This is a genomic window from Pseudomonas monteilii NBRC 103158 = DSM 14164, from assembly GCF_000730605.1.
GTDB classification, from domain to species: Bacteria; Pseudomonadota; Gammaproteobacteria; order Pseudomonadales; family Pseudomonadaceae; genus Aquipseudomonas; species Aquipseudomonas monteilii.
Window position 1 is genome coordinate 1 of sequence record NZ_BBIS01000027.1, and the last position, 57671, is coordinate 57671.

The following is a 57671-nucleotide window of genomic DNA, read 5'->3' on the forward strand; positions in this document are numbered from 1 at the left end:
AAGGGCGCTGCATCTCTACAGTCATGCGCTCGCAACCCTCAATCCGCATCCGAATCAAACAACCGCTCCAACTCCACCCGCGCCTCCTTGGCCGTCTGCATCACCTTGGCCCGGTCATCACGCACCTGCCCCTGGGCCACCAGCACCTCTTCGTCATGCTGGGTAAACCGCGCAATCCGGTCCGCCGCCTGTTCATCACTCAAGCCCAACCCCACCAATGCCCGGCGGGTCATCTCCAGGCTGGAGTAGAACGTCTCGCGAATCGGCTCGGCGCCCACATCCACCAACTTGTGTACATGCTGGCGGTTACGTGCGCGGGCCAGCACCTTCAAGTGCGGGTACAGGCGTTTCACCCGTTCAGCGGTATGAATGGCGGCTTCCGGGTCATCGATGGTGATGATGAAGTACTCCGCCTCACCCACCTTGGCCGCATGCAGCACCTCGGGGCGCAGCGGGTCGCCGTAGAACACCGGCACCTGTTCGAACATGCGGGTCATCTCGATGGTGTCCACCGAGGTTTCCAGGGCGATGAACGGGATTTTCTGTGCCCGCAGGATACGCGCGACGATCTGGCCCATGCGGCCCATGCCGACGATCACCACCCGCGGCGTATCAGTCTGGATCTGCTTGTACTGCTCAGGCACTTCCCGCACAGGCTGCGGGCGCTTGAGGGCGCGGGCGCAGCCCAGCATCATCAGTGGGGTGATGGCCATGGACAGGGTGATGGTCATCAACAGCAAATCGTAGGTCTGGGTGTCGAATAAGCCCTGGTCCTTGCCCAGCTTGAACACCACGAAGGCGAACTCGCCCCCAGCGGCCAGCACCATGCCCAGGCGCAGGGCGCTGGCACTGTTCAGACCACCGACCAGGCGGCCGACGCCAATCAGCAACACCAGCTTCACTGCCACCAGCAGCAGGGTCAAACCCAGCAGCACCAGCGGCATTTCCAGCAACAGGCGCAGGTTGGCGCCCATGCCGACGCTGATGAAGAACAGCCCCAGCAGCAGGCCCTTGAACGGTTCGATCTGCGATTCCAGCTCGTGGCGGTATTCCGAGTCGGCCAGCAGCAGGCCGGCGAGGAAGGCGCCCAAGGCCATGGACACACCGGCTTCTTCCATCAGCCAGGCGGTGCCGATCACCACCAGCAACGCGGTGGCGGTGGACACTTCGGGCAGGCCGGTGCGGGCTACGGTGCGGAAGACCGGGCGCAGGAGGTAGCGGCCGCCGATGATGACCACGGCGATACTGGCGAATACCTTCAGGCCATGTTGCAGGCTATCGCCGTGGCTGGTGTCCGGGCCACTGGCGGCCAGCAACGGGACCAGGGCAATCAGCGGGATGGCGGCGATGTCCTGGAACAGCAGGATGGCGAAGGCCAGGCGGCCGTGCGGGGCGTTCAATTGCTTGCTCTCGGCCAGGCTTTGCAGGCCGAGGGCGGTGGACGACAACGCCAGGCCCAGGCCGAGCACGATGGCCGCCGGCAGCGTCTGGCTGAAGCCGAACAGGGCGATGGCACCGATCAGCGCACCGGTCAGCAGTACCTGGGCGCTGCCGACGCCGAACACCGATTTGCGCATCAGCCACAGGCGCTTGGGCGACAGTTCAAGGCCGATGATGAACAGCAGCAGCACCACACCCAGTTCGGAAATGTGCGCCACGCTTTCGGTGTCGCGGATCAGGCCCAGTGCCTGCGGGCCAATGACAACGCCGGCGAGTAGGTAGCCAAGTACGGCGCCTAGCTGCAGGCGTTTGGCCAGGGGGACGGCAAGGACTGCGGCGAGCAGGAAGATGACGGCGGTTTGCAGCAGGCTGCCTTCGTGTGGCATTTGGCTCGTACTCCATGAGCTGCCGGGGCAGCATTTGAACAGTTTGGCCGACAATTCTGGGGAATGAGAGGGTGGTAGACAATCTGCTTTCAGGGAGAAAGATTGTCCTGAAAACTGAGACAACCTGTGCTGGCCTCTTGGCGGGAGTCGGCTGACTCAAGCCCCACCAAACTGCGCCCGATACTGTGCCGGCGTCATGCCAATCCGCTCGCAGAACACCTTGCGCATATGCCGGTCACTGCCAAACCCGCACTGCGCCGCCACCACCTTCAACGGCAGGTCGCTGCCCTCCAGCAGCTTGCGCGCTCGGTCGATCCGCGCATTTTGCAGGTACTGCAACGGCGTTATCCCCACCTCGCGCTGGAACGTGCGGGCGAAATTACGGCTGCTCATGGCCACCAGGTCGGCCATCTTCTGCACGGTAAACGTCTGTTCGATATGGTCGACGATGTGCGCCTGTACCCGGGCAATCGGCGAATCATCACGCGGCACCGCCGCCAGCAACGGCCCGTACGGGGTCTGCCCGCCTTGGCGATGACGGGCGACCAGCAGCACCTTGGCCACTTCCAGGGCCAGCGCCTTGCCGTGGTCCTCGGCCACCACCGCCAGCGCCAGGTCGATACCCGCAGTGATCCCGCCCGAAGTAATCAGGCAGCGGTCGATCACATAGATCTGCTCGGTCTCAACCTTGGCCTGAGGAAACGCCCGCGCCAGGCGCTCCACGTAATTCCAGTGGGTGGTGCAGCGGTAGCCATCCAGCAACCCCGCCCGGCCCAGCAGGAACACCCCGGTACAAATGGCACCAAAGCGCTTGGCGCTGCGCACCGCCTGCGGCAACCAGCGCTCCAGCGCTGGCACGGCAATGTCATACGCGCCAGGGCCGCCGGGCACCAGCAACAGGTCGACGGCGTCCGGCAAGTCTTCCAGGCGCAGGTCGGCCACCACTTTCAGCCCACAGGAGCCGCGCACCGCTGCTTGCCCTTCGGCCAGGGTGAGCAGCCGGTATTGCCGCTCTGCCGGCAAAAAACGGTTGGCGATGGCGAACGCATCCATGGGTCCGGTCACATCCAGCAAGAGCACATCGTTGAAAAGCACCATGGCCACGGTGCGGTGAGCGTTTACTTGCATGCTTCTTCGCTCGTTAGCTGAATACAACGTGCATCTTACGGTATACCCCCGCGCACAATTAAGAACAATTCAGGTTTGGCTCAGGACTTTGTCATGTGCCGGGGGCGAGACTTTCTGCATTCAACAGGAGAGTCGCCATGCACCCCGGCACCCCCCAAGAGCCGCTGCCCCCCCCGGGCGCACTGACGCCCGCGCGGTTACGCCAGGCCAAGGAACTAATGCTGCGCAGTTCGCTGTCGATCATCGAGATCGCCAGCGTGTGCAACCTCACCCGCAGCCATTTCTCCCGTGCCTTCAAGGTCAATACCGGCCTTTCACCCCAGGCCTGGCGCCTGCTGGCACGCATGGAAAAGGCCAAGCGCCTGCTCGCCACCGAAGCACCGATTACCCATGTGAGCCTGGAATGCGGCTTTTGCGACCAGGCCCATTTCACCCGCGCCTTCAGCCGCCTGGTTGGCCAGCCGCCCAAGGCCTGGCGACAGGCGCAGGCCATTTCTTAAGCCGTATCTATCCACCGGTATAGCCCCTTGCGGACAGTGCCGGACCGTCATCCCAACCCAAGGAGTCACCCCATGAGCCCACCTGATTACAAGCGCTTGAACAAAGACGACGCCGTGGTCCTGCTGGTAGACCACCAGACCGGCCTGATCTCGCTGGTGCAGGACTTCTCGCCCAATGAGTTCAAGAACAACGTGCTGGCTCTGGGTGATCTGGCCAAGTTCTTCGGCTTGCCGACCATCCTCACCACCAGCTTCGAACAAGGCCCGAACGGCCCGCTGGTGCCCGAGCTGAAAGCAATGTTCCCGGACGCGCCGTACATTGCCCGCCCCGGCCAGATCAACGCTTGGGACAACGAAGACTTCGTCAAGGCGATCAAGGCCACTGGCCGCAAGCAGCTGATCATCGCCGGCGTGGTGACCGATGTATGCGTGGCGTTCCCGACCCTGTCGGCGCTGGCTGAAGGCTTTGAGGTGTTTGTGGTGACCGATGCTTCGGGCACTTTCAACGAAACCGTGCAGCAAGCGGCGTGGGTACGCATGACCCAGGCAGGCGCGCAGATGATGAACTGGTTCTCGGTGGCGTGTGAGCTGCACCGTGACTGGCGCAACGATATCGAAGGGCTGGGTAACCTGCTGTCGCAGCGTATTCCCAACTACCGCAATTTGATGAACAGCTATGCGGCGTTGACTTCGCGTTAATGTAACCCTGTACCGGCCTCTTCGCGGTTTTACCCGCGAAAGGGCCGGTACAGGCTATTAAGGATTCACCGGCAGAGTGAAGCGAATCCGGCAACCACCCAGCTCGGATGCCAGTGCCTGCAACTGCCCACCATGGGCCTGCACCACCGAACTGCAGATCGCCAGCCCCATCCCCATACCATCGCTCTTGGTGGTGTAGAATGCCCCGAACACCTGCTCCCGCTCCTCGGGCGCAATCCCCGGCCCGTTGTCGTCCACGCAAATCTCCACCGCATCCCCGACGACAGCCGAAGCAATCTGCAGCACCCCGTCACCGCGATACCCCGCCAGCGCCTCCAGCCCGTTGTTGATCAGGTTGTACACCAATTGCTGCAACTGCACCGGGTCGGCCATCACACTCACCCCTGCCTGCAACCGTGTCTGCACGTCCACCGTGCCCTTGGCGGCATCGGCCGAGGTCAGGCGCACGACCTCACGGATCAGCTCATCCAGCTTCACCGCCTTGAGCTGCACCGGCGATTGCTTGGCCAGCGAACGCAGCGCGCGCACGATGTTGGCCGCACGCTCGCTGTCGTTGCGGATGTCCTCCAGGCCGGCAATCGCCTCTTCCAGATCGGGCTTGGCGCGTTTGAGCCAGCGCAGGCTGGCGGCGGCGTTGGAGGCAATCCCCAGTAACGGCTGGCTGATCTCGTGGGCGATCGACGCCGACAGCTCGTTCATCACCTGCAGGTGGGCACTGCGGGCCAACTCCGCACGAGAGCGGCGCAGCTCGGCCTCCATCTGCGCGCGGCTCTGGTTGTCTTCGGCCAGGCGCGTATAGAACTTGGCGGTTTGCAGCGACACCGCCGCCTGCGAGGCGAGGATCTCCAGCATGGCCAGGCGCTGGTTGCCGAACAGGTTGGGCACCAGGCGGTTTTCCAGGTACACCAGGCCGATCAGCACGCCCTGGATCACCAGCGGCAGGCACAGCACCGAGCGGGCATTGCGCGCCTGCAGCTCATGGCGAAAGGCTTCGGGACAGTCGCTTTGGGCATCGTTGAGCACCAGTGGCTTGCGGGTGCGCATGGTGGCGTTGATGACCGACAGTGGTGCCTGGGTCATGAACTTCTGGCAGTTGTCCATGCTCACGTGCAGCCCGGCATCGTCGATGTAGGCGAGGGCAGCCATCTGGAATTCGGCACCGCTGACGATCAGCAGCGCGCCATGGTCGGCACCTGAATGCTGGGTCAGGTGGCCCATCAGGGTTTCGATCAGGCCTTCGAGCAGTACTTCTTCGGACAACGCGCGCGCCGCTTCTATGCCCGCTTCCAGGTCCAGCTTGGCCTGGTGGTCGGTGTGGCAGGCTTCCTGGATCGGCTGGGTGCGCAAGAAGGGGTGCAACGCCTCCAGCTGATGCACCTTGCCGGTCGCCCCCCAGATATGGAAACAGTCGCGGGCAATGCGCAGGTGCAGGTTGGCACCGGAAATCAGGCCGCTGGGGATACACACCTCGGCCAGCTGTTCATGGGCCAGGGCCTGTTCGTGGATGAAGCCGGCAGCGGCGGCAGCGATCTGCGCCTGGTCAAAGCAGCGGATGGCGGTCAGGCCGTCGCCTTCGAGCTTGGCGATCACGCCTTCGATCAGCAACAGCTTGTTGCGGAAGGTGGCCGGGTTGAAACCGGCCCAGCGGCCGAAGCGCTCCCGCAGCGCCTGCAGCTCGCGCAGCTTGTCGGCAACGCTGCCAGCGGCCTCGGGGCTGCCCAGGGCCAGGCCGCGGAACAGGTGAAAGTCGGCCAGGTTGATGTGCGCCGGCACTGCCCAGGTGTTGTCTGCGGCCAGTGCCAGGTTGCCCATCGCCTGTGGGATATTGCCCAGGTAGAAGTCGCACATGCCGGCGAACAGGTACTGGAAGAACCGCGTCGTGGGCGACTTCGAGGCTGTGGCCGAGGCTGGGCAGAGCGTGCCGCTCAAGCGGGTGACGAACGCTTGCTGGGCTAGCAGGATCAGCTCGACGTCGCGGTAACCGTAGCGACGTACGGTGGCCAGGCCTTGCGCCAATTCCTCGACTACGTCTGGCAGGTAACGGCCCATGAACAGCGAGTCGGAAACCAGGTGGTTGCAGGCGTAGCAGCTCATCGCCAGGTCGCCGCTCAGGCGCCCTGAATCGACCGCATCCAGCGCGGTACGGCGGGCGAACTCCATGGGCGAGGTCCAGGCGCTGACCTGGTCCAGGGCCAGCAGCGCGCTGGTCAAGTCAGCGTCGAAGCCGTGCCGTTCGATCAGCTTGAGTGCGGCCAGGCAGCAGGCGTGGCCATCATGGTAAGCGCCGAAACGCTCGGCAATCATCACCCCGTACCAGGCCATGCCATAAGTGCTGCCCGGGGCAGCACCGTGCAGCAGCGACAGCTCCATGAGCTTGGCCAGGTGCAGGAAGCAGATGTCGTCCTTGACAAAAAACGACGACGACAGGGTGGCCAGCAAGCTGACGGCAACCGTCACCTCTTCAGAATCGGTGCGCTGCAGCGACTCCAGGCAGTGCCGCCCTTTCTGTTCGATCAAGGCCTGCACATGGGCATGACTTGCCTCGACCTGTTGCCAGTCGATGCCCCGTACCGGGCTTATACCCAGCAAGTCCAGGCCGGATATGGCGCTGTCGATGGCCGCCTGATAGTCGCCGCGCAAGGTATGCAGCAGTGCCTGCAGGCGGCACACCCGCGCCTGGTCCAGCGTCGAACGTGCGCGCTGGTGGCATTCGGTGATCCGGGCTTCGGCTGCGATCATTCGCGACAGTTGCATGTCGCACTCCGCCGCCATGCAGGCGATGGCAAAGCCATGTGTGGCGCGGCTTTCCAGCGTGGCGCCGTGCTGCAGAAGCTGCTCGGCGGTGTGCAGGTAGCCTGCGGTCTGCTCGAAGGCGCCACCGTCGCGTGCGCGTGCTGCTGCTTCGCGCAAAAGCTGCAGGAACGCTTCGCAGTCATCCGCTGCAAACCCGCAGGGGCTGGCGCGTTGCAGCTGGTTGGCGAGCTCGAACAGTGCTTCGTGCAGGTGGCTTGGCCAGGCCTGTCGCATGGCCAGGGCAATACGTGCATGCAGTTGGGTACGCGCGCGTATGGGCGTTAGCGCGTACGCGGCTTCCATCACCCGCTCATGGGCAAAGCCCAGGCCGTTCTGGCCCTGTTGCAGGAAACCCGCGCCAATCAAGGCTTTCAACGGTTCGCCAGGGGCCTGGGCAAGGACCTGCTGAAGCAAGCGTTCATCGCAGCGGCTGCCCGCCGCGCTGGCCACCCGTAGCAGGTCGCGCTGGGGCATCGGCAGGCGAGCCAGGCGGTGGATCATCAGGTCGGCGACGTTGTCGGAATAGCGGTGGCGGGCCACGGCCTGCAGGCACCATGACCAGCGCATGGCCTGGGTGTCGAAGGTGAACAGCTGGTCCTCGACCATGGCCCGGAGGATCTGATGGATGAAGAACGGGTTGCCCGCCGTCTTGTCGTGCACCAGCACGGCCACCGGCAATGCCTCCTCGGGGCCGATGTGGTAGCGCTCGCCGATCAGCTCGGACACGGCGCCCACAGCCAGAGGCCGCAGGTTCAGCGTGGTGCTGCGCACCGTTGTGGGTAGGGTAAGGGGGGCACTGCTGGCTGGCGCATCATTGCGCCGGGCGAAGATCAACAGCAGGTTGCCAGGTGCGTGAGTCAGCAGTTGCGTCAACAGTTGCTGGCTGGCTTGGTCGACCCACTGCAGGTCATCGAAGAACAGCACCAGCGGCTGGCCGGGGCGGCTGAACACCTGCAAGAACTCGATGATCGCCCGTAGCTCCTTCTGCAGTGCCAGGCGCGTGGGCTTGGCCGGCAACTCGGGCAAGGGGCCAAGGATCAGTTGCAGGTCTGGTGCCAGCTTGCCGAGCAGCCGGCCATGGCCTTTGATGCGGCGCAGGATCTCGCGGCGCAGGCTGTCGAGGGCCTGGCTGTTCTTGGCCAGCAACTGGGTGGTCAGCGCACCGAGAATGTCGACCCAGGGTGCGTAGGGGACGGTTTGGGCAACGCCGTTGCACTTGCCGATGGCCCAGTAACCTTGGGCGTTGGCTTTGAGTGCTGCCTCGACCAGGGTCGACTTGCCCATGCCGGTAGCGCCGTTGATGAACAGGGCTTGCGGCTTGCTGTCGCGGCGCGGGGCCTTGAGCAGCAGGGCGATGGCCTTCTGTTCGGCGCAGCGGCCATACAGGCGTTCGTGGCCAGGCGTGACGGGGTCGGCGCAGCCTGGCTCGAAGTCCTGAATGGTCTTGCTGGCGACCCATTGCCGCTGGCAGTGGGCCAGGTCTACCGCCAGGGCGCGAGCACTCTGATAGCGGGCGTCGGGCTCCTTGGCCAGCGCCTTGGCCAGCACCCGGCTGAGCGGCTGTGGCACGTTGCTGTCCACTTCGCAGGCCGCCCTTGGCTGCACGCCGGCATGCAGCTGGCGCCAGTGCTGAGTGTCGCGCCCCGCCAGCGGCAGTTCACCCAGCAGCAACTGGTACAGGATCGCACCCAGGGCATAGATGTCACTGCGCTGGTCGCTGCTGCTGCCGTGCGGGCAGACCTGTTCCGGTGCCAGGTACGACCAGTTGCCGAGCGGAGCGCCGTGTTCGCCAATCAGTTGCGCGAGGTCGGCGCGAAAACAACCTAGCCGCCCCCGCTGGTTGGCGTACAGGCACACGTACTCGGGCTGTAGCGCGCCATGCAGCACATTGCGTGCGTGAGCCTGTGCCAAGGCATTGGCCGCATTTACCGCGATGTCGAGAAATGGCGTCAGGGCTGCAGGGCCTTCGGCGATCAGGTCGGCGATTGAGTGGCCAGCCGGGTACACCAGCAGCGGGCCTTCGGCCGAACGCACGAACGCAGACGGGATCACCGCCCACTGCGGGTCCAGTTGCAGGCGGTAGTCTCTTTCCAGGCGCTGACAGGCGGCGGGGGCCTCGAGCGGGGCGCGAACGGCGATCCAGGCCTGATGGGTGGTCGGGTCGCGCAGGCGAAAGTAGCTGAGCTCGCCTTCCTGGCCCAGCGCGCTGATGTCGCACCGGTTCAGCCAGCCCTCGTCGACCGACTGGTCGTATTCGATGGGCCTGTGGGCAAGGCGTTCATCGAGCATAAAACACCCCCTGCTAGCGACATCCTGAGGCGCGAGTATACGCAGCGGGCCCAGTAAGGATGCGGCTTGTAGCCTGCCTGGCAGGAACGGGCACGCTGTTGTCCGTTATCGCACCCTGCGGGCAGACGGGCTTTTGTATAGTCCTGAGGGCAACCTATCCCTCGGGATAATTGTGTGAACGCGTACGCTGGCCTAGCCTGCCCGGGGCTGCGTAAACGCCCGTGCCCGCGTGAGGAAGCCATGATCCGAATAGGCAACGCCCAAGTGTCGCTGGAGCGGCGAGAAGTGTTTCTAGACGGCAAGCCGATCCTGTTGGGTGGCCGCGCATTCGAGGTGTTGGCCACGTTGATCAAGGCCAAGGGCCGGGTGGTCGGCAAGGACGAACTGCTCAGCCAGGTGTGGGCCGGCACGGTGGTCGAGGACAACAACCTGCAGGTGCAGGTGTCTTTGCTGCGCAAGGCCTTTGGCGACCGTGGGCTGATTCAGACCGTACCCCGCCGGGGCTACCGCCTGGCTGCCGAGATAAGCCTTGATGTGCCTTGCCTGGCGCCGGGCCACCCGACGCTGGGTGCCGGTGCTGACATGTTTGAACCCTTGAAAGACAGTGCGAACGTACCGGTGCTGGTGGTGGACGATGACCCCTCGGTGCGTACGGCGCTGGGCCGCCTGCTGCGCTCGCAGGATATCCCGCATCAGTTGTTCGCCAGTGCCGAGGCGTTGTTCGAAGCCCACTTGGAAACCCCCTGCGCCTGCCTGCTGCTCGACATGCACCTGCCCGATACCACTGGCCTTGAGGTGCAGCACGCCCTCCGCCAGCTGGGGCTGCCTTGGCCGATCGTGTTCATGACCGGTTTCGGCACCATCCCGATGACGGTGCAGGCCATGCGTGCGGGGGCAGTGGAGTTCCTGACCAAGCCATTTGATGAAGACCAGTTGCTGACGCTGCTGCAGGCCGTGCGTACCCGGGCTGTGGTCGATGGGCGCAAATGGCACCATGCGCGGCAGGTCGAGGCAAAGTACCAACGCCTGACCCAGCGTGAGCGCCAAGTGTTCTCGCTGGTGGTCGATGGCCTGTCGCACAAGCAGATCGCCAGGCAGATCGGCACCAGCGAAGTGACGACCAAGGTGCACAAGAAAAACATCATGAACAAGATGCAGTCCCGCTCGCTGGTGGAACTGGTGGCCATGCACAACGTCATCGAGGCGCGGGTAGAGGGCCTGGCCAGCGCATGAGCAGATGGGTGTGCATCGTCGACGACGATGCTTCGGTGCGCAAAAGCCTGGCCAACCTGCTGCGTTCGGCCGGGTTCGAGACGTTGTCGTTCGCTGCGGGGGATGTATTCCTGGGTTCGGAGCTGGCGCGGCAGGCGGGCTGTGTGCTGCTCGACCTGAAAATGCCTGGGATGAGCGGGTTGGCGGTGCAGCGTGAGCTGGCCTGGCAGCAGTGGCGGTTGCCGGTGATCTGCATGTCGGCACACTGGGATGATGACGCGGTGCATGCGGCGATGAGCCTTGGGGCATTGGCCTGCCTGGGCAAGCCTTTTTCTGAAGAGGTGCTGCTAAGAGTGGTTGAAGAGGCATTGGCGGGCGGGCAGTGATGTGCTGCCTTTGCCGGCCCTTTCGCGGGCTCGCCCGCGAAGAGGCCAGTAGCCTTAACATCCATCTCAGCACACTTGCGCAATCAATCACCGGGGATTCGGGCAATGCTCCCGTGGTAATCGTTTAGCGAGCCCCTTGCCATGCCCCGCCTGAAAACCTTCCTCGACCCCCAATCCCCAAGCTTGAGCGCCACCGGCCTGCTCTTCATGCGGGTAATGGCCGCCTTGCTATTACTGTTTATCCATGGGCTCCCCAAGCTGCTGGACTGGAGCGGTGAATTGCAGCGCATAGAAGACCCATTCGGGTTGGGCGCACCGCTGACCTTGGGGCTGGCGGTTTTTGCCGAGGTGGTTTGCCCACTGTTGCTGCTTTTGGGTGTTGCCGCGCGCCTGGCTTGCCTGCCGGTGCTGGCAGTGTTGCTGGTGGCGCTGGTGGTGGTGCACCCGGACTGGACGCTAGAGCAGGGGCAGTTTGCCTGGTTGCTGGTGGCACTTTACGGCGGGTTGGCGTTGACTGGGCCTGGGGCGTATTCGGTTTCCGGGTATTTCTGGCGGGGCAAAGCAGCCCCGGCAATCTAACTGCTCCCCGGCCGGTACTGCAGGGCCTCGGCTAGATGAGCCCGGCCAATCGCCTCGCAACCCTCCAGGTCTGCCAACGTTCGTGCCACCTTCAACAAGCGGTGTGCCGCACGCAACGATAAGGTCAATCGCTCACAGGCACCCTCCAGCCAGGCCTGGTCTGCTGGAGTCAACTCACAGTGGCGGCGCAATCCCTCGAGGTTGAGAAACGCATTTGCGCACCCTTGTCTCCGGTGCTGCAGTTCTCGTGCTTCAGCCACCCTGACGGCCACATCGGCACTGGTCTCGCCGCAGGGCTGGTTGTTCAGCGTGGTGCTTTCGCGGGCCACGGTCAGGTGCAGGTCGATACGGTCCAGCAGCGGCCCGGACAGCTTGTTGCGGTACCGTGCGATCTGCTCGGTGCTGCACCGGCAGCGGCCCGTGGGGTCGCCCAGGTAGCCGCAAGGGCAGGGGTTCATGGCGGCTACCAGCTGAAAGCGTGCCGGGAAGCGCACCTTGTCGCGGGCCCGGGCAATCACGATTTCGCCCGACTCAAGCGGTTCGCGCAGCACTTCCAGCACGCGCCGTTCGAACTCTGGTAGCTCATCCAGAAACAGCACACCGTGGTGGGCCAGGGTGATTTCGCCCGGTTGCGGCCGGCTGCTGCTGTCGGCTTTCGAAATAGCTGCGAAACCATTACTCTAGAGGGCGCGAGGTACCGTTTCTGCTTGCACAAATAGCTGCGAATAATTTTCGAATTGGATGCGACAGGATTGAAAATGACTCGAAATAGCTGCGACAAACCTCAGCAGGTCCGTCCCATCAAACCGACACGTCGCAGCGTTTCAGGGTTTTTGCCCTTCCGCGGCGTAGGAGGTGTCCCATTCGAGTCATTGCTCGAGCGCGATTTTCTGAAGCGGATGAGGTTCTCCCATCGAGTTGAGTCTGTGATTGCTCAGCCTGTTCGCGTTGACTTCGTTGACTCCCTTGGGCGAGCCCAGACCTATACCCCAGACTTTCTGGTGCACTATCGCCAGCCCGCCGACGTTGAATACATGGACTACATCAAGCCGATGCTGGTCGAGGTAAAGCCCGCCTACGAGTGGCGTAAGAATTGGCGCGCTTGGCTCGGAAAATGGAAGGCAGCGCGTCGTTACGCGAGGCAGGAAGGATGGACCTTCAGTATTTACGACGAATCGCGCATCCGTGGATTACCGCTCGAGAACATCACCTTCCTAGAGCGATTCGAGCGGTTGGATTTCGATCAGGTAGACATCGAGATGGTCTTGAAAACGCTTCAGGAGATGGAGTTTGCTCCTGTCCACTACTTACTGGCACGCCATTTCAAGGGCCTATATCGTGATCGCGGGGTAGCTCTGTTGTGGCACCTGATCGCAACTGGGCGGGTGGAATGCGATATCACCGAGCCTTTGAATGAATACCTTGAGCTTTGGGTGGCCACGCGATGAACATTTATGAGATCGACACGGACGAGCACTTTGTTCCTTACGAACCGTCCAGGGAGCGTGTGCGTGTTGAAGTGGGCGAGATGGTCCGATGCGACAAGCAGATCTTCCGGATCGTCCAGTTGCTCGACTTTCAGAATGTCGTCGGCGTCGAAGTGGAGACCGGCCGAAGCGTGTCGCTTCGGATCGCAGAGCTGCTACCAGTTGAGCAAGAGCGGGTTGATGGGTTGTACGTTAACTATGACGTTTCGACGATCAGCTCGGATGAGTGGGCAGTGGCTCAGCAGCGCTTTTCAGCGATCAAACCATTGTTACGTGACTCAGTCCTGCCAAGAAGCAGCGTAGAAGAGCGTGCCAAGGAAGTTGGTGTGGATACCGCCACGCTTTATCGCTGGCTTGAACGCTACCAAAGCTGGCACGAGGTCCTGGCGCTGGTGCCTCGCAAGCGTGGATGGCAATCGGGTAATAGTCGGTTAAGCGCCCAGGCGGATAAGCTCATCGATGACGTGATTGATCAGCACTACCTGACCATTCAGCGTAGAACGGTCCAGTCGACCATTGCAGAAATCGAGTCGCAGGCAAAAGCTCTTGGAATCAAACCTCCCAGTGCTTCTGCGATCAGAGCCCGTATCAAGCGCATTCCTGAAAAGATCGTTCTGCGCAGGCGTGGTTACGCGGACAAGGCTCGGAATCGGCATACACCTTCAGTAGGGAAATTCCCAGGTGCTGACTACCCGTTGGCTGTAATCCAGATCGACCATACGCCCATCGACTTGATCATCGTGGATGACCGACATCGCAAGCCAATTGGTCGGTTGTGGCTGAGCCTGGCGATCGACGTGCACTCTCGGATGATTACTGGCTATTACTTGGCATTGGAAGACCCTTCAGAAATCTCCGTAGGCATGTGCTTGGCGCACTCAATTTTGCCGAAGGAAGCCTGGCTGAACCTACACAATGTTCGAGGTGAGTGGCCTGTGTGGGGCTTCCCTCGTGTGGTGCACACCGATAACGGTCCTGACTTCCAGGCTGAGAATTTCCGTCGATCGTGTGCGAACTACAACATTGAGAACCAGTTCCGGCCGGTGAAGCGTCCCAAATACGGCGGTCATATCGAGCGTCTTCTCGGTACCTTCATGAGCGAGCTGCATGAGCTACCAGGTACTACGTACAGCAGTGTGCCTGATCGAGACGGTTACAACTCGGACAAGCACGCCGCGCTCACGATGGGTGAGTTCGAGGAATGGTTGGTGAAATCGATCATCCTCTATCACAACCGCAACCACTCAGCGATCTACATGAGCCCCGCGCGCAAATGGCACATCGGTTTCTTCGGCAGCCGTGAAGCCGATGCCTTGGTGAGTATTCCTCCGCGGCCTGCAGATCCGCTGACTGTCCAATTGGACTTCATGCCTTCTTATCGCCGCACCGTCCAGCATTATGGTGTGCAGCTTGATGTCTACTACTACTCGGAAGCCTTACGACATTGGATCGGGACTACAGATCCTGCAACCGGCCAAGCCCGCAAGTTTGTCTTCAGAAGAGACCCGCGTGATATCAGCGTGATCTGGTTCTATGACCCAGTACTCAAGCAATACTTCAGGGTACCTGTGGCCAACCAGGCCTTCCCAGCAGCGACTCTATGGGAGTTCCGTGCAGCGAAGAAGCAGGCGGTTGATGAAGGCCGGCAGCATATTGATGAGGCATTGATTGGCAGGCTGATCCAGGAACGCCGTCAGATCGTTAGTGAGGCCTCGGCAAGTACCAAAAAGGCGCGTCGTGATGCTCAGAAGCACAAGGTGCACAGCAAAAACGTCACCCCAGCGCAGCCTGTCAAAACCCTTGTAGAACCACTACATCCAATTCCTTCTGACGAAGGGTTGCTGCTTGATGATGTTGACCTGATTGGTGATATCCAATGACTGAGTACGCACACCTCCACGCCGACTTCAGGCCTGTGCTGCAGCTTTCCGCCCGAGAGCGTATTCGCTTCATGGGCGAGCCTCGTTGGATTGGCTACAAGGCTGCTCATCACATTCTAGATAGCCTTGAGTGCCTACTTGATGCTCCCAAGCGACCTCGAATGCCTAACATGCTCATTGTCGGTGACCCAAACAACGGTAAGACCACCATCGTTCGGCATTTTGAGAAGACGCATGGTGAGGGCTACGTTGACGAGAACTCCGAGCCTGTGCGGCCGATAATCTTGGCCGAGGCGCCGCCATCTGCTGAAGAGAAAGATCTCTACATTGCGATTCTTGATCGCATGTGGATGCCTTACAAGACCACCGATTCCAAGGTCACGCTGAGGTTCCAGGTCATTCACGCGCTGCGAGAGCTAAAAGTGCGTATGTTGATCATCGATGAGGTTCACTCGATGCTCACAGGCTCCGCCACAAAACAGCGGGAAGTCATGAACGCCCTCAAGATGTTGTGTAACACACTGATGATCCCGATCGTTGGCGTGGGCACTCCAAATGCAGTGCAGATCCTGCACCTAGATCCGCAGCATGCCAGTCGTTTTGACGTCATCAAGTTGGAAACCTGGAAGCTGAATGCGGATTTCCAACGCTTGCTTAAGGCATTCGAGGCCGTGTTGCCGTTGAAGAAGGCCTCTGAACTCTACAAGCCGGAGCTTGCCCAGCTGATCCATTCCATTTCGGGTGGCAATACGGGGGATTTACACGGCTTGCTGCTCGAATGTGCCACGGAAGCTATTAACTCTGGGAAGGAATGCATCGATCGACAGCTCATTGAGAGTAAGTCGTGGAAACGTCCTACACGTGGCATCCGGGAGCGCGTTGTGTAAACCCGCGGTGGCCGCTTACCCCGCCCATTTTGCCCGATGAGCTGTTTTCCTCCTGGTTAGTGAGAACAGCACATGCTCATGGCTGCTTGCCCAGTTCGCTGACTGGTGCAGTTTGGCCAGGTAGCCATGCATGGAGCGTCGACCCTGATCGAGCGCATCCTTGGGCTAACTTGGATAGGTTGTCCGGTATGTCCGGCCTAAGCTCACATCAGCTTTTAGCCAGTACGCTATGGCCGGTTATGCAACGATTGCATCCCAGGCCTGTTCTCCAACGCTCAATGTACTTGCCTTGGATATTGCCGCTGGGTTGCCGGAGCCGATCACATGCAGGGGGGCTCATGTGTTGCCCTGACTGCATCAAGAGTGGTGTTCCCCACTTTCTGCTACAACACCGCTTGGCCTGGCATACGGCCTGCCCATGGCACAACATGCTTCTGATTGATCGTTGCGTCGTATGCAGTTCGGCGCTTCAGCCTGCGCGGCTGTGTGTCGATCGCCCACTTTCCGAGTGTCACCAATGCGGCCAGCCCTTAGGAAAAGCTGCATTGACTCCACCGGTTGAGGCCGCGCTTACGTTTCAAACCTTCGCCGATTCAGCGAGCCAGTCGATGCCGTTTTATGGGCGGGTTCCGTTGGGTTTTTCGGAATGGATGTGTATCGCTCGCGTCATGGTCAGTTTCCTTGAACAGGTAACGCGACATCCTTCAGCCGGATCGCATCTTTTTTGCGAGGCAATGGGCGTGGATTTGTCGCAGCTGCAGGCTTCATCGCTTGGGTTACCGTTTGAGTACGGGACGCCTTCCGAGCGCGCTGGGCTGTTGGGGCAAGCTTGGGTGATAATGCAGGCTGGGCCGGAACGATTCGTGGAGAGTGCAGCCGAGGCTAAGCTGCCTGTTACTTCATTTCCGTTGCCCGCAGTAAGTGTGCCCGACATCCTTCACCAGATGCTTTCGGTGCTCACCAATACGCCGCACAAGCCAGGTCATATGGGCCTCAAACGCACGCACTCGCCTCAAGAGGTGTGGCGTAGGTGGCACCGTTTGCAGAGAAGGACGCATAGAAATGGCATCTGAAGATACATCCACCCATGCAGGATGCGCTGGATGCGATCGGGAGATGGCTAAAGCCAAGAAGGTGCATGCGGGCAAACGGTATTGCGATACGTGTTACCCACGGCTATTTAAGCGACGTATGTGTGCCGCCTGCGGCAATTTTGCTCGCCTGCCGGTATTTGACCTGGCTGCCCGTTGCGCTGCCTGTGAGCGGGCTGGGCCTTGCGTAAGATGCGGTAAAACCGAGTTTGAAACGGCACTACGCACTGAATACGGTCCCGTATGTAAGCCTTGCAGATACTATTTCCGAACCGCCGAGTCCTGTGAAGTCTGCGGAAAGCTCTCTCAGCGGCTTGCTCGAAGTAAGGTGACTGGGTTGCGGCGGTGCCCAGGCTGCAGTGGTCCCGAGATGGCAACCTGCCCGACCTGCCGGCACTACAGGGTACTCGTCACTGCTGCTGATGGTGTCGCACGCTGCGAGACTTGCGCTTCCAATCCCGACCGTCCTTGTGAGTCCTGCGGCGCCCCCACACCGGCCGGGCGTGGCCGCAAGTGCGAAGAGTGTGCGTGGCAGAGCACATTCCAGAAGCGGTTAGCGATTAACGTCCAGGGTTTCAGTAGCGGTGAATTCGGCGAGCTCTTCGCTCAATTCGGGGCTTGGCTATTTGAAAGGGTTGGTGCCCAGAGAGCGGCACTGAGCATCAACGGTCATTACCCCTTCTTCCGGGCAATGGATGAAAGCTGGGGAGTGGTACCGAATTACGAGAAACTCCTACAGCATTTCGGTGCGGCAAGGCTGCGCAAGGCAGAAAATCCGATGCGCTTTCTTGCTGAGAAATGCTTGGTCACTGTTAATCCGATGCTGCGTGAGCAGTCTATTGAACAGGGCCGATTGGCTGCGATTCTAACCGAGCCACGCGATAGCTGGTCGAACCAGCTACTGGTTGAGTATTTGGATCCCCTGAAGGTGCGGGTGGAGCAAGGCAATACTGACCTACGTTCAGTTAGGCTGGCAGCTCGCGCCGCAGCAAATCTGTTGGAGAGTGCTCAGCTAGATCTAGGCGCTTTGCCAACGCAAAAAACGCTCGAGTCATTCTGGAAGCGATCGCCCGGACAGGTGGCGGCAGTTACAGGATTCGTTGGTCACCTGAATAGACGTCACGGGCTGGAGCTACAAGCGAAACCTGATGCTCGCTGGTTGTCCCACGCCAAGCGGCAAAAGGCCGAGCGCGAGTTGGTAGCGATGTTGTATGAATCCACCGACGAGGACTTCGAAGGACGCTGGATCGTGAAGGGTCTTGCGTATTTTCACGATGTGGCGAGGGTAAGCCGCAAAGCCTTGATCTATCAACCGCACGACTACCGCGGGGTTGCCGGGTACAACGTCACCCATAAAGGTGAAACGCTTTGGGTGCCTTCTGCGAGCAGCTACCAACGCAGCGTTCATTCCAATTGAGTCATTGCAGTACCACACCGATATCCTTGAAGACGTTGATCAGCCGGCTCCGATAGAACACTTTTGCGTCCTTCTGGTGGTGCTTGAAGATCTTCGTATCAGAAGGGAAGAACGACTCCATCCTCTTGAACCGTCCGACTTCGTAGCGGATTTGTGAGCACACCTTTTGAACGAAATCCTCGAATTCTGCCATCGACGTGACGTGTGACTTCATGAGCACACCTCGGTACTCAGGCTTTTCAGGCTTGATCGGCTGTATCTCGAAACAGAAATAGTTCTGTCCATCCACTTCGATGCGCAGCACCATCAGGCCGCGGCACTCGCCGGTTTTTTTGTCCAGGTAGACCCAGCTGGGAGCTGATTTGTCGTCAGGTTCCCAGTCCACTGTTGGCTGCAGCCGAATTGCCCGGGGTGGCCCTTGGTTTTGAAACTTCGGGGGCGTATACCAGTTCACCTTGGTGACCCGATCTGGGTTGTCCTCCATGATCGAACGGAAAGCGTTCCAGATGTCATAAAGGAAACCTTGCGTCTCCAGTTCGGCCTCGGGCGCATGCTCGAGCTTCCCAACATTCTTGCCTGCTCCGCTTCCATCTCCGGAAGAATGACTGCCAGCTTCTGATGGGTGGGGCCCGAGCCGACCACGGTCAGTTCTAATGACGTCCTTCGTTTTCTTAATGGAACGTTTCGACCCAATGACTCCAAAGGGTGGCGGTTTGACGACAATGATTTCCGAATGGCTGTCCGGGACAGTGTGGGAATTTTCATTGAGGAACTCATCGGCTTCAGCGGTTCGGACAGGCCTCGGTAGCACCAGCCGTCCTCCTTCTTTACCTTCGCTGCTATCAAACTTTTTGGTCTGCCATTCGATTTCCTCCCCATCCGGTTGGCTTGAGCGGCTCAGGTTTAGGCACAGGAATGTGTTGCCATCGTTCAGCCACCTGCCGCGACACTCAAGCTGCCCTTTACCTGTAAACCAAGGCGTTGCCTCCATGAAAATTTGGGCGCTGGGGTCTCTAGAGATGAACTGGGCATTCACGCGCCTGATTTGTTCATCTGCGTAGTCGTCGTACAGCAGGTGTGCGAGGAACACTGCGTCATAGCCGCGCATTTTCGCAGAAGGTTTTACAAGCCAACGGTGCGCGTCGCGTCGAGTGTCATCAAAGAGCACTGACTTCACATCCGACCAGCGCAAGGTAGCTAGAGCGCGGCAAACCTCCATGTTTCTGGCATAGGCGCGAATGAAGTACTCAGTGCAAGGGATGAGTAAGCTCTTGCCGTCGTCCAGCTTGAACCGAAGCAGTCGTGTCAGATCATGCTGGTACTGCAGGGGGTACTCATGATGACTGAAGATGTGGGCATTGCCCTGTTTGATGAGCTCCGCCCTTGAGGTGACCGACCAGCCGGTTTTTCCGAAGTCGACGTCGAAGACGCGAGTGGTTGAGGCAAGGTTCGTGTCGGATATGCACTTGCCGCTGCGCCAGATGGTGCCTTTCCGATAGTGCGGCAAGCTGCTCAACGGGACGATGGCTGAGGTACGAGGCCCAGGCTTGTCGTTGAACAACTGCCTGAAATGCACCTTGGCCAGAGGAATGGAGCGTGGTCTTGTGTTTTGTCGTATTGGGCCGTACCACCAAACGAGCTGGTCGCCTTGAAGCATCTTGACCTGGCTATCAGGGTGCCTGAGGTCAGCGCGGATGTATGAGACGTCTACACGTTCAACCAGCTCAACCAAACCGAAACTCCAATCATGTTAGATCGCCATCTTTCGGAGTCTACTCATTAACGACCTTGCTTGCGACGGAAAATAGGCGCCTGATTAATGGCGCGCTGCATTGGTCTTGCGGCGCTGCTCCGGTAAGGGTCGAACCCATACGACGCCTCTCTTGGCGTTGCCGACTGTCGCATGGGTACTTGCATGCTAGCATCCTAACATGCATCATCGGACTATAAATACAAACAAGCGGTGCCCATCATGGTCAGCATTGCGTGCGTAAAACCCCCTATCCCCAGGCTAGCCACGACTGCTCTCTGCCGAGTGCTCGCTGGCTATTCTTCGCGTTTCCATCCGCCTCTATCTCCACCCATCACTGAAAAAGAGCTCTGCATCGCGTAAGCGAATAAATCAGGTCTCTAGATCTGTGTGTCTGCGTTTTGGCCCCCGGCCTACTTGAAACAGGAAAATAAGAAATGAGCATGATGAAAGCTGCCCGACTGCACCAGGTTGGTCCGACCTTCCAGGTTGATTCGATCGACATCCCTCAGCTGCGTGCGCACGATGTGCTGGTGGAGGTGAAAGCGTGCAACCTAGTTCCTAACCTGCGTAACGTGATCGAAAGTTATCCGACCTGGTTCCCGTACCTCCCACTGCCTAAGCTTCCAGCGGTCTATGGCTTGGATGCCGCCGGCATCGTCAAAGAGGTCGGGCCAGGGGTTCATGGCATCAAGGTGGGCGATCGGGTTTATGTGAATCCTGGCCGCAGTTGCGGTTCATGCCATGCGTGCCTGCGCGGGCAGCACATTAACTGCACAGCCTATACCTTCCAGGGCTACTTCGGCTTTGGGCCAGGCTCACAAGAGATTTTCGAAGACTATCCGTATGGTGGCCTGTGTCAGTACATGACGGCTCCTGCGTCCGGCCTGGTGAAGCTGCCCGAGGCAATTTCCTTTGAGCAAGGCTGCCGGTTTGGTTACCTCGGGACTGCATATTCGGCATTGCGCAAAGCGGGCGTTTGCTCTGGTCAGTCTGTCTTGATCAGTGGCGCTTCTGGAACGCTCGGACTGGGTGCTGTGCTTTTGGCGCTCGCAATGGGGGCAACCAAGATTTTCGCGATGGCTCGTAACCATGAACTGCTTGAGCGAGTTCGCCAAATTGCTCCGGATCGTATCCTCACCCTCTCAGTCGGTGAACATGATATTGGCGACTGGGTACGAGAGAACACCAACGGTCTTGGTGCTGATGTATTCGTTGATGCAGTGGGGCCAGGTGCTCCTCACGAATTGAGCATTGATGGCATCAATGCGCTGCGCCGTGGCGGGCGTATGGTCGACATCGGTGGCATGTCTGAGGATCTGCCAGTACCGATGTTCAAACTCATGTGCTTCCAGATCAGCGTTATTGGCTCCTTGTGGTTCACGGTAGCTGAAGGTCAAGACATGGCCGAGATGGCCGCGGCAGGCACTCTTGACCTGTCAGTCTTTGATCAGGAGGTGTTCCCACTTGAGCGCGTTAACGAGGCCATGGATGCCATTGCATCTCGAAAAGGTGGCTTCACCAACTTTGTTATCGACCCTAGCCTGAGCTGAGCCGAAGCGCCGCTCGTTTGCGAGCGGCGCTGCTTTCAGTGGAGCCTGATCATGAAAGTAAGACGCGTTGTAGCGGGTACCCAGGGTGGAAAATCTGTTTTCCTGAGTGACGGCTTAGCTCCTCATACCTATGAGTATGAGCATGTGCCGGGTTTTGCGACCTCGCTCATTTGGGAGACCGCTTCACTTCCTGTAATCCCAGAAGGCTTAGTAGACCCAGTGCGAGAGTCGTCCACGTTACTGCCCAAGCCGGGAGAGACAAAATGTCTGGCAGTCAGCTTCCCGCCTGACTCGGTGTTTGGGTCTTCTGACTTTGACCCCAATGACGCAAACGCGGAGCAGCAGCGCAAGCTCCTGGGTCTATACGAGTGCTTCGATCCGGAGCGCCCTGGCATGCATGCATCGCCGACGATCGATTACGGAGTCGTTGTCAAAGGTCCGCTCATCTTGGAGCTTGATGACGGTGAAGTCCGAGAGCTTTCCAGTGGAGATGTTGTAGTCCAGCAAGGAAATGTCCACGCCTGGCGAAATCCGGGTAGTGAGCCTGCGCTTATTACATTTATATTGATCGGTGCCAATACCAAGCAGTAAACGGTAGACATTACATAGGATAATAAAAATGAAAAGTTATGTAGCTCGTGCCGGCTTAGTCGGTGCGATCGGATGTTCTTTGCTTGTGTCTTGGGACGTTAATGCCACCGAGAATGGTGACACAGTATGGCCGCTCGGGGTGCAAACAGTGCTGCCCGCGATTCTGCCGGCTCCAGGCGATACATCCCTCTACAGCTACACCGCCTATTACAAGGCTGATAGCTTCAAGGATAAGCATGGTGATTCGGCGATTCCGGGATTTAGTCTGGAAAATTTCATTCAAGCTGTGCGGGTAGTGCACACTTGGGATGCCAAATTCGACAGTGGCATTACGCTGAGTAGTGGTGTAATTGCTTCTGCGAATAAGATAAAAGTAGAGGCTTTTGGGAATAGCGATACCGATTCTGGGTTTAGACAACTGTATCTTACGCCGCTGTACATCGGTTACTCACCGTCTGAAAATCTGCACCTGCTTACGGGCTTCAGTGCTTTTGTCCCACTTGGGAACTACGATGGAAGCAAACTGGCAAACAGCCCAACCGGTAATGCGAGCTACACTCAGGAGTTCGATCTGACCTGGTTCCCGCACCCAGACTGGGAGGTCTCAGTAGCCCCCACCTTCACCATCAACGCAAAAAACGATGACACTGACTACCGGTCAGGGAACGTGCTGAACATCGACTATTTACTGGGATACAGACTGCAGTCGAACCCGAAGGTCCAGCTTGGTCTGGTGGGCTACTACACCAAGCAGGTCACCGATGATCAGTGGGATCACGGTGAGCTGGATGATGGAAATCGCCTGCGCAAATTTGCTATCGGGCCGCAGATTTTTTACGCCTTTGACCAAACCTCTGGGGTTGTCTTGAAGTGGATGCGCGAGACCTCCGTTAGGAACGGTCCCAAGGGTGATTCTCTCTGGCTGGAGTTCGCTTTTCCTCTATGAGGCAAGCTTCGCGTCGGCAGACATTTTAGAAGCCACATCCCGCGCAACGCTATGAATATGGCTCGCAGCCGCTTCGGCTGCGGCCTTTTTGTTTCTAGTTTTCAGCGCTGCAATAATTCCATCGTGCTCATCTGTCGCTGCGCCCAGGTGTACTTGAAAGCCGCAAGTCTGGACGATGAAGAAGTCGGACAATTCAAAGTTCGCAATTTGACGGGCCGAAAGGATGGGAGACTTAGCCATGGAGTGCAGCAGTCGATGGAAGTCGACATTGAGCGCGCGATAGCTTTCGGATGCGTCACTGTGCTGCGGATTGATACTCCTGATTTTGTCGTTGATTTCGGTCATTCTCAAGACTTCTTCGGGCGATCCGCGCTCGGCTGCAAGCCCGGCAATGAGTGCCTCGTTGTTTGCGAACATCTCGTAGAAATCGTCAACCTCCAACTGAGTAGGGTGTACCACTTCGCATCCGACCTGGGCCGTGATCACCACGAAGCCCCTTTCTTGCAGGCTGTTCAGTGCAGTCATGATCGGCTGGCGGCTGACTCCGGTCTCTTCACCAATTTCCTTGACCAGAATCTTTTGCCCGAACTCATATCGGCAAGTGAGTAGGCGCTCCAAGATATGTTGGTAGATAGCGGTCTTTTTATTTGCCACTTGCATTCGAGTCGAATTCCCAGGTCGGTTGTTGCGAATTGATGTCAGGATCAGGCTTACATTCTAGCATTTCTGATAGTAAACCAGATTTCAGTCATTTTCGCTGTTGTCGCTCGTCGGCGGGCTGCTCTCGTTCTGGTGCTGGGCGGTCGATCACAGAGCGATGAGCGGGCCTTGTTGTACTTGCATGCTAGCATTCTAGCGTGCATGATGATTGGGCAGACAACAACAAATCTACCTGCATGGCGTTATCCCGCCGCCTCATGGGCGTATCAGGGTTCCGCTCATGCCGTCCCAGTGCGAGGCGGCCTGCACTGGGGCATCGACGTAAAGGTTCCGTACCGATGAACGCTTACCTACATTGCCTGTCGCACACCCCCCTTATTGGGCATTTCGACCCAACCCAAGACGTGCTGGATGAAGTGGCCGAAGTGGTTCGGGCCGCTCGAGCGCGGATCGAGGCCTTCAACCCAGAGCTCGTGGTGCTCTTTGCGCCTGATCACTACAACGGCTTTTTCTACGACGTGATGCCGCCTTTCTGCTTAGGTATGGCCGCGGAAGCTATCGGCGATTTTGGTTCACTTGCCGGCACGCTATCTGTACCCAAAGAACTTGCCGAAGCCTGTGCTGAATCTGTTCTGACGTCGGGAATCGATCTGGCCGTGTCCTACAGGATGCAGGTCGATCATGGCTTCGCTCAGCCACTTGAGTTTCTGCTCGGCGGCCTGGACAAATATCCCGTTCTTCCTGTTTTCGTGAACTGTGTGGCACCACCTCTGCCGACGTTTGAGCGTGTCCGGTTGCTCGGTGAAGCGATTGGCCGCTTCACCCGCGGGCTCAACAAGCGGGTGCTGTTCTTGGGCTCGGGCGGGCTGTCTCATCAGCCCCCAGTGCCAGAGTTGGCAAAGGTCGATGCACGCATGGCCGACCGGCTGATGGGCAGTGGTCGGGATCTACCGCCTGAAGAGCGCGATGCCCGTACTCAACGAGTCGTCGTGGCTGCTGAACGATTTGTTGAAGATCAGAACACCCTTCATCCACTGAATCCCAAGTGGGATCAGTACTTCCTGGATGTCGTTGAGCAGGATCTGGTGAGCCAGCTTGATGACCTCAGTAACTCCCATCTCTCGGAGCTGGCCGGCAAATCGACGCATGAGGTCAAGGCCTGGGTCGCTGCGTTTTCGGCCTTGGCGGCTCACGGCGCCTACACCGCTACCGACCGCTACTACCGACCGATTCCTGAGTGGATCGCAGGCTTCGGCTCTATCAGTGCGCACACCCAGCGCTAATACACCTTCACGGAGACTTAATCGTGACTGCAATCACTGAAAAAGAAACCAGCAAATTCGTTCGCATCCAGGATGGCGATCTGGATTTGAACATCCACTACAACGACTGCGGTGAAGGCAAAGAAACCGTTGTGATGCTCCACGGCTCAGGTCCTGGTGCGAGTGGCTGGGCCAACTTCAATCGGAACATCGAGCCACTGGTAAACGCCGGCTTTCGCGTCATCCTGATGGACTGCCCAGGTTGGAGCAAAAGCGATTCGATCGTGAGCACCGGCTCTCGCTCTGATCTGAACGCCCGCGTGCTCAAAGGTCTGGTCGACAAGCTCGACCTGGACAAGATTCACATCCTCGGTAATTCCATGGGGGGGCACACCGCAGTTGCCTTCTCTCTGACCTGGCCAGAGCGCGTTGGCAAACTGGTTCTGATGGGAGGCGGTACGGGCGGTGTGAGCCCGTTTGTGCCGATGCCAAGCGAAGGCATCAAACTGCTCAATGGCTTGTATCGCGAGCCTACGATCGAAAACCTCAAGAAGATGATGAGCATCTTTGTCTACGACACCAGCGATCTGACTGAGGAGCTGTTCCAGACGCGGTTGGACAACATGCTGGCCCGCAAAGACCATCTTGAGAATTTCACTGCAAGCCTTGCCGCCAACCTGAAGCAATTCCCGGATTTCGGCCATCGCTTGGGTGAAATCAACGCAGAGACCTTGGTTATCTGGGGGCGTAACGACCGTTTCGTTCCACTCGACACCGGCCTGCGCCTGGTTGCTGGCATCCCTAACTCCCAGCTGCATGTGTTCAACAAGTGCGGACATTGGGCGCAGTGGGAGCACGCGGACACCTTTAACCGCATGGTTCTTGATTTCCTTACCCACTGACCGAGGTCACGCATGAACACTTCACAAGAGACCCTTGAGCGCTTAGCGGCTGAGCTGCGCAAAGCTGAAGGAAAGGGCGAACCTGTTGGGCCACTGCGTGACGTCATCGGCGCCACAAATGTGGAGCATGCCTATGCGATTCAACGTTTGAACCAGGCTTATGCCATTGCCAATGGCCGGCGTCTGGTGGGCCGCAAAATCGGGTTGACCAATCCAAAGGTTCAGGCCCAGCTCGGTGTGGATCAACCGGACTTTGGTTGCTTGTTTGCTGACATGGCCTATGGCGATAACGAGGTCATTCCATTTGAGCGCGTCCTTCAGCCGAAGATCGAGGCTGAGATCGCATTAATCCTGGAGCGTGACCTGCCGAGTGCATCTACCACGTTTGCAGATGTCATTGCTGCAACCGGCTGGGTTGTCCCAGCACTGGAAGTTGTCGGCAGCCGCATCGAAGGTTGGAACATCAAATTCGCTGACACCGTGGCTGACAACGCTTCTAGTGGCTGCTTCGTCTTGGGCGGTCCAGCTCGGCGTATCGACGGGCTCGACCTGCGAGGCGCGACCATGCGCATGTCCAAGAACGGTGAAGTCGTGAGCTCTGGCAGTGGCGGTGAATGCCTGGGTAATCCGCTGAATGCTGCTGTATGGCTAGCCCGCACCATGGCCGAGTTCGGTGAGCCTCTCAAGGCCGGTGACATCATTCTCACCGGAGCCCTGGGACCGATGGTAGGTGTCAGCGCGGGTGATCATTTTGAAGCCGAAATCGAAGGCCTTGGCCGAGTCGGCGTGTCGTTCAGTGTCGTGTGACGGAGGTTTTGAAATGACTACCAAACGTAAAGTTGCCATCGTTGGCTCCGGAAACATCGGCACCGATCTGATGATCAAGATCTTGCGTAATGCCGAGCACTTGGAAATGGCAGTGATGGTCGGTATTGATCCCGCCTCAGATGGCCTGGCCCGTGCCGGTCGTATGGGCGTTGCGACAACCCACGAGGGTGTTGCGGGTCTTGTGAAAATGCCGGAATTCGCTGATGTCGATTTCGTGTTCGATGCCACTAGCGCCGGTGCTCACGTCAAAAACGACGCGCTGCTGCGAGCAACCAAGCCTGGCATCCGGGTGATCGACCTGACTCCCGCGGCTATTGGTCCATACTGCGTTCCCGTCGTAAACCTTGAGCAGCACGTCAACGCTGAGAACCTCAACATGGTCACCTGCGGCGGCCAAGCGACCATTCCCATGGTGGCTGCTGTATCGCGCGTCGCCAAAGTGCATTACGCGGAAATTGTTGCATCGATTGCCTCTAAATCCGCTGGTCCAGGTACTCGAGCGAACATCGACGAGTTCACTGAAACCACCTCGAAGGCCATCGAGGCGATCGGCGGTGCGGCAAAGGGTAAAGCCATCATCATCATGAACCCAGCGGAGCCGCCGTTGATGATGCGTGACACTGTGTATGTCCTTTCTGAAGCAGCAGACCAAGACCATGTTGAGGCCTCCATCGAAGAGATGGTTGCTGCGGTGAATGCTTATGTACCGGGCTATCGGTTGAAGCAGAAAGTGCAGTTCGAAGTGATCCCGGACACGGCGCCGCTGAACATCCCAGGCCACGGCGAATTCAGCGGTCTGAAGACCTCTGTGTTTATCGAGGTTGAAGGGGCTGCCCATTATCTGCCGGCGTATGCGGGCAATCTCGACATCATGACTTCTGCTGCGTTGGCGACTGCTGAACGCATGGCACAGTCGATGAGCCAGGCCTGAGGAGCGCAGTTATGAACGGTAAAAAGCTCTACATCTCCGATGTGACCCTGCGCGATGGCATGCACGCCATTCGCCATCAGTATTCGCTGGACCAGGTGCAAGCAATTGCTCGCGCGCTTGATGCTGCCAAAGTGGATTCTATCGAAGTGGCTCACGGCGATGGCCTGCAGGGTTCCAGCTTCAACTACGGTTTTGGTGCGCATACCGACATCGAGTGGATTGAAGCCGCTGCTGATGTCGTCAAACACGCCAAGATCGCGACCCTGCTGCTTCCTGGTATCGGTACTCTGCACGATCTCAAAGCAGCTTATGCGGCGGGTGCTCGGGTGGTTCGTGTAGCCACCCATTGCACCGAAGCTGATGTGTCGAAGCAGCACATCGAATATGCCCGTGAGCTTGGGATGGACACGGTCGGCTTCCTCATGATGAGCCATATGCAGACCCCTGAAGGTCTCGCCCAGCAGGCGAAGCTGATGGAAAGCTACGGTGCCACCTGCATCTACGTCGTGGACTCAGGCGGTGCGATGAACATGGAGGACATCCGCGCGCGCTTCCGTGCCGTCAAAGCTGTTCTCGATCCAGCTACCCACACCGGCATCCATGCCCACCACAACTTGAGTCTCGGTGTTGCCAACTCGATCGTTGCCGTCGAAGAAGGGTGTGATCGGATTGATGCCAGCCTTTCCGGTATGGGCGCCGGTGCAGGTAACGCCCCGCTGGAAGTATTTATTGCGGCCGCGGACAAGCTGGGTTGGAACCACGGCACTGATCTCTACGCCCTTATGGATGCTGCAGATGATCTGGTGCGTCCACTGCAAGATCGCCCAGTGCGCGTCGACCGTGAAACCCTGGCTCTGGGTTACGCCGGCGTGTACTCCAGCTTCCTTCGTCATGCGGAGGTAGCTTCGGCTCGCTACGGCATTAAGGCTGTCGACATTCTCGTTGAGCTTGGCAAGCGCCGGATGGTCGGCGGTCAGGAAGACATGATCGTTGACGTCGCCCTGGATCTGCTGAAGCGCTGAGGTTCGCAGACAGCTCCACGCAAGCTGTCCGCAGCGATGCCCCCTTCCTTCAGGGAGGGGGTTTTAAGCACAACAATAAGAGAGCTTAACAATATGAATGCCTTGCCAAAGTATCGTCGTCAGCACCCCAGAATACGCTGCGCGTATTTGAGTGCACCTCTCACATTGTGAGTGTCTGATGAGCGTCTTTTCGCTTACCTGACTTTCCAGCGTTTCACACCAATCACTTTGTGTTCCGAAGTTTTCTGAGAGCTTTGGAAGGGGTTGCTATGACTGACAAAACGGATAAGACCAAACTCTTCATCACTATCGCACTGTGCTTTCTGGTTGCCTTGATGGAGGGCTTAGACCTGCAAGCACCGGGAATCGCAGCGCATGGTATGTCTGCCGATTTCGGTCTGGACAAACTGCAGATGGGTTGGGTTTTCAGTGTCGGCGTTCTCGGCATGCTGCCGGGGGCCTTCATTGGCGGCCGACTTGCCGACCGATACGGTCGAAAAAAAGTGCTCATCGTGTCGGTGGCACTATTCGGTGTGTTCTCGCTCGTCACGACAATCGCCTGGAGCTTCAGCGCGCTGCTGTTTGCTCGGCTAATGACCGGGGTGGGATTGGGCGCATCGCTGCCAAACCTGATTGCCCTGGCTTCTGAGGCAGCTGGCGAGCGCATGCGTGGCACTGCTGTTAGCTTGATGTACTGCGGTGTTCCGCTGGGTGCGGCCTTGGCTGCAGCCATTGGCCTCCTCGATTTTGGCGTAGGCTGGAAACTTGTTTTTTACGTCGGCGGAGTTGTGCCTCTGGTTATCGTCCCGCTGCTGCTTCTCTATCTCCCTGATTTGTACAAGCAGGCAAATGCTCAAGTCGCTTCGACCGAAATCCCTACTACCAAGAGCATTTTGGTTGACGGTGGAACGCTCAAAATCACTTTGCTGTTATGGGTTAGCTTCTTCTTCACCCTCATGGTCACCTACATCCTGATCAACTGGCTGCCGAGCATTTTGATCGGGCAGGGCTTCAAGCCGAGCGAGGCAAGCATTGTCGTATTGTCCATGCAGTTAGGTGCTGCGGTGGGGACCCTGATGTTGGGTGTCGCCATGGATCGGCTTCCGATCTGGGCCATGTCAGGGTTGGTTTATGGCGGCATTCTTGTTTCCCTGGCGTGCCTGACTGCTGCTATCTCCCTGCCAGCCATGATTGGCGCAGGCTTCCTCGCGGGGATCTTCACAACTGGCGGGCAATGCGTGCTTTACGCGCTCGCACCTCAATTCTATCCCGCCAACGGCCGCGCAACCGGAACCGGTGCAGCAGTGGCCGTTGGCCGGGTAGGTGCGATGGCCGGGCCTCTCGTGGTAGGGAAAATGATGGTTCTCGGTGCAGGAGCGAGCGGTGTCATGCTGGCTTCTGCACCTGGAATCGTGCTCGCCGCCATCTCGTTGTTCTATCTGTCGTCACTAAAAAAAAGCCCTGAGCTGAAAGCTTCCGTGGTTTGAACCTCTCCAGCTTCACCAACAAGAACAAAAAAGAAGACACGACATGAGCAGATCTAGAACTGCAGCCCTAGCAGGCTTGCTTGTAGCACAGGCGACTTCCATCCAGGCGGCGGGATTCATCGAAGACTCGAAAGCCAAGGCCACCCTGCGCAACTACTACTTTGACCGCAACTACATCAACGAGACCCCGCAAGCTGCTGCCCGGGAATGGGCCCAAGGATTCATCGTCAATTTCTCTTCCGGCTTTACTGACGGGCCGGTGGGCTTTGGTATGGATGCTCAAGCCATGATGGGGTTACGACTGGACTCGTCGAGTGATCGGGTCGGAACGGGTCTGTTGCCTTTTTCGGCTAGCACCAGAGAACCAGCCAGGGATTATTCCGAGCTGGGTTTGACAGCCAAAATGAAGATCTCCAAGACCGAGCTTCAGTACGGTACCGTCAGTACATTTCTGCCAATTGCCTTCGCGAGTCCAACCCGTCTGCTGCCGCAGACCTTCCGTGGCACCTACCTACGTTCGCAGGACATTGATGGCCTGTCGCTGCATGCTGGGTGGCTTGACCGAATCAACCTGCGTGACTCGACTGACTACCAGAAGATGCGGGTAGCGGCACCTAATGGCCGCTTCAATGGGGCAGCTGAATCTGATGCATTCTATTTCTTGGGAGGCGATTACGCGTGGTCGAAGAACCTTACCCTCAAGTACTACTACGCGCAGCTTGAAGATATCTACGACAAGAACTACGTCGGCTTCGTGGACAACCGCGAAATCGGACCTGGTCGATTGACCTCTGATTTCCGCTTTTATGATTCGCGCGAAGACGGTGCTTCGAAAGCTGGGAAGGTAGACAACCGGAACACCGCGTTGATGCTCACCTACCAGCTGGGTGGGCACCGCTTGGGCGCTGGATACATGCAGTTAACCGGTGACACGGCTATGCCTTATCTTTTTGGCACCGAGCCTCTTGTTATCACCGAAGGCACGTTGAACTCGGAGTTTCTCAATCCCAAGGAGAGAAGCTGGCAGGTCAAATATGACTACGATTTCGTGGGCGCCGGCCTCCCTGGGCTGAAGGGAATGCTCCGCTATGTCAGTGGTGACAACATTGATCTGCCAAAGCTAGGGGGCAGCAACCTGAAAGAGACAGAGAAAGACGTTGAGCTCTCATACGTGATCCAGAGCGGTACCTTCAAGGACGTCGCGTTCAGGGTAAGGCACGCCTGGTACCGCAATGACTTCGGGCCGGGGGCCACCCACCGAGATGACAACGAACTGCGCGTAAACATCGATTATACCTTTGCCCTTTGGTGAAGCTTGCGTAGACCCCTCCTACGTGCGACACCCTTTAGCCACGTGCTCACGCCGTGGCTTTTTTTTGAGCAATCTCAGGGACGAAAGGCAGTGAGGGATGATTGCGACGGGATTTCTTGCATGCTAGCATGCAAGCATGAACTGAGTGTTCTGCCTAGACCAAGCTCAACAGACACTCTGATGGCCTGAAAAAAAATACAAGATCAGGAGGTACCATGAATCACCCATCCCCCATCCGGTCCACTCGGCCCCGCGCGCGGCTGAAGTAGGACGCGACTCTCCCTATAAATCTACCTCTCGAATGGCCACTCGGCGGCAACCGCTTGCCGGGCGAACTTCGGGATCTGTCGGACGTGTTCCGGGCTTGCGTGCAAGTTCTGAGCGTCACTTTGTAATGCCTGGAGAATAAGAAATGACTACCTCCAACAGCTTCGATACCGATGTTCTGGTCATTGGTACCGGCCCCGCAGGTGCAACTACTGCCTTGGCACTCGCCACCTACGGCATTCGAGTCAAAATGGTCACCATGTTCAACTGGTTGGCGAACTCCCCACGAGCGCACATCACGAACCAACGTGCCATGGAAGTTGTGCGCGATTTGGGCCTGGAAGACGAGGTGGTGAGAGCTGCTACCCCATGGGATCAGATGGGTGACACGTTGTTCACTACAAGCCTGGCGGGTGAAGAAATCGCTCGCATGCGTACCTGGGGTACCGGCGACAAACGCAAAGGCGATTACGTCCAAGGTAGCCCCTGCACCATGCTGGATCTGATCCAGCCGGAGATGGAAGCGATCCTGCTCAAGAACGCTGCAGCTCGTGGTGCACAAGTCAGCTTCAACACCGAATATCTGGGCCACGAGCAGGACGCTGAAGGTGTCACCGCTCGGATGAAAGACGTGCTCACTGGTGCTGAATATCAGGTGCGAGCAAAGTACTTGGTCGGTGCCGACGGAGCTAACTCCAAAGTTGCCAAAGAAATTGGCCTGCCGATCGAAGGCGAGATGGCTCGTGCAGGTACTGCTTATGTGATCTTCAATGCCGATCTGAGCAAGTATGTTCAGCATCGACCCAGCATTTTGCAGTGGATCGCCACGCCCGAAGCTGGCTTTGGGGAAATCGGCATGGGTCTGCTGCGTGCTATCCGTCCGTGGGATCAGTGGATTGCCGGCTGGGGCTTCGACATGACCAAAGGCTCCCCGGACCTCTCGCCAGAAGCGGTTCTGAAGAAGATTCGCTTATTGGTTGGTGATCCAAATCTGGAAGTACAGATCGAGCGTATGTCGACCTGGTACGTCAATCAGGCACATGCCACCGAGTACTCGCGAGGCCGTGTGTTCTGTGCCGGCGACGCGGTTCACCGTCATCCGCCATCCAGTGGTCTGGGATCGAACACCTGCATGCAGGACGGTTTCAACCTCGCGTGGAAATTGGCCTATGTACTTCAAGGCTTCGCAGGCCCAGAACTGCTTGGAAGCTATACGGCTGAGCGTGCGCCAGTAGGCAAGCAGATTGTGGCGCGTGCGAACCAGTCGCGTAAGGATTATGCGTTGTTGAAGGAATGCTTCAACTTCGGAAAGGGTGTCGACACTGTCGCCAAGCTTTTGGAGCGCATGCGTGATCCAAGTCCAGCTGGGGTCGAGGTCCGGATGAATCTGCAGAGCGCGCTCGAGATCAAGAGCCGCGAATTCAACGCCCAGGGTGTTGAGTTGAATCAGCGCTACCAATCCTCAGCCGTGATGGCAGACCCAAGTGATGGCGAAGAAGTATGGGCTCGCGACAAAGAGCTCTACCTACAGGCGACGACTCGTCCTGGCGCCAAGGTCCCGCATGCTTGGCTGGTGAATGAGACTGGTCATCGAGTCTCTACGCTCGACGTAGTGGGTAAAGGGAAAATGACGCTGATCACCGGTCTTGCGGGGCAGGCATGGGTGGATGTTGCTAAGCGTCTGGACTTGCCATTCCTCAACATCGTTGTCACCGGCGCCAAAGGTACCGCAGATCTGTACTGTGATTGGCAAGCTGTACGTGAAGTGCATGAGGCAGGCGCGATTCTTGTGCGACCTGATGGTTATGTAGCCTGGCGCCAGAGCGATGCCGTTTGGTCTGTTGAAGAAGCCGAAGCTCAGTTGCAGCAAGCACTTCGAAAAGTCCTCGGAAAGTAATTGCTCAAAGGCCCGGTAATCTGCCGGGCCTTTTTTCATCTGAGGAATGACTCCTCAGGCCTAAAGAAAGCCGACCCCCCGTGTGATATCACGCCCCTAGGTGCGGCTACTAAAACTGAAGGTTCACATCCAGAGTCAGTGACGCTTTGCTGATGAGCGTCGCTCTGTGGGCGATGAACTGCCTTGAGTGCGATGAGGTGAATGATGGCCAAGGCCGCTGATGTCGTTGTGCAATGCCTGGAAAACGAAGGTGTCGAGTATGTGTTCGGCATTCCTGGTGAGGAAAACCTCGACCTGCTGGAATCCCTGCGCAAGTCGAAGATCAAGCTGGTACTGACCCGCCACGAGCAATCCGCGGGCTTCATGGCCGCCACCTATGGCCGCCTGACCGGCAAGACCGGCGTCAGCCTATCGACCCTGGGCCCTGGCGCGACCAACCTGGTGACCGCCAGTGCCTACGCCTATCTCGGCGGCATGCCGATGATGATGATCACCGGCCAGAAGCCGATCAAGAAGTCCAAGCAGGGCCGTTTCCAGATCATCGACGTGTGCGGCATGATGGACCCCATCACCAAGTACACCCACCAGTTCGCCTCGGCCGACAACATCCCGGCGCGCATGCGTGAAGCCTTCCGCCTGGCGGAAGAAGAGAAGCCGGGCGCCGTGCACCTGGAACTGCCGGAAGACATCGCGGCCGAGCAGACCGACGCTCTACCGATTCCACCGAGCCTACACCGCCGTCCACTGGCTGAGCACAAGGCCATTGAGGCTGCTGTTGAGAAGCTGCAGAACGCCCGCAGTCCAATCTTGGTGATTGGCGCCGGCGCCAACCGCAAGATGACCGCCAAGGTCCTCAAGCAGCTGATCGACAAGACCGGCATCCCGTTCATCACCACCCAGATGGGTAAAGGTGTGGTTGACGAGCGTCACCCGCGCTTCTTGGGTAACGCTGCGCTGTCGTCCGGTGACTTCGTCCACCGCGCCATCGAAGCAGCCGACCTGATCATCAACATTGGTCACGACGTGATCGAGAAGCCACCATTCTTCATGCTCCGTGGCGGCACCGAAGTCATCCACATCAGCTTCCGCTCCGCCGAAGTGGATGCCGTGTATTTCCCGCAGGTCGAAGTGATCGGCGACATCGCCAACGCCGTGTGGCAGATCAGCGAAGCACTCAACGACACCGCGCACTGGGACTTCAACCGCCTGATGGCGATCCGTGATGCGAACGAAGCGCAGATCGCTGAAGGAGGTGACGATGACCGCTTCCCAGTCTATCCACAGCGCCTGGTTGCCGACATCCGTCGCGTGCTGCCGTCCGAAGGCATCGTTGCCTTGGATAACGGCATCTACAAGATCTGGTTCGCTCGCAACTACAAGGCGCACAAGCCGAACACCGTGCTGCTGGACAACGCCCTGGCGACCATGGGCGCCGGCCTGCCATCGGCCATGGCGGCACACCTGGTGCACCCGGATCGTCCGGTGATCTCCGTGTGCGGCGACGGCGGCTTCATGATGAACAGCCAGGAGCTGGAGACGGCCGTGCGCCTGGGCATGCACATCACTGTGGTGATTCTGCGTGACGACGGCTACGGCATGATCCGCTGGAAGCAGGCCAACATGGGCTTCACCGATTTTGGCCTGAACTACGGCAACCCGGACTTCGTCAAGTACGCCGAAGCCTACGGCGCCCACGGTTACCGAGTGGAGAGCGCAGATGCACTACAGCCGCTGCTCGATCACTGTATTTCCAACCCCGGCGTCCACGTAATCGACTGCCCGGTCGACTACAGCGAGAACGACCGCATCCTCAACAGCGAGTTGCGTGAGCGCGCGTTGGCAATCTGATTGCTATCGCTGACACAGCATTGGCTTCAGGCACCATCTTATCCAAGGGGTGCCTGGGCACAGTGTGACGGTGAGGTTGGAAAGCTAGAATTCTAGTTTGCTCTGTAGTGGGAGCGGTGGCGCTCTGAGCAGAACCAAGAAAGACTGCAGCGTGGCCCGGATCACATGGCATTCGTGTTCATTGTTTTTGAGTCCTTCGTAGAGAAGGCCCGTGGTCAAACCTTTGAACATTTCTACGACGGTGTGCTTATCCAGGCACGCCGGTAACTCACCTCGCTTGATCGCGCAGTCCAGCACCAAGTCGAGGTAACGCGTGAAATGCTCCCTCGCTTTCATCAGGCGATGATGAATTTCTCCGGTGTCGTCCAGCCCATGAAAAATCAAAATCTCAGAAAGCTGCCTTGAACTCCGTAGGCTCACCGCATCCACCATCGCAGCGATCATCAACTCCCATGCGTGATCAAGGTCTGTTTCGACTGAAAAAGCTAGCTCCAGCGGATGCTCAATAGACGACAAGACGTTGCGGAGCAGATCCTGCTTGTCTTTGAAGTGCCAGTAGACCGCACCGCGGGTTACCCCCGCCCTGCGAGCGATTTGCTCAAGGGTGGTATCTGGTACACCTTGGCTTGCAAACACTTCAGCCGCGGCCTCAATAATCCGCTGGCGTGTTCGTTCAGCCTCGGCTGCGGTCTTCCTGGCCATCGACTTCAGCTCGTTTTCTTCGAGGCACGACCAATCGCGCGTTCAATGTTCTGCTTGCTTAGCAGAAGCGACTCTTTAATCGCGTCAGATTGCAATCTGGCCCTGGCAGTGGGTGTTACTACAGCGAGCGAGTAGTAGCCGAGGTAGGTATCCAACAAGGTTGCGAACGAGCATGCGCCGTCGATGTGCTCATCGATATCACTTGCCAAACCGCTCACTCTGACTTCTTTCAGCTGCTTAATCAGATCCTGACGTCCCAGTGTGTTGGGGGTATAGACAGGAAGCTGCTTGGCGAGTGCTGTTTGAAGCGACTCTTCGGGGAGAGCCGCGAGGAGCACTTTACCAGCAGCGGTTGCAGCAGCCGGGACGTGGATCCCAATAGGAAATACAACCCGCAGTTCACGCTCGGACACAATGCGGTCCAAGACATAAATCTTGTCTCCTGCAAGTGAGGCCAAGCAGACCGATTCGCCAAGGTCTTCAGCGAGCGAGCGGAGGTATGGTTTCACCAATGAAAGAATGTCGGTTTGTGCCTGGTTGATGAGTTGGCCTAGCGCAGGCCCAAGCCGGAAGCCACCGCTCGGGCCAAGTGCTTCCACGAGAAACTCTTCCTCAAGCGCGTAGATGATTCGCTGCACCGTCGAGCGGGGTAATCCAACAACCTGTGCGATGGCGGCCAGGCTTAGGCCATGTGGATGACTGCCTAGCGCACGCATGATGGAGGCCGCTCGGGCAATAACCTGAATGCCTCCAGCCTTCCCACCATTTTCGTCTGATTGATTCATATCACTTCCTCTGCGCGGACCGTCGCTGCCGCATTTTCTCTATTTGGCCGTCACTTTAGAGCTCCCTGTCCACTCAAGCCAGTCACCTGTCCTGATCGCTGACGCCATATCACTGCGACCGACGGTCGTTCTGGTTCGCTTGCATCCATCGTACCGCATAATGGTACACTTAACCACAATGCGATTCTGAGACCACATGCCTCGGTATAGGGGCGGAGACATGGAGCCATCTGGTGAAACACTTACGACCTTTGCGTGCAACACACGTGATGCCCTTCGTTGCGCTGATGCTGATAACGGGGTGCGGAGAACAGAAGCAGTCAAGCGTGGCCGTTACGCCCCCTGAGGTGGGTGTCTATACGGTGCGTTCGCAAGCGCTGACTTTGACCACTGACCTGCCTGGACGCACCTCGGCTTACCGAGTTGCAGAAGTGCGTCCTCAGGTTTCAGGAATTCTCGAGAAGCGTTCGTTTGTCGAGGGTGCTGAAGTCAAACTGGGGCAGCAGCTGTACCAGATTGACCCTCGTACCTACGAGGCCCGACTGCGCCGTGCTGAAGCCAACCGCACTACCGCAGAAAACTTGGCTCGGCGTTATGAAACGCTGTTGCAGACCAAGGCAGTTAGCAAGCAGCAATACGACGATGCGTTGGCGGCCTGGAAACAGGCTGAAGCCGACTATCAAGTCGCTCGTATTGATGTCCAGTACACCCGTGTGCTGTCTCCCATTTCGGGACGCATTGGGCGTTCGGCAGTAACGGAGGGGGCGCTCGTCACCAATGGACAAGCCCAATCGTTGGCCACCGTGACCCAGCTGGATCCCATCTATGTAGACGTGACCCAACCGATCACTAAGCTGCTGGGCCTGCAGAAGGCATTGGAATCCGGTCGACTGCAGAACTCGGGAGAGAACCAAGCGCATGTCAGCCTGAGCCTGGATGACGGCAGTGCTTACCCGTTGCCAGGTGTGCTCAAGTTCTCGGAAGTGAGTGTCGATCCGACAACCGGGTCGGTCACCTTGCGTGCCGAATTCCCTAATCCTGACCGCAAGCTGCTGCCTGGCATGTTTGTCCACGCGCTGCTCAAGGAAGGTGTTCAGCAGGCGGCAATCCTGGTGCCGCAGCAGGCTATTAGCCGCGATACGCGAGGTGTTCCGACTGTCTGGGTTGTGAAATCGGACAATACGGTCGAATCACGTGAAGTTGAGACTCTCCGCACGGTGGGGAACGCCTGGCTGATCGGCAAAGGCGTTAATGCTGGTGAGCGAATCATCACCGAAGGTGTCCAGCGTGTCCGCAGCGGTATTGCAGTCAACGCTGTAGAAGCGAAAAACGTCGATTTGGTAGCCGAGTTCGCTGCCAAAACTGAAGCCTCGGCTAACTGAGGGGGCCACAGTCATGTCTCGCTTTTTCATCGACAGGCCCATTTTTGCTTGGGTTCTCGCGATTGTCGCGATGCTTGCTGGCACATTGTCGCTGGTAAAAATGCCGATTAGCCAATATCCGAACATTGCGGCACCTGCGGTATCGATCCAGGTCAGCTATCCGGGTGCTTCCGCACAAACTGTCCAAGACACAGTGGTTCAGGTTATTGAGCAACAGCTCAGTGGCCTGGATGGTTTCCGCTACATGTCGGCAGAGAGCGCGTCCGACGGTAGCATGACCATCATCGTGACCTTCGAGCAGGGAACTGATCCTGATATCGCGCAGGTACAGGTGCAGAACAAGCTGCAGCTCGCGACTCCGCGCTTGCCGGAAGAGGTGCAGCGGCAGGGTCTTCGGGTTGTTAAGTACCAGATGAACTTCTTCCTGGTGATGAGCCTGGTTGATCGGTCCGGCAAGTTGGACAACTTCGATCTGGGCAACCTGATTGCTTCACAGCTGCAAGATCCAATCTCTCGTATACCCGGTGTCGGCGACTTCCAGCTGTTTGGTTCGCCCTACGCTATGCGCATCTGGCTGGATCCAGGCAAGCTCAACAGCTACCAATTGACTCCGACCGACGTCGCGACTGCGATTCGTGAGCAAAACGTCCAGGTATCGTCGGGCCAATTGGGCGGATTGCCAACTCGCTCCGGCGTGCAACTCAATGCGACCGTTCTGGGTAAGACGCGCATGACCACGCCAAGTCAGTTTGAAGAGATCCTGGTCAAGGTAAATGCGGATGGCTCCCAGGTCCGAGTGAAGGATGTAGGCCGCGCGGAACTTGGGGCGGACAGCTTCGCGATCTCTGCCCAATACAAGGACTCGCCTACTGCCAGTTTGGCGTTGCGACTGTCCACTGGCGGCAACCTCTTGGAAACCGTAGCCGCGGTCAAGAAGCTGATGGATCAGCAAAAGGCATACCTGCCTGAAGGGGTTGAGGTCATTTACCCCTACGACACAACGCCTGTCGTCGACGCTTCTATTGAGTCGGTGGTTCACACCATCTTTGAGGCCGTTGTACTGGTCTTCCTGGTGATGTACCTGTTCCTGCAGAGCTTCCGGGCCACGTTGATTCCAACGCTGGCAGTACCAGTGGTGCTGCTTGCCACATTCGCCTTGCTGCCTTACTTCGGCATCAACATCAACGTGCTCACCATGTACGCCATGGTGCTGGCCATCGGGTTGTTGGTGGACGATGCGATCGTTGTGGTGGAGAACGTCGAGCGGCTTATGCACGAGGAAGGCTTATCGCCTCTCGAGGCCACTCGCAAGTCGATGGACCAAATCTCCGGGGCCTTGGTGGGTATCGGTATGGTGCTGTCGGCCGTGTTTGTACCTATGGCCTTCTTTGGTGGCTCTGCCGGCATCATTTACCAGCAGTTCGCAATCACGATCGTCGTGTGTATGGGGCTGTCGATCTTTGTCGCTCTCGTGTTCACTCCGGCACTGTGCGTGACCATTCTCAAAGCTCCTGAAGGTCATGGTCATCACGAGAAGAAAGGCTTCTTCGGTTGGTTTAACCGAGTCTTTGACAGAGGCACGCTGCGCTTTGAGCGGGGTGTTGGCGCAATGCTCAAGCATCGCGGTCGGTACCTGCTTGCATTCGTGCTGATTACCGGTGGTACGGGTTATCTGTTTACAGAGATCCCAAAGGCATTCCTGCCCAATGAAGACCAGGGCTTGATGATGATTGAGGTGCGCATGCCGGCTAACGCCTCGGCTGAGCGGACCGAGGGTGTGCTGCAAGAAGTGCGTGAGTACCTGGCCAACGACGAGGGGGTGCTTGTTGAGCACTTCATGACGGTAAACGGCTTCAACTTCGCTGGCCGCGGCCAAAACTCTGGCCTTGTGTTGATCACGTTCAAGGATTGGAAGGAGCGTCACGGCAAGGGGCAGGGTGTATTCGACATTGCTCAGAGAGCGAATCAGCATTTCGCCAAAATCAAAGATGCAAGTGTCATGGCATTCGTTCCACCAGCCATCTTGGAGATGGGTAATGCCATGGGCTTCAACCTCTATCTCCAGGACAACCTTGGTCTTGGGCATGAGGCGTTGATGGCGGCTCGGAACCAGTTCCTGCAACTGGCGAGTGAGAATCCAAAGCTCCAAGCTGTCCGTCCGAACGGCAAGGATGACGAACCACAGTTCCAGGTGAACATCGATGACGAGAAGGCTCGTGCACTGCAGGTGAGCATTGCAGCCATCAACGAAACGATGTCGGCGGCCTGGGGATCGATGTACGTCAACGACTTCATCGATCGTGGTCGTGTAAAGCGGGTGTACATCCAGGGCGAAGATACTTCGCGCATTGCTCCTGAAGACTTCGACAAGTGGTACGTACGCAATAGCCTTGGGCAAATGGTTCCTTTCTCGGCCTTCGCCACGGGAGAGTGGGTCAATGGCTCTCCAAAACTGGAACGCTATGGTGGCATCTCTGCCCTGAACATTTTGGGCGAGCCTGCACCCGGTTACAGCACCGGTGACGCGATGATTGAAATCGCCGAGATCATGAAACAGCTGCCACCTGGCATCGGTTTGAGCTACACGGGTCTGTCGTACGAAGAGATTCAAACGGGCGACCAAGCACCCCTGTTGTATGCGCTGACTGTTCTCATCGTGTTCCTCTGCCTGGCTGCTCTTTATGAGAGCTGGTCAGTGCCTGTGTCAGTGATCATGGTGGTTCCATTGGGCATTCTCGGCGCGGTTCTAGCCACGCTGTGGCGCGATCTTACTGCTGACGTGTACTTCCAGGTCGGCTTGATGACGACTGTCGGCCTCTCTGCGAAGAACGCCATTTTGATCGTTGAATTCGCCAAGGAGCTGTACGAGAAACAGGGCTACCCAATCGGTAAAGCCGCTGTAGAGGCTGCGAAATTGCGGCTGCGCCCAATCCTCATGACTTCGCTTGCCTTCACATTCGGCGTGCTGCCGATGGCTATCGCGTCTGGGGCCGGGGCTGGTAGTCAGCATTCCATCGCTACCGGCGTTGTGGGAGGCATGATCACCGCTACCGTGCTGGCTGTTTTCTTCGTGCCTTTGTTCTATGTCGTGGTTGTTAAGTTGTTTGAGGGATTCATGAAGCGTAAACCTAACGCCAGCGAGGTAGAGACTCATGAAGTTTAAGTCTCTCCCCGTTTTTGCGGTGCTCATGCTGAGTGGGTGCAGCTTGATCCCCGATTACCGTCAACCGGACGCGCCAGTTGAGGTGAGCTGGCCAAAAGGCCAGGCTTACACTGGGCAGGTTGCTGAAGCAGGTGCATCGACGGCTCTGCCCGAGGTGAAGCAGTTCTTCAAAGACCCAGCGCTCATCCGTCTTCTGGATGTTGCCCTGCAGAACAACCGCGACTTGCGAGTTGCAGCCAAGAATGTCGAGGCGTACAGGGCGCTCTATCAAATTCAGCGAGCAGAGCGATTCCCGACGCTCGATGGCGCTGCATCTGGTAGCCGTCGACGTCTGCCGGATGACCTGTCGCCAACAGGGCAATCCCGCATCGACAGCCAGTACGAAGTGGGCTTGGTTACCGCTTACGAGCTGGATCTGTTCGGCCGCATTAAAAGCCTGACCAGTCAGGCACTGCAGCAGTACTTGGCGACGGAAGAAGCGCAGCACAGCGTACAAATTGCCTTGGTTGGTGACGTGGCTACCACTTACTTCTTATGGCGCACTGATCAGGCACTCTTGGAACTGACCGATGCGACACTGAACAGCTACGTCGAAAGTCTTTCGATGATCGAGGCTAGCGCTGGGGCTGGCACCTCTTCAGAGCTCGATGTCCGGCAAGCTCGCACCCTGGTGAATCAGGCGGAGGCGCAAAAAGCGTTGTACACCCGGCGAATTGCTGAAGATGCCAATGCTCTTCAGCTGCTGGTGGGCGGGAAAATCCCTGAGGACTTGCCCAAAGGCTCGCCTCTGGCAATGAGCGCGATTGGGGACGTACCAGCTGGACTTCCAGCGGACCTATTGCTAAACAGACCCGATATCCGTGCGGCCGAACACCAACTGTTGGCCGCCAATGCCAACATCGGCGCTGCTCGGGCAGCGTTCTTCCCGCGCATCAGCCTGACCGCTTCGGTTGGATCGGCCAGCCGTGATTTGGATGGCTTGTTCAATGGTGGATCTGACAGCTGGAGCTTTGCCCCGCAGATCAGTGTACCCATTTTCAACGCTGGCAGACTGCGGGCCAATCTCGACTACGCCGAGATTCAGAAGGACGTCAGCGTAGCGACCTATGAGAAAAGCATCCAAACGGCTTTTCGGGAAGTTGCTGACGGATTGGCCGCTAGAGGCACCTATGGCAAGCAGCTCACTGCCCAAAGCCAGCTGGTGGAGAACTACAAATCCTACTTCGATCTGGCGCAGCAGAGATATGACCAAGGTATCGATAGCTACCTGACGGTCTTGGATGCTCAGCGAGAGTTGTTCGCGTCTCAGCAGCAACTGCTGAATGACCAGCTCAATCAGATCAACAGTGAAGTACAACTCTATAAGGCTCTTGGAGGCGGCTGGAGCACGAAGTCTATGTGATAAGTTGGGCGGCGCTTTGCTAAGCGTCGCCCTAACTTTCAGCTTGAAATTGATTCGTCGCATCTTATTAAAAATTAGGATGGCGAGCGCTTGCCAATTTTACGTCGGGAGTAGAAATCATGAGTCTGGTGTCAGTTAGTGCTCTGGAAGTGAGCTTTGTCGGTCGTCCGAGTGATGACGTGCTGTTGACTATTGATGAGCTTGTGAATGTCATCAAGTGCGATTCTGAATGTTTGAACTACGTGATGGTTGCGTTAAACAAACAGTTTAGTTCGCTCATCATTAGTGGGTTTTGGAGTGATGAGGAAAGCATGATTGAACACTATTCAACCCCAACGTTTTCTGCATTGCTCGATTGTTTGAGTAATAATTGCAAAAGCATATGCTTCAGGTCGTTTTTTACTCGAGAAGAGTTGAGTATTTAAAATGATATATGATGAAAGTGCCCTTTTAGACGCAGATCTTCATTGCCTGATTGCATTCCTAGTTGTACATCGCGAGGGCGGCGTCAGCCGGGCGGCAGAATGCCTGGGGGTGAAGCAGCCGGCCGTGAGCAATCAGTTGGCAAAGCTGAGAGCGCGATTTGGGGATGAGTTGTTTGTCGGGAAAAGAGCCTGGACTCCGACTGAGCGAGCAGATCAGATTGCTGCCGCATTGGCTCCGGTGTTCAACAGCTTGCAAGATGCAATTAGCGCTCTTGAAGAAGCACAGAAAGAGAATGACCTGGATCTAAGGCAGCCATGAATTGGCTAGTGCTATTGTCGTAGAGAAATTACGATAGACAATAAAAATGCTATGGCCTTTCGGCCATAGCGAAGGGAGGGTCATTTTTAATGATAACCCCAAGGAGCCTACGTGTTGCTGGTGTCGTCATGTTGGTTGACGCCATAGCAAATTCGGAGTTGGTAAAAAGCCGCCTGATAACAGGCGGCAAACCAAAGGACGATGAAACGTCGCAGGACTAGGTGTAGGGAGGGGAACCTAATCCCGCTTCTCATCGGTGTTAATTTTAGTTCGTATTTCCTCTGTGCGAAATCGATAGTGGTAATAGTGGTTATCGAAGGCTTTAGTATGGCTTTACCATGAAATATGGTTGCCGGTCTAGTTGAGGTGGCTTTGTTAGAGCTCTGTGCGGAATTTTGATCTTGCCAGCGAAAATTTCAGCCCCTTGAGATCTTCTGCAGACATATTGTTACTAATTTTTACGCACCTTGAGTTACTCCATTTCACCCTTGTCGGGATCTGTATCTACCGTTGCGCGATGGATGTGGGGTGGCGATGCACGAGTGGCCCAATCGACCCGAGGCGCCTAGGTCGCAGCGTGATTTAGCTCTGCTTTTCCTGGGTTAGCGTGTGCTCATCTGTCTGGCGTGATGCCATTTTAATATTGCAGATGGCTTAGTATGCTGTGATGAGCGCTGCTGTGTGCTGGCTTGAAACCCGCCACACCTTGATGTAGCTTTTCGTTACGAAGACTGTTCGATTTTCTTACGGGGTGAACACTGTGAGCGTAAAGGTCAAGGTCGAAATCGAAAAGCTGCTTGGCGACTTCTGGGACAAGCGCGCGCTGGAGATACTTGAAGATCCATTGGCTACCGATGATCTCGGTGCGCCGCTTGATTCGATTGCTGCGTGCGATGCGTTCGTTGGGATCGATAAAATAGTGAACTGTAAGCTGCCTGTTGAGCTGATCGTCCGTCACGGTGGATACACCTCCAGGCAGCAGTTCGTTACAGAAATCACGAATGGGGTGCTGAAGCATCTCGAAGGGGGCGCCGGTGGCTGAGGATCGGCAAGGCGAACGCAACCAGATAGGTGACCGGCTGCGTAGGGCTCGCGAGTACGTGGGGCTTTCGCAGGATGACGTCGCATCTGTGTTAGGGCTCCCGCGCCCCTCTATCACCAATATTGAGTTGGGTGTTCGAAAAGTCGAGGCTCTTGAGCTCAGCAAGCTGGCAAAGCTCTATCGTCGCACGCTGGATTATCTAACGACTGGGGTGGAGCCGGAGCCAGAAGGTCCACAGCAGCTGGCGTTCCTGGCGAGGGCCGTTAAGGGCCTGTCAGATAAAGATCTGGAAGAAGTCGCTCGCTTTGCTGAATTTCTGAAGCAGTCGGCGCGAAGAGATATGGAGTAACGCATGGCCCGTCGCAACATAGCGCTGACGACAGCGAGGATGGCTGCTGAGGTTTTCGAAAAGTCCCGCGCTATGGAGCGTATTGAACAGGACGGATACACCCGGGTGGACCCTTTCAAGGTTGCCGCCACCGAGGGGCTGTCTGTGGCACTCCGTCCAATGGACAAGCTGCTTGGCGCATTCATCCGTGATGAGCGATCAGGGATCTTGTTGAACTCGGCCCGATCCGCAGGCCTGATCCACATGACCTGCGCGCATGAATTGGGTCACTACTTTATGGGCCATAACACTGCCCTCGATGAGATTATCGAGTACGGCTCCAAGGCTGCTGAAATGGAGCAGGAAGCGGAGGCGTTTGGCTATCACCTTCTAGTACCACGCGCGCTACTGACCATTGTTTGCAAGCGGAAAGGCTGGAACATCAGATCCCTGCACGAACCCTTCAATCTCTATCAGCTCGCCCTCCGGCTAGGCGTGAGCTATTCCGCTGCTGCGTGGTCACTGCTGCGCCACCAGCTGGTTGATTACGATACCGTCCAACGCTTGCTCAAGACTCAGCCATCTGCGATCAAACAGGTTCTGTTTAATGGCCCGCTACCTGACGCTACAAAAGACGTCTGGGTCTTCGATGAGCGCGACCAGTCCTCGGTTCTAGAGCCCCGTCCCGATGATCATCTGATCATCCGCCTGAAAAGCCATGCCAGTGCGGGCTTCTTGTGGCTCGCTGATTCTCTTGATCAGATCGTGTCTGAAGGCTTCACATTGCAGCCGGCGCCATCTGCGCCAGTTGATCCGAGTAGGCTGACCTTTGGGGCTGAGACCTCGATGGATTACCTGCTGACAGGCGCATCTGAAAGCTATACCGCTCCTCAGGCCGTGGCTCTTTCCGAGATTCGGCCGTGGGAAGGCAAGCAGCCTGGTGACGCTTCCTACTCTTCCAAGGCTCACTTCGAGCCCATGGGGGAAGGGCTTTCGCGAGAATCCAAGTTGGCTCTGATCGAAGAGGTTCGGAATTCGTGATCACGGTGGAGTGCCTCGTCGACAAGCAGCCAGTCGTAGCCAAGAACCAAGGTAACCGTCCAACGTGTTTGGCGTTTGCAGTGACCGATCTCAACAGGTCATTCGTGGATGAAGATCTCGGCCCAGAGTATTTTTACCGCGCAACGCTCTCGAGAATTCCTGGCTGGAAACCTGGAGACGGATTGCAGATTCCTGCAGCAATTGAAGCCTCGCAGCTCGGCCATCCTAAAGAGCGCGAGTACCCCTACCAGGCTGATGAGCCTCAGGTTCCGCTTGAAGCGCTTCCAGAGGATCTTGCGCTGCATGGGCGCCCAATCAAATTCTTCGCTGCAGATGTTGGGCATCTCATTGGCAGTATGCAGGCCATGGTACCTATGGGCTTGGCGTTGAAACTGACGCTCGACTTCTACCAGCCTGTGGATGGAGTTATCCCTTTCAGTCCGACAGTATTGCCGGGTGCGATGATGCACGCGGTCGTTGCCGTCGGCCTGGGCTATGACGAAGGCTCACAGCCTTGGTTTCTGATTAGAAATACCTGGGGAGAGGCATGGGGGCTCAATGGCCATGCCTGGATATCCGCCGCTTACATCGAGTCGCACGCTGCGTGCGCATTTGGAGTAGAACATGGCAGTTCTGATTCACGGTGAACGTATTGTTCCAGCTTGGCTGGCTGCCGCTCGCCATTTGGCCGGCTGCAAAGGAAACACTGAAAGAAACCTGGTGCTGGAAATTGCATCTCCTGGCGAGCTGAATGCTCAGGATCGCGATGTCATCGGCGCAGTGGATGCGGCGCTTCAGCAGCATTCGCCTGGCTTGAGTGTCCAAACGGTCGCCAGCACTATCTTCCCCAACAATCTGTACAAGTTGGATAAGCGGCCTGCGTTCTACGAATCGTACGTAAATGCGATGACCAGGGGGCAGAAAGTGGGCACCTGGGGCACATATGCGCTACGGATGATACGGCGGGTGGCTCGTAATGGGAAAACCACCTACAACCCGCTGGAAGCACTGGTTCGCAAGCTCCAGAAATCTAAAGACGGACGGTGCTACCAGGCCGTTTACGAGCTGGGTGTCATAGATGTCGAGTTCGATCTTGAGGATGACGGATTTGGCTTTGAGCTTCCCCTGTACGACCCTGGTGCTGATCGGAACATGCCCAGGAACATGCCTTGCCTGAGCCATCTCAGTTTCAAAGTGACGCAGGGCAAGCTAGATCTCACGGCCATGTACAGGTCGCACTGGTATGGCCAGAGGGTACTTGGCAACCTGATTGGGCTGAACAACTTGCACAATTTCGTTGCCGTCGAGTCTGGGTTTGAGCGCGGCCCTCTAACGGTAATTTCCACGCATGCCCTTCTCGACATGCAGAGCCTCGGTGGAGCAAAGGCTACCAGGGCTTTACTGAATAGCTTCGATTGATGGTCTAGAAGAGCGACGCCTGGCGCTTGGGGTCAAGGGTTTCAACGGGGATGCCATAGAGTGCACTCATTCCGTTTCGGAAGTCCTTGATCCCGCCATAGCTTGGATGTCGTATACCCACAACCTCGACTCCGAATCGGCTGGCATAGCTGAGGGCGTCTTGGCCAATTGCGACAACTCGCTTCACTTTGAGCCATTTGATCAGCGTTCCATTCAGATCGTCGACTTGCTGAAGTTCTCGCGCAGTGAATTTTCGATTGCTGAATGGATTGCCTGGCTCGTGAGGATGGAACGGGAACACATTCCACAGCAATGGCGGCAACTCAACGGCTCGAAGTACCGACCAAATCTCAGACGCAGTGCGCTCCGCGATAGCTGGGCCCAGTGTTGCTTGCTTGAAATTCGAGCCTGGGTACCGCTGAGTCATTTCCGGCAGATGGAACTCGTCGGTAAGTGCCAGCCCTGTGCGTCGTCCTCCGCGGTAGCCCAGGTCACGCCCCATCCAGATCGTATCCACCCCGATCTCAGCAGCGGCCTTCAGATAGCCTCGCAGGTTGCGTCGACGCGACGCGACAGCGTCGGCGCGATCATGAACCGGGCAGGTATCGGCATAGGGGTTAAACACGTTGTCCAGTTTCAACTCGGACAAGGCGTTCACGAAAGCTGTAGGGGTCATGGCTGCGGGTTCTTCGTTGGTAGATCAAAATGCATGGTGTGGTTGAGCACATCGACGGTAACCGTGCCGCTTCGGTGCTTTTGCAATTGCCGGAATACCTCGAAGCCCTTGAGAATCGCTGTTTCCCATTGCCAAAGCTGGCATTTGTCCACCTCGTAACCTTCAACCATGCTTCGGATCTGCTTGAGGACGTTGTAGTCCAGGCCGCGTTGCTTGTCCTCGCCGTCGAAGCGGTGAGTTTTAGCGTGGTTGAAGATCCAGGTGGCAATGCCTTCCTCAATGATCATGGCGCGAGCGCCATCCTCATTCTCATCTTTCTTGGGGTCTGACTTGCGTTTGCGCTTGAGCAGCCCTCTGAGGACAGGAGACCAGCCCAGGTAAGCCAGATACGCCAAGTGGAACACGTCGTGGAAGCGATAGTCATCAGGTTCATTGCTGTTGTCCGTCAGACGGTCGCCGATGAACACCCCGTGCAGGCTTTGAACAACATAGGCATTGGTCCCTTTGCCGCGCTCAATGAATTTCATGGCGATGATCGGTGGAAAGCGTTCGTGCTCCGGAAAGCCTTCATCGAAAGGGGCAGGGAAAGACTTTTCATCGCCTGGCCATCTGCTGTGAATCTTGTCCAGATTCGCGCGTGCAACATCTTCTAACCTCAAGTCGAAGCTGGCACAGGCCACGGCGAGCTCAGCCAGGTGCATCCCGAGGTTCGAAGCGCGAACGTGAGGTGCCATCGATTTGTAGGCTTGGTACGTCGTCGTTGCCATTTGGCCGGCATGATTTGCGAGTCGACCTAGCTGCGTGGAGCGATCGATGGAGTCCGGCTTTCTCCGAACCTCCATCAAGCTGTCGATGTGGCGAAAGGTCACTGGCTCAACCGGCTCTTGTTCCGTTTCCCCATACTGCTTACGCAGGGCGATCAGGCAGCTGTCACCTATCTGGTTGTGGTCGACATCAACAAGCGCTGCAACGTTGATTAGGTACCAAAGCGCGTCCCCTAGCTCCTCTGCCGCGAGCTCTGTCACTGTCGCTGCGAGGTTGTCGCGGCCGGATTTTTTTACGGCAGACAGCAGGCCGCCAACCTCACCGAAGTATCCAAATTTGAGCTGCTGAAATCCCTCAGCGGTCTGTTCGAACTGGTTTGTCTTGCAGGCCTTGAGGCGATACTCAGGGATAGAAAGGGGCATGGGTTGAGGCTTGGGCCTGGGCATTTGAAATCCTTTTCAATCAATGAGTCTATGCGCTAGCGGCGGTGGCTCTGTAGAGCTGGATCATCTCGGATCGCATTCGTCTCGCGCAACTTACGATTGTTTCACGATCTGCCCCTTGAGCTCCCAAAGCTAGCGCTCGAGTGCGAACGGTTTTTGTGACGTCGTAGTGGGGGTAGAGGGTTTTGGATTGAAACCAGCTGCGCTTCAACCCCAAGCGATCGGCAAAGGTATGCAATTCATCGAGCGAATCTGCAACCAGATGGCACCACTCGCGCCCCCTCCAACGAATTCCTTCTGAGTCCACGTACACAGCCATTTTGCGTCTCGCCTATCGTGAAAATATGTGCAAATATATAGCATATTTTTTGCAAATTCACCAGGCTCAGATGAACATTAAGCTACTCGGCTCCCAGATCAAGGTGGCACGAAAACGAAGGGGTATGTCACTGAAAATGCTGGGAGAAAAGGCAGGTGTTCATTACACGCAGATCTCTCGGATGGAGCGTGGTGAAGGCGTTTTGCTTAGCAAAAATTTGCGAAAAGTTTGCGAAATATTGCAAGTGCCTGTGCCGCTTGCAAGCGGTGCCTCATCAAGCGGTGACTTGCCGCAGAAGGTACAAGACCTCATCAATGCCTGGCCGCAGAGTGAGCAGCTGATTCGAAGCGTCGTAGATGCTCTGGAGACAGCTCTAGAGAATGGAGATGCCTCAGTAGCCCGTCCTTGAGCACGAGGTTCACATCGCTGCTATACCTCACCTCAAGCACATGGGGGGCGAGGTCATCTATGGACAGTAGGCTCATCGAAATCGTAAGCTAGCGGCAATTTGATTGTGCATATGGCCATTTGCCACTACGAGCACACAATTAGTGCACGTAAATGTGAGGCTCCTACTCCCAGCTCGATTTCAGTCGCGCTAGGAGGTGACCTGGAGGGGGTTACTCCTCCTAAAGCATGCGAACCAAAACCGCATGCTCGTCGTCATAGGGAAACCTCGAACGAGTCGGTCATGTGCTCCCCTCACTACAAGGGGCTATGTGAATGGACTCACTAACCATGGATCAAACAACCTAATGTTCCAAAATAAGCCGAACGCCGAAATCCGCCATCTCCCGCATGGGCTGATCCATGCAGTTGAGCGTTTGAGTCTCGGGTTGGATTGGGATAAGCCACTCGACGCCGCAACCATGGCGCAGCTATCGACCTTGGGCGATCGTATCGCTGAGGTGCTCCCCCGAAAGATTGAGATAAGTACTTCGGGAGTCCGAGCTACAGTCGCGGGTGTTGTGAAAGATGCATCTGAAGATGAGAGTGCAGAGCTTTTTGCCATCCTTTTCGATGACAACGATGACCATGAAGGCGCTATCGACGAAAAGTTAGTCGAAATGGTTGTAAACGATTCGGGCCTTGGTTTCGCTATCAACTCACGATATCCCGGTTGGGAAAAAACACGAGCGTTAGCCTTTGATGTGTTTAACGTCTTTTATGAGGCTGTTTCAAAGCAAGTCTCAATTTCCTCAATAGACTTCAGGGTTTCGAATGTATTCGGCTTAAAGCAATTTGATGGAAATCTTACTGATCTGTTGAATGTTGAGTGTACCTCATTGCCACGCCGAGTCTTCAATTCAGAAGGTCTCTGGCACCTTGATGAAGGTTATTTTGATGAGCATTCAGCGTCTGAAGTCAGTCAGTTGTTAGTCAACTTGCATGTATCCAAGGCGCGAGAAGGAGATGAAACTAATCTCTTTGTTCGCACGATGCATCAGTTTGATCTCGGCGAACAACCTGCCGGCACCACATCCCTTGTTGATTTGTTTGGGCATTTTGACCATCTTCATGAAGTGAATAAGGATCTGTTGGCTTCGGTGCTCAATGAAAATATTGTTCGTTCGTTAGAGCTTTTTCCTGAAAGGGAGGTGACTAAATGAGCGCAGCTGTTTCAACTGTTATGAAGTTTGGTGTGGATTCTTACCCAAACCCTCGTGCGTTTCATTCTCAGCCATCCCGCGCTCGCGAAGATGCTACTAGCTATGTTTCTGCTTTAGCTGCTGCTAGCCTGTTTGCGCTTTCTGAACTTGAAAGATTACGCGCATCTGGCTCTGAAATGTTGATGCTGCAAGAAGCTTTGAGGCGCATGCTTCATTCGCGCCAGGTACCTGTCGAACTTCTCCGGCAGGCATATCACATGAACTTGTATATCAAGCAGTTGACTTCTGAGCGGGTTGAGTCTCGGTCACTCACTGCCGCTTTTAGCGAGCATGGCGATGCACAAATCTTTGCAGCTAAACCCTTAACTCAATTTCTGCCAGACTACAGCTATGCAGTAGATAGGCTTAAAGTGTTCGTTGAAGAACAAGTTAACTGGGATGGCTATGGAGGCTTGCCTGCCTCTCCCCAGGCTGCTAGAGAGGTCGCGACCTTCCTCAAAGTGGTTCAGCGTAGATTAATTCAAGTACCAAGTGTGACGATGGGCGGAGATGGCTCGGTTGCTATCGTCTGGACCGATGATGTTTTCTATATCTCGGCAGATTTTGACGGCAACGCTGGTTACTCTTTCTTCATCTCCAGGGGTGATGAATTTATTTGTGATGGTGTCAGCCCTTCTGAGCGGCTGGATGATTCTTTGGCTAAGTATCTTGGTATGTACTTCACGGATGACTAGTACAAAAATTTGTGGCGACTGCCGAAAAACATTTGAGCGCGGCGCAGGTAGCGTTGATAAGTTCGCGGAACGTGTCAGTGCGCTATTGGTGTGCAGCCATAACTGCTCCTGCCCAACACTATCGGTGAGTGCTTTCTCGCCCCGTCCTGTTCAGAATTCTGAGCAGGTGGCTGCATGCGCGAGTCATCCTTACCACTCAGCGATAAACGGTTCGGTGACTCACAAGGTGTTTGATAGGGCCTTTACTCAAGGCCTATCGGTGACTCGCCTCGAACTCGCGAAAGAAGGCATAGGTGGTGTGCTGAATTTTTGTAACACCATCGATGTACGCAAAAGTACTAAGAATCCTGAGATTTATTCTCTGGGTGCCGTAACGATGAGCGCTCAGGATGTCAGAGGCATTCTCTTCCGTAAGTGCAACACGCCAGCTTTTCGCCTTTACGACACGTCGGTAGATGCGGATCGAATGATCGCTCACGCGGATATTGTTGGCACAAAGTACTTTGGGAGGCTGGAAGCCCTTCCGAAAGCTGAGCAGAGCATCCGGCATTGGGCTCAGCTTCAGCTATCTCGTAAGACGACGTTTGTGCCCCAAAAAGCCGTTTAGCAAGGCATTCGCCCCAAACCAATGGGAGCCTGAGCCTAAAGGCAGGTGCAGCCTGTACTCGTCAAAGAGGTGTATCCTAGCGCTCAGATAGATGCCGAGGTTCGCCATGGAAACGTCAAATCATGCTGTGATGTCCAGGCAGCAAGCCGCTGTGGCTTTGAGGGTTGCGGTGCGCATTCTCCGTGGATGGCAGGCTACAGTTCAGCAGGCTTGCCGAATCCTTAGGGTATCCCCGGCTACTTACTACAGCGCGTCCCGGGACCAGGTCTCAGGTCGACGGCTCGATCTTGATCAACAGCAGCGGGTCAGCTTGGTGCTGAACATTCATGCCTCTTTGCGCACGGTCTTCACTAATCCGGCCAATGTCAGTAGTTTCCCTGTGTTGAAGAACGACAACCCGTTTTTTGATGGTCGTTCTCCGCTGGATATCATGGCTCAGGGAGATCTCATCTCGCTTTACGAGGCCTATAAGCGCATTGACCAGATGAAGTGGTTGGGTGAAGCCTAAGCTTCAGGTTACTGACTTGCAAAGGACGTTGTATTTAGCTCATCTTTAAAGCAGAGAACCTGAGGAGTGAGCTTTTGCATCACGACCTCGATCAGAGATATCGCGCTTTTTTGTACCTCTGTGGTTGGCCAGAGGAGGGGCTGGTCTGGCAAGCTATCAGGTCGCGGCAACTTACCCCACTTGTGTGCGTCGGGAGTTTCGAAACCGGCATTCTCTGCCCGCTGCAGCCAGTAGCCCTCAAAGTGGGTTGCGTTACTCTGTGTTCCTGGTGCCCAGGTAAGTACTACTGCCTGAATATCGACTTGCTCCTGAGCTGCCCACCTGAATAAGGCGTAGGACCCATGTCCTTCTCGCTGTCGATGGAGATGTTCTCTAAAACGTTTGCGTAGATCGGCCGCTTGGCCTACGTAGCAAGCCTTGCGCTGGCCACTTTTGCTTTGCGCGATTAGGGCATAGATCCAGAAGCCAGTAGTGATTTTTCGTTTACGTTCACCCTTAACTCTTTTCTCCTTCACTGGGCGATCGTTGAAGTTGAAGTGAACCCTAAATCGCTTCCCGCTTGCGCACATGAATCCAGCATAGTCAATACCGTTTCTGGTCACGGCTAAGTTGTGGCTAGCGGCTAATTCCATCAATTGCTGGCGGTTTTCGATCTCTCCTGTGTCAATTGCTGCTTGCATTGAGCTCTTCAGTGCTAATGCCTGCTCGATTGCTTCGCGCTGCATGGATGGCTCCTGATTGCATCTCTTTGCCCGTCCTAAAAAATGTCCTGGAAGGACAAGATTTCCTGCGGTTGGGGCTGTAATTTTAGCCGCTAAAGCGGTGCTGATTCTTATGCAGGGTTAGTTGGCATTCGCCTCCAAATCAGCAGTAAAGGCTTCATGTTATCTTTAACGAAATGTAACAATTGTGTGGCCTTGCGGTAAATTCAAAACCTGCAATATTAGACTTTAGTCTTATGCTTGGGTGGGTATATATCATTACCGATGATTATAGCTTTTGATGGACTTACACCAACTGCTTGACGCTTTTGTAGGGTTCTGTCAGTAATAAAAAGCAGCAGGGGTGCCCGACGCACCATTGTCTTTGCCTGCTACCTCACAACCTCATTTAGGAAATTGCTATGACGCTGCATGTTATGCTTTCTTTGGACTACTCTGATGCAAAATCCAATCGGGATGATTTCTATGCCCAGTTGGAGTACAAGGGGTGGGTCAAGCTGGGTGATGTAGACACTGTTTGGGTCAAGACCTTCGGCTATACCACTTTGGATACTGACAAGGTTGAGCGCGAAATCACGGCGATGATGAAAGACTCTGTTACGGAGTTTAAACCGACTCGCCTTGATTATGTTGCGCAGATTGGCAACAACACGCCTATTGAGCGTGCATTTATCAAAAAGAACTTTGACTACGAATACGTTAAAAAATAACTGTTGCAAAGTGCTGCTGCCGTGTAGTCAGTGGCAGCACCTATTGCTTGGTAAGTTCTATAGGGGCGGCGCTGTGGATTACATGTGCTGAGCGACGCATCGATAGGCTGCCAGCCTCATCAAGAACACCTATGGATCCAAGTGACTCTGGTTCTTCTAGGCAATTTCCCTTAGGGCCATCTCCTTCCGTAGGCGGGTGGCAAAACTCGTTCGATTTCACTCAGTTGATGGGGCGTTTCGAGTCGGCTTAAGGACGATAACGTCGTCCGCCTTTTCAATACTCAGCATGTCACCTGACTTGAGGCCGATTGCTTCCATTACGTTGTCAGGGAGCTCAACTATGATGTCTCCGGACCCATCCCCAGCATCCAAGCATTTCACAAACATTCGCTTCGGAAAGCACAATTTGGGCTCGGTCATCACCAACCTCCGACGTCTGTTGGATTGGTATCACTACTCGCTGACTGTTCAGTGAGCATGCTCGGGTACTACATGCTTAATGAAGGGTTGCGCTTGGCCTACCGAGAGCTCGAAGCTGATAATCCGTCACGGCCTGAAACAAGTCCTCAGCCAGTAATCGCAATCGCTCGACTTCCTCAGTCGAAGCCCCTGCACTCTGTGCTTCGTGATAGCGGCGCATAGCGTCAACAGCCTCGGTGTAGGCTGGATGATCGGGAAAGAGCACCGCTGGCTGCTTGGGCATTTTGGTCTCTCAGTGAATGGGTGGCTTGAAATCACCCGATAGCAGCAATTGGTAATCGGTAGCTGCCTCGTAAAGGGAGTCGGCCAAGAGCTTTAGACGCCGAACTTCCTCGGGAGAAGCGCCCGTACTCTCCGCTTGGTTTACAGCCCTGACCGCTTCGAGAGCCTGTCTTAAAAGAGGCCATCCCGCTAGGGCCAAGCCCTCGATAGTCCGCTTCATTCGTCTGTTCTGCACCTCTGACCACTTAAGTATAGGTACCAGGTCCTGGTTGGGCCATCCCGGCTAGATTTCAGCAGCTCGCGAGCGAGTCGCATTTATTTCGATTTTTTCGCAGCTATTTCGAGAACCTACAGCTGCCTCCGACCAGTGCCGGGCCGGAGGCGGAATGGTGAGGATGGCGAAAAGGCCGTTGTGGCCAGCTGTTCAGCGGTGCATGCCCGCTGACCGACTGAATGGCCGCTACTTCCAGCGCCTCGTGCTCGTCCAGCGGCGGCAGCAGCCCGGGCAGGCGGCTGGCGAGCAAGGTCTTGCCGGTGCCTGGGGGGCCTGTGAACAACAGGTTATGTGCCCCGGCCGCTGCCAGTAGCAAAGCCCGTTTGGCTGCCAGTTGGCCCTGCACTTCGCTCAGGTCCGGGTAGGGGCGTTGATGCAGGATCAGGCCATTGGCAGCGTACGGTGGCAGTGGCACCTGGCCATTCAGGTGGGCGACCAGCTCCAGCAGGTGCCCCACTGCATACACCACCAATCCACCCGCCAGGCTGGCTTCCTCGGCATTTTCCCGTGGTACCACCAGCGCCCGGCCTGCCTCTCGCGCTGCCAGTGCAGCGGGTAGCACGCCCTGCACCGGGCGCAGTTTGCCTGACAGCGCCAGTTCGCCCAGGCATTCGACCTCGGCGAGGGTGGCAACCGGCACCTGGCCGTCGGCAGCCAGGATGCCCAAGGCAATGGCCAGGTCGTAACGCCCGCCATCCTTGGGCAGGTCGGCAGGGGCGAGGTTCTGGGTAATGCGCCGCTGCGGGTAGTTCAGCCCGGAGTTGACGATGGCGCTGCGCACCCGGTCCTTGCTTTCCTTGACGGTGGTTTCCGGCAAGCCGACCAGGGTGAGATGGGGCAAGCCATTGGCCAGGTGGGTTTCGACGCTGACTGCCGGTGCCTGCACACCCACCTGGGCGCGGCTATGGACGAGGGCTAGGGACATGGACGCTCCGTTGTCGCTGGAAAGGGCCGCTTCCTGCGGCTGGGGCAAGGATAGCCAGCGCCGTGCCTGGGTGGCGCAAGAAGTGTGCGTCATGGTTTTTCAGGGCAGGGACTTTCCCTGTATTTTCAGGCAGATTGGCAAGAATGGATCCAATTGCCTTTGCGCAGGCGCCTGCTATGACTTAGTGTTGTTGGGCAACTGCCGTTGCCATGGGATGGTACTGCGGCTTCTTTCAAATGGACTTGAGGTATTGCGCCGTGCAAACGCTCGCCCGCACGCGCCAGGTTATCCGCGAACTGGTGCAGGCCAATTCATTCATAGAACTCACCCGCTTTTTCGACAGCCTAGAGGCGCAATGGCACCAAGCCCCGCCCGGCGAGTTTCCCGCCTACATGGCGGCCCTCGAGGGGCACATGCTGGTCGACCAGGGTAGCCAAGGCGACAGGGCGCTGAGCCAGGTGCTCAAAGCCTGGATCGATGCCTGCCCCAAGGCCTACCACCCGCAGGTGGTAATGGGCCTGCATTGCTTCCACCGCGCCTGTCAGGTGCAGGGCGGCGGCCAAAGCAACGCGGCGCGCGTGCTGGCCGTGGAGCAGATTTGTGAACGCGCGACGGCGCACTTGCTCCGCGCCATGGACCGTTCTGCCCAGCCTGTGGCAGCGGCCATTGGTATGCTGCGCATCAGTGCGCAATTGCGCGAGCCCGGCTGGTTGGTCGAGCTGTTCCAGGGGCAGCCCGCCCGCTACAGGCCCAGTGCCCATACCGATGTGGAAGTGCAGGAGGCTGCGGCCCCATTGCTGGTGAAGCATGGGCTGCTGCCCCTGGCCGAATTGCCACGGGCATTGCCGGCATGCCTGAGCAGGCGGGTCGATCACGAGAACGACGCCCCCCGCTATTACTGGCTGCGCCATGCGCTGGTCGCCCGCCCGGGTTGCTTCGAAGCGATCCAGGCCCTCGCCGAATACTTGCTGCCCCGTTGGGGCGCCAGCTTCGATGCGCTGGAGCTATTGGCCAATGGACCCTTGTGCGAGGCGTGGGACGAAGCGTTGCGTAATGCGTTGCGCTGGATGGCCGTCGAAGACCGGCTGAAACTGCCCCATGGCGACCAGGTGCAGGCCGTCGCGGATTGGCAGCAGCTGTTCGACGCCTGGTTGCAACGCCTGCTAAGGCCCAGGGAGCGCGCTGTCGTGCTGGCTTGGCGAGCCGCGCTGCGCAGC

At 57.0% G+C, this 57671-nt stretch carries 52 protein-coding genes and 2 pseudogenes (1 of these 54 running past the window's edge); 39 read left to right on the top strand and 15 right to left on the bottom strand.

What is annotated here, in order from left to right:
• Window positions 1-38 precede the first annotated feature (38 nt).
• Both PM2_RS15550 and PM2_RS15555 read right to left on the bottom strand, forming a co-directional pair.
• A complete protein-coding gene (locus PM2_RS15550; RefSeq protein ID WP_016712661.1) occupies window positions 39-1826 on the bottom strand; it encodes a monovalent cation:proton antiporter-2 (CPA2) family protein in 1788 nt (595 codons plus the stop codon).
• A gap of 156 nt (window positions 1827-1982) precedes the next feature.
• A complete protein-coding gene (locus tag PM2_RS15555) occupies window positions 1983-2954 on the bottom strand; it encodes a GlxA family transcriptional regulator (protein ID WP_016712660.1) in 972 nt (323 codons plus the stop codon).
• A 137-nt stretch (window positions 2955-3091) separates the two neighbouring features.
• On the opposite strand from PM2_RS15555, the gene PM2_RS15560 reads away from it, so the two are divergent.
• Window positions 3092-3454, top strand: a complete 363-nt coding sequence (locus tag PM2_RS15560; RefSeq protein ID WP_028699242.1) for a helix-turn-helix domain-containing protein — start codon at window positions 3092-3094, stop codon at window positions 3452-3454.
• A gap of 72 nt (window positions 3455-3526) precedes the next feature.
• Complete coding sequence (gene ycaC / locus PM2_RS15565) at window positions 3527-4153, top strand: isochorismate family cysteine hydrolase YcaC (RefSeq protein WP_028699241.1); 627 nt, start codon at window positions 3527-3529, stop codon at window positions 4151-4153.
• 57 nt (window positions 4154-4210) lie between these two features.
• Here the strand turns inward: ycaC and PM2_RS15570 are convergent, their stop codons facing one another.
• Window positions 4211-9256: an ATP-binding sensor histidine kinase gene (locus tag PM2_RS15570; protein ID WP_028699240.1), complete on the bottom strand. Its 5046-nt coding sequence runs from the start codon at window positions 9254-9256 to the stop codon at window positions 4211-4213.
• A 240-nt stretch (window positions 9257-9496) separates the two neighbouring features.
• On the opposite strand from PM2_RS15570, the gene PM2_RS15575 reads away from it, so the two are divergent.
• The 3 genes from PM2_RS15575 (at window position 9497) to PM2_RS15585 (ending at window position 11433) form a co-directional block, all read left to right on the top strand.
• Window positions 9497-10489, top strand: a complete 993-nt coding sequence (locus PM2_RS15575) for a response regulator (RefSeq protein WP_016712656.1) — start codon at window positions 9497-9499, stop codon at window positions 10487-10489.
• A complete protein-coding gene (locus PM2_RS15580) occupies window positions 10486-10854 on the top strand; it encodes a response regulator transcription factor (protein ID WP_174244657.1) in 369 nt (122 codons plus the stop codon). Before PM2_RS15575 ends, PM2_RS15580 begins: the two co-directional genes overlap by 4 nt.
• A 141-nt stretch (window positions 10855-10995) precedes the next feature.
• Window positions 10996-11433, top strand: coding sequence for a DoxX family protein (locus PM2_RS15585; RefSeq protein WP_016712654.1), 438 nt, complete (start codon window positions 10996-10998; stop codon window positions 11431-11433).
• Here PM2_RS15585 and PM2_RS15590 read toward each other — a convergent pair.
• A pseudogene (locus PM2_RS15590) lies at window positions 11430-12074 on the bottom strand (ATP-binding protein); the annotation flags it as partial. The gene PM2_RS15585 and the pseudogene PM2_RS15590 overlap by 4 nt on opposite strands.
• A gap of 258 nt (window positions 12075-12332) precedes the next feature.
• Here PM2_RS15590 and PM2_RS15595 point away from each other — a divergent pair.
• The 5 genes from PM2_RS15595 (at window position 12333) to PM2_RS15610 (ending at window position 18195) form a co-directional block, all read left to right on the top strand.
• Window positions 12333-12881 carry a heteromeric transposase endonuclease subunit TnsA gene (locus PM2_RS15595; protein WP_028699239.1) on the top strand — a complete coding sequence of 183 codons (549 nt, stop codon included), beginning with the start codon at window positions 12333-12335 and terminating at the stop codon, window positions 12879-12881.
• Window positions 12878-14800, top strand: a complete 1923-nt coding sequence (locus PM2_RS15600; protein WP_015272297.1) for a TnsB C-terminal domain-containing protein — start codon at window positions 12878-12880, stop codon at window positions 14798-14800. The genes PM2_RS15595 and PM2_RS15600 overlap by 4 nt, the downstream gene beginning before the upstream one ends.
• Complete coding sequence (locus PM2_RS15605) at window positions 14797-15687, top strand: TniB family NTP-binding protein (protein WP_015272296.1); 891 nt, start codon at window positions 14797-14799, stop codon at window positions 15685-15687. The genes PM2_RS15600 and PM2_RS15605 overlap by 4 nt, the downstream gene beginning before the upstream one ends.
• The gene (locus PM2_RS31905) at window positions 15645-16760 is read left to right on the top strand and encodes a TniQ family protein (protein WP_015272295.1); all 1116 of its coding nucleotides are present in this window, start codon (window positions 15645-15647) and stop codon (window positions 16758-16760) included. Before PM2_RS15605 ends, PM2_RS31905 begins: the two co-directional genes overlap by 43 nt.
• 388 nt (window positions 16761-17148) lie before the next feature.
• Window positions 17149-18195, top strand: a complete 1047-nt coding sequence (locus tag PM2_RS15610; RefSeq protein ID WP_174442281.1) for a hypothetical protein — start codon at window positions 17149-17151, stop codon at window positions 18193-18195.
• A 1-nt stretch (window position 18196) separates the two neighbouring features.
• On the opposite strand, the gene PM2_RS15615 is transcribed toward PM2_RS15610, so the two are convergent.
• Window positions 18197-19927, bottom strand: a complete 1731-nt coding sequence (locus PM2_RS15615) for a hypothetical protein (protein WP_015272293.1) — start codon at window positions 19925-19927, stop codon at window positions 18197-18199.
• Window positions 19928-20382: 455 nt separating this feature from the next.
• Between PM2_RS15615 and PM2_RS15620 the strand changes: the two genes are divergently transcribed.
• From PM2_RS15620 to PM2_RS15630, 3 genes are read left to right on the top strand one after another with little or no spacing between them, the layout of a single operon-like run.
• Window positions 20383-21498: an alcohol dehydrogenase catalytic domain-containing protein gene (locus tag PM2_RS15620; RefSeq protein ID WP_015272292.1), complete on the top strand. Its 1116-nt coding sequence runs from the start codon at window positions 20383-20385 to the stop codon at window positions 21496-21498.
• Window positions 21499-21549: 51 nt separating this feature from the next.
• A complete protein-coding gene (locus PM2_RS31555; protein WP_015272291.1) occupies window positions 21550-22089 on the top strand; it encodes a cupin domain-containing protein in 540 nt (179 codons plus the stop codon).
• A gap of 28 nt (window positions 22090-22117) precedes the next feature.
• The gene (locus tag PM2_RS15630) at window positions 22118-23035 is read left to right on the top strand and encodes a SphA family protein (RefSeq protein WP_015272290.1); all 918 of its coding nucleotides are present in this window, start codon (window positions 22118-22120) and stop codon (window positions 23033-23035) included.
• Here PM2_RS15630 and PM2_RS15635 read toward each other — a convergent pair.
• Window positions 23030-23695 carry a GntR family transcriptional regulator gene (locus tag PM2_RS15635; protein WP_015272289.1) on the bottom strand — a complete coding sequence of 222 codons (666 nt, stop codon included), beginning with the start codon at window positions 23693-23695 and terminating at the stop codon, window positions 23030-23032. The genes PM2_RS15630 and PM2_RS15635 overlap by 6 nt on opposite strands.
• A 338-nt stretch (window positions 23696-24033) precedes the next feature.
• Here PM2_RS15635 and mhpB point away from each other — a divergent pair, with 338 nt between their 5' ends.
• The 9 genes from mhpB (at window position 24034) to PM2_RS15680 (ending at window position 35451) form a co-directional block, all read left to right on the top strand.
• Window positions 24034-24978, top strand: a complete 945-nt coding sequence (gene mhpB, locus PM2_RS15640; RefSeq protein WP_015272288.1) for a 3-carboxyethylcatechol 2,3-dioxygenase — start codon at window positions 24034-24036, stop codon at window positions 24976-24978.
• Window positions 24979-25001: 23 nt separating this feature from the next.
• A complete protein-coding gene (locus PM2_RS15645) occupies window positions 25002-25859 on the top strand; it encodes an alpha/beta fold hydrolase (RefSeq protein ID WP_015272287.1) in 858 nt (285 codons plus the stop codon).
• 12 nt (window positions 25860-25871) lie between these two features.
• The gene (gene mhpD / locus PM2_RS15650) at window positions 25872-26666 is read left to right on the top strand and encodes a 2-keto-4-pentenoate hydratase (RefSeq protein ID WP_015272286.1); all 795 of its coding nucleotides are present in this window, start codon (window positions 25872-25874) and stop codon (window positions 26664-26666) included.
• Window positions 26667-26679: 13 nt separating this feature from the next.
• Complete coding sequence (locus PM2_RS15655; protein WP_015272285.1) at window positions 26680-27618, top strand: acetaldehyde dehydrogenase (acetylating); 939 nt, start codon at window positions 26680-26682, stop codon at window positions 27616-27618.
• Window positions 27619-27629: 11 nt separating this feature from the next.
• A complete protein-coding gene (gene mhpE / locus PM2_RS15660; protein ID WP_015272284.1) occupies window positions 27630-28640 on the top strand; it encodes a 4-hydroxy-2-oxovalerate aldolase in 1011 nt (336 codons plus the stop codon).
• A 269-nt stretch (window positions 28641-28909) separates the two neighbouring features.
• A complete protein-coding gene (gene mhpT, locus PM2_RS15665; RefSeq protein ID WP_015272283.1) occupies window positions 28910-30127 on the top strand; it encodes a 3-(3-hydroxy-phenyl)propionate transporter MhpT in 1218 nt (405 codons plus the stop codon).
• 43 nt (window positions 30128-30170) lie between these two features.
• Window positions 30171-31439, top strand: a complete 1269-nt coding sequence (locus PM2_RS15670; protein ID WP_028699237.1) for an OprD family porin — start codon at window positions 30171-30173, stop codon at window positions 31437-31439.
• A gap of 412 nt (window positions 31440-31851) precedes the next feature.
• Complete coding sequence (locus tag PM2_RS15675; protein WP_015272281.1) at window positions 31852-33603, top strand: FAD-dependent oxidoreductase; 1752 nt, start codon at window positions 31852-31854, stop codon at window positions 33601-33603.
• A gap of 204 nt (window positions 33604-33807) precedes the next feature.
• A complete protein-coding gene (locus tag PM2_RS15680; protein ID WP_015272280.1) occupies window positions 33808-35451 on the top strand; it encodes an acetolactate synthase large subunit in 1644 nt (547 codons plus the stop codon).
• An 84-nt stretch (window positions 35452-35535) separates the two neighbouring features.
• On the opposite strand, the gene PM2_RS15685 is transcribed toward PM2_RS15680, so the two are convergent.
• On the bottom strand, window positions 35536-36153 hold the full coding sequence (locus PM2_RS15685) for a TetR family transcriptional regulator (RefSeq protein ID WP_015272279.1): 618 nt from the start codon (window positions 36151-36153) through the stop codon (window positions 35536-35538).
• Window positions 36154-36158: 5 nt separating this feature from the next.
• The gene (gene srpS, locus PM2_RS15690) at window positions 36159-36938 is read right to left on the bottom strand and encodes a solvent efflux transporter transcriptional repressor SrpS (RefSeq protein ID WP_015272278.1); all 780 of its coding nucleotides are present in this window, start codon (window positions 36936-36938) and stop codon (window positions 36159-36161) included.
• A 269-nt stretch (window positions 36939-37207) separates the two neighbouring features.
• Between srpS and srpA the strand changes: the two genes are divergently transcribed.
• The 10 genes from srpA (at window position 37208) to PM2_RS15740 (ending at window position 47459) form a co-directional block, all read left to right on the top strand.
• Window positions 37208-38320 (top strand): solvent efflux RND transporter periplasmic adaptor subunit SrpA, encoded by a 1113-nt coding sequence (srpA, locus tag PM2_RS15695; RefSeq protein ID WP_033740380.1) that lies wholly within the window; start codon window positions 37208-37210, stop codon window positions 38318-38320.
• Window positions 38321-38333: 13 nt separating this feature from the next.
• Window positions 38334-41483 (top strand): solvent efflux RND transporter permease subunit SrpB, encoded by a 3150-nt coding sequence (gene srpB, locus PM2_RS15700; protein WP_015272276.1) that lies wholly within the window; start codon window positions 38334-38336, stop codon window positions 41481-41483.
• Window positions 41473-42885 (top strand): solvent efflux RND transporter outer membrane subunit SrpC, encoded by a 1413-nt coding sequence (gene srpC, locus PM2_RS15705; RefSeq protein ID WP_015272275.1) that lies wholly within the window; start codon window positions 41473-41475, stop codon window positions 42883-42885. The genes srpB and srpC overlap by 11 nt, the downstream gene beginning before the upstream one ends.
• Before the next feature lie 119 nt (window positions 42886-43004).
• Entirely contained in the window at window positions 43005-43310 is a 306-nt protein-coding gene (locus PM2_RS15710; protein ID WP_028699235.1) for a hypothetical protein, read from the top strand.
• A gap of 1 nt (window position 43311) precedes the next feature.
• A complete protein-coding gene (locus PM2_RS15715) occupies window positions 43312-43629 on the top strand; it encodes a LysR family transcriptional regulator (protein ID WP_015272274.1) in 318 nt (105 codons plus the stop codon).
• 760 nt (window positions 43630-44389) lie between these two features.
• Window positions 44390-44671 (top strand): hypothetical protein, encoded by a 282-nt coding sequence (locus PM2_RS15720; RefSeq protein ID WP_099594231.1) that lies wholly within the window; start codon window positions 44390-44392, stop codon window positions 44669-44671.
• The gene (locus PM2_RS15725; protein ID WP_015272272.1) at window positions 44664-45020 is read left to right on the top strand and encodes a helix-turn-helix domain-containing protein; all 357 of its coding nucleotides are present in this window, start codon (window positions 44664-44666) and stop codon (window positions 45018-45020) included. The genes PM2_RS15720 and PM2_RS15725 overlap by 8 nt, the downstream gene beginning before the upstream one ends.
• Before the next feature lie 3 nt (window positions 45021-45023).
• Window positions 45024-46040, top strand: coding sequence for an ImmA/IrrE family metallo-endopeptidase (locus PM2_RS15730; RefSeq protein ID WP_015272271.1), 1017 nt, complete (start codon window positions 45024-45026; stop codon window positions 46038-46040).
• Between the two features lie 80 nt (window positions 46041-46120).
• The gene (locus PM2_RS30115) at window positions 46121-46687 is read left to right on the top strand and encodes a C1 family peptidase (RefSeq protein ID WP_157765905.1); all 567 of its coding nucleotides are present in this window, start codon (window positions 46121-46123) and stop codon (window positions 46685-46687) included.
• Window positions 46665-47459 carry a thymidylate synthase family protein gene (locus PM2_RS15740; RefSeq protein WP_028699234.1) on the top strand — a complete coding sequence of 265 codons (795 nt, stop codon included), beginning with the start codon at window positions 46665-46667 and terminating at the stop codon, window positions 47457-47459. The genes PM2_RS30115 and PM2_RS15740 overlap by 23 nt, the downstream gene beginning before the upstream one ends.
• 4 nt (window positions 47460-47463) lie before the next feature.
• Here PM2_RS15740 and PM2_RS15745 read toward each other — a convergent pair whose 3' ends face one another.
• Genes PM2_RS15745 through PM2_RS30120 form a run of 3 tightly spaced genes read right to left on the bottom strand, consistent with a single transcriptional unit; the run spans window position 47464 to window position 49662 of the window.
• Window positions 47464-48135 (bottom strand): uracil-DNA glycosylase, encoded by a 672-nt coding sequence (locus tag PM2_RS15745; RefSeq protein ID WP_015272268.1) that lies wholly within the window; start codon window positions 48133-48135, stop codon window positions 47464-47466.
• On the bottom strand, window positions 48132-49346 hold the full coding sequence (locus PM2_RS30980; RefSeq protein ID WP_015272267.1) for a nucleoside triphosphate pyrophosphohydrolase family protein: 1215 nt from the start codon (window positions 49344-49346) through the stop codon (window positions 48132-48134). Before PM2_RS30980 ends, PM2_RS15745 begins: the two co-directional genes overlap by 4 nt.
• 25 nt (window positions 49347-49371) lie before the next feature.
• On the bottom strand, window positions 49372-49662 hold the full coding sequence (locus PM2_RS30120; protein WP_015272266.1) for a DUF4031 domain-containing protein: 291 nt from the start codon (window positions 49660-49662) through the stop codon (window positions 49372-49374).
• Window positions 49663-49732: 70 nt separating this feature from the next.
• Here PM2_RS30120 and PM2_RS30125 point away from each other — a divergent pair, with 70 nt between their 5' ends.
• From PM2_RS30125 to PM2_RS15775, 5 genes are all read left to right on the top strand, one after another.
• The gene (locus tag PM2_RS30125) at window positions 49733-50071 is read left to right on the top strand and encodes a helix-turn-helix domain-containing protein (protein WP_170977509.1); all 339 of its coding nucleotides are present in this window, start codon (window positions 49733-49735) and stop codon (window positions 50069-50071) included.
• 346 nt (window positions 50072-50417) lie between these two features.
• Window positions 50418-51272 carry a hypothetical protein gene (locus PM2_RS15760; protein ID WP_015272265.1) on the top strand — a complete coding sequence of 285 codons (855 nt, stop codon included), beginning with the start codon at window positions 50418-50420 and terminating at the stop codon, window positions 51270-51272.
• Entirely contained in the window at window positions 51269-52006 is a 738-nt protein-coding gene (locus tag PM2_RS15765) for a hypothetical protein (RefSeq protein WP_137138303.1), read from the top strand. Before PM2_RS15760 ends, PM2_RS15765 begins: the two co-directional genes overlap by 4 nt.
• Window positions 52007-52265: 259 nt before the next feature.
• Window positions 52266-52613 (top strand): hypothetical protein, encoded by a 348-nt coding sequence (locus tag PM2_RS15770; protein ID WP_028699232.1) that lies wholly within the window; start codon window positions 52266-52268, stop codon window positions 52611-52613.
• A 106-nt stretch (window positions 52614-52719) separates the two neighbouring features.
• On the top strand, window positions 52720-53121 hold the full coding sequence (locus PM2_RS15775; RefSeq protein WP_042132119.1) for an antitoxin Xre-like helix-turn-helix domain-containing protein: 402 nt from the start codon (window positions 52720-52722) through the stop codon (window positions 53119-53121).
• Between the two features lie 8 nt (window positions 53122-53129).
• Here the strand turns inward: PM2_RS15775 and PM2_RS15780 are convergent, their stop codons facing one another.
• A complete protein-coding gene (locus PM2_RS15780; RefSeq protein ID WP_015272261.1) occupies window positions 53130-53846 on the bottom strand; it encodes a GIY-YIG nuclease family protein in 717 nt (238 codons plus the stop codon).
• Between the two features lie 398 nt (window positions 53847-54244).
• Between PM2_RS15780 and PM2_RS15785 the strand changes: the two genes are divergently transcribed.
• On the top strand, window positions 54245-54553 hold the full coding sequence (locus PM2_RS15785; protein WP_015272260.1) for a hypothetical protein: 309 nt from the start codon (window positions 54245-54247) through the stop codon (window positions 54551-54553).
• Between the two features lie 496 nt (window positions 54554-55049).
• On the opposite strand, the gene PM2_RS31560 is transcribed toward PM2_RS15785, so the two are convergent.
• The 3 genes and pseudogenes from PM2_RS31560 to PM2_RS15805 all read right to left on the bottom strand — a co-directional run.
• A complete protein-coding gene (locus PM2_RS31560) occupies window positions 55050-55256 on the bottom strand; it encodes a hypothetical protein (RefSeq protein WP_028699230.1) in 207 nt (68 codons plus the stop codon).
• A 9-nt stretch (window positions 55257-55265) separates the two neighbouring features.
• The gene (locus PM2_RS32080; RefSeq protein ID WP_015272258.1) at window positions 55266-55475 is read right to left on the bottom strand and encodes a hypothetical protein; all 210 of its coding nucleotides are present in this window, start codon (window positions 55473-55475) and stop codon (window positions 55266-55268) included.
• Window positions 55476-55602: 127 nt separating this feature from the next.
• A pseudogene (locus PM2_RS15805) lies at window positions 55603-56454 on the bottom strand (magnesium chelatase domain-containing protein); the annotation flags it as partial.
• A 257-nt stretch (window positions 56455-56711) separates the two neighbouring features.
• Here PM2_RS15805 and PM2_RS15810 point away from each other — a divergent pair.
• Window positions 56712-57671, top strand: partial view of a DUF4034 domain-containing protein gene (locus PM2_RS15810; RefSeq protein ID WP_028699229.1) — the start only. Its footprint extends 1059 nt past the window's final position; 960 of the gene's 2019 nt are visible here — the first part of the coding sequence; its start codon is at window positions 56712-56714; the stop codon falls past the right edge of the window.

Bases quoted from the DNA above. Each gene is read 5' to 3' on its own strand.
- PM2_RS15550 (WP_016712661.1), bottom strand. From the start codon at position 1,826: ATGCCACACGAAGGCAGCCTGCTGCAAACCGCCGTCATCTTCCTGCTC.
- PM2_RS15555 (WP_016712660.1), bottom strand. From the start codon at position 2,954: ATGCAAGTAAACGCTCACCGCACCGTGGCCATGGTGCTTTTCAACGAT.
- PM2_RS15560 (WP_028699242.1), top strand. From the start codon at position 3,092: ATGCACCCCGGCACCCCCCAAGAGCCGCTGCCCCCCCCGGGCGCACTG.
- ycaC (WP_028699241.1), top strand. From the start codon at position 3,527: ATGAGCCCACCTGATTACAAGCGCTTGAACAAAGACGACGCCGTGGTC.
- PM2_RS15570 (WP_028699240.1), bottom strand. From the start codon at position 9,256: ATGCTCGATGAACGCCTTGCCCACAGGCCCATCGAATACGACCAGTCG.
- PM2_RS15575 (WP_016712656.1), top strand. From the start codon at position 9,497: ATGATCCGAATAGGCAACGCCCAAGTGTCGCTGGAGCGGCGAGAAGTG.
- PM2_RS15580 (WP_174244657.1), top strand. From the start codon at position 10,486: ATGAGCAGATGGGTGTGCATCGTCGACGACGATGCTTCGGTGCGCAAA.
- PM2_RS15585 (WP_016712654.1), top strand. From the start codon at position 10,996: ATGCCCCGCCTGAAAACCTTCCTCGACCCCCAATCCCCAAGCTTGAGC.
- PM2_RS15595 (WP_028699239.1), top strand. From the start codon at position 12,333: ATGAGGTTCTCCCATCGAGTTGAGTCTGTGATTGCTCAGCCTGTTCGC.
- PM2_RS15600 (WP_015272297.1), top strand. From the start codon at position 12,878: ATGAACATTTATGAGATCGACACGGACGAGCACTTTGTTCCTTACGAA.
- PM2_RS15605 (WP_015272296.1), top strand. From the start codon at position 14,797: ATGACTGAGTACGCACACCTCCACGCCGACTTCAGGCCTGTGCTGCAG.
- PM2_RS15610 (WP_174442281.1), top strand. From the start codon at position 17,149: ATGGCAACCTGCCCGACCTGCCGGCACTACAGGGTACTCGTCACTGCT.
- PM2_RS15620 (WP_015272292.1), top strand. From the start codon at position 20,383: ATGAGCATGATGAAAGCTGCCCGACTGCACCAGGTTGGTCCGACCTTC.
- PM2_RS31555 (WP_015272291.1), top strand. From the start codon at position 21,550: ATGAAAGTAAGACGCGTTGTAGCGGGTACCCAGGGTGGAAAATCTGTT.
- PM2_RS15630 (WP_015272290.1), top strand. From the start codon at position 22,118: ATGAAAAGTTATGTAGCTCGTGCCGGCTTAGTCGGTGCGATCGGATGT.
- PM2_RS15635 (WP_015272289.1), bottom strand. From the start codon at position 23,695: ATGCAAGTGGCAAATAAAAAGACCGCTATCTACCAACATATCTTGGAG.
- mhpB (WP_015272288.1), top strand. From the start codon at position 24,034: ATGAACGCTTACCTACATTGCCTGTCGCACACCCCCCTTATTGGGCAT.
- mhpD (WP_015272286.1), top strand. From the start codon at position 25,872: ATGAACACTTCACAAGAGACCCTTGAGCGCTTAGCGGCTGAGCTGCGC.
- PM2_RS15655 (WP_015272285.1), top strand. From the start codon at position 26,680: ATGACTACCAAACGTAAAGTTGCCATCGTTGGCTCCGGAAACATCGGC.
- mhpE (WP_015272284.1), top strand. From the start codon at position 27,630: ATGAACGGTAAAAAGCTCTACATCTCCGATGTGACCCTGCGCGATGGC.
- mhpT (WP_015272283.1), top strand. From the start codon at position 28,910: ATGACTGACAAAACGGATAAGACCAAACTCTTCATCACTATCGCACTG.
- PM2_RS15670 (WP_028699237.1), top strand. From the start codon at position 30,171: ATGAGCAGATCTAGAACTGCAGCCCTAGCAGGCTTGCTTGTAGCACAG.
- PM2_RS15675 (WP_015272281.1), top strand. From the start codon at position 31,852: ATGACTACCTCCAACAGCTTCGATACCGATGTTCTGGTCATTGGTACC.
- PM2_RS15680 (WP_015272280.1), top strand. From the start codon at position 33,808: ATGGCCAAGGCCGCTGATGTCGTTGTGCAATGCCTGGAAAACGAAGGT.
- PM2_RS15685 (WP_015272279.1), bottom strand. From the start codon at position 36,153: ATGGCCAGGAAGACCGCAGCCGAGGCTGAACGAACACGCCAGCGGATT.
- srpS (WP_015272278.1), bottom strand. From the start codon at position 36,938: ATGAATCAATCAGACGAAAATGGTGGGAAGGCTGGAGGCATTCAGGTT.
- srpA (WP_033740380.1), top strand. From the start codon at position 37,208: ATGCCCTTCGTTGCGCTGATGCTGATAACGGGGTGCGGAGAACAGAAG.
- srpB (WP_015272276.1), top strand. From the start codon at position 38,334: ATGTCTCGCTTTTTCATCGACAGGCCCATTTTTGCTTGGGTTCTCGCG.
- srpC (WP_015272275.1), top strand. From the start codon at position 41,473: ATGAAGTTTAAGTCTCTCCCCGTTTTTGCGGTGCTCATGCTGAGTGGG.
- PM2_RS15710 (WP_028699235.1), top strand. From the start codon at position 43,005: ATGAGTCTGGTGTCAGTTAGTGCTCTGGAAGTGAGCTTTGTCGGTCGT.
- PM2_RS15715 (WP_015272274.1), top strand. From the start codon at position 43,312: ATGATATATGATGAAAGTGCCCTTTTAGACGCAGATCTTCATTGCCTG.
- PM2_RS15730 (WP_015272271.1), top strand. From the start codon at position 45,024: ATGGCCCGTCGCAACATAGCGCTGACGACAGCGAGGATGGCTGCTGAG.
- PM2_RS15740 (WP_028699234.1), top strand. From the start codon at position 46,665: ATGGCAGTTCTGATTCACGGTGAACGTATTGTTCCAGCTTGGCTGGCT.
- PM2_RS15745 (WP_015272268.1), bottom strand. From the start codon at position 48,135: ATGACCCCTACAGCTTTCGTGAACGCCTTGTCCGAGTTGAAACTGGAC.
- PM2_RS30980 (WP_015272267.1), bottom strand. From the start codon at position 49,346: ATGCCCAGGCCCAAGCCTCAACCCATGCCCCTTTCTATCCCTGAGTAT.
- PM2_RS30120 (WP_015272266.1), bottom strand. From the start codon at position 49,662: ATGGCTGTGTACGTGGACTCAGAAGGAATTCGTTGGAGGGGGCGCGAG.
- PM2_RS30125 (WP_170977509.1), top strand. From the start codon at position 49,733: ATGAACATTAAGCTACTCGGCTCCCAGATCAAGGTGGCACGAAAACGA.
- PM2_RS15760 (WP_015272265.1), top strand. From the start codon at position 50,418: ATGTTCCAAAATAAGCCGAACGCCGAAATCCGCCATCTCCCGCATGGG.
- PM2_RS15765 (WP_137138303.1), top strand. From the start codon at position 51,269: ATGAGCGCAGCTGTTTCAACTGTTATGAAGTTTGGTGTGGATTCTTAC.
- PM2_RS15775 (WP_042132119.1), top strand. From the start codon at position 52,720: ATGGAAACGTCAAATCATGCTGTGATGTCCAGGCAGCAAGCCGCTGTG.
- PM2_RS15780 (WP_015272261.1), bottom strand. From the start codon at position 53,846: ATGCAGCGCGAAGCAATCGAGCAGGCATTAGCACTGAAGAGCTCAATG.
- PM2_RS15785 (WP_015272260.1), top strand. From the start codon at position 54,245: ATGACGCTGCATGTTATGCTTTCTTTGGACTACTCTGATGCAAAATCC.
- PM2_RS31560 (WP_028699230.1), bottom strand. From the start codon at position 55,256: ATGCCCAAGCAGCCAGCGGTGCTCTTTCCCGATCATCCAGCCTACACC.
- PM2_RS32080 (WP_015272258.1), bottom strand. From the start codon at position 55,475: ATGAAGCGGACTATCGAGGGCTTGGCCCTAGCGGGATGGCCTCTTTTA.